The 56025-nt window shown below is 71.4% G+C and carries 55 protein-coding genes and 2 pseudogenes (2 of these 57 cut by a window edge); 40 read left to right on the top strand and 17 right to left on the bottom strand.

The genetic code is table 11. The features are described 5' to 3' along the window. The 3 genes from dnaJ to KUA19_RS18470 form a co-directional block, all read left to right on the top strand. Window positions 1-998, top strand: the 3' portion of a protein-coding gene (gene dnaJ, locus KUA19_RS18480) for a molecular chaperone DnaJ (RefSeq protein WP_217397236.1). The gene continues 160 nt to the left of window position 1, outside the view; the window shows 998 of its 1158 coding nt (coding positions 161-1158); its start codon lies beyond the left edge, outside the window; the stop codon is at window positions 996-998. A gap of 5 nt (window positions 999-1003) precedes the next feature. After that, entirely contained in the window at window positions 1004-1411 is a 408-nt protein-coding gene (locus KUA19_RS18475; protein WP_217397235.1) for a heat shock protein transcriptional repressor HspR, read from the top strand. 97 nt (window positions 1412-1508) lie between these two features. Next, window positions 1509-1694, top strand: coding sequence for an antitoxin (locus tag KUA19_RS18470; protein ID WP_217397234.1), 186 nt, complete (start codon window positions 1509-1511; stop codon window positions 1692-1694). A 90-nt stretch (window positions 1695-1784) separates the two neighbouring features. Here the strand turns inward: KUA19_RS18470 and KUA19_RS18465 are convergent, their stop codons facing one another. Continuing rightward, entirely contained in the window at window positions 1785-2216 is a 432-nt protein-coding gene (locus KUA19_RS18465; protein WP_217397233.1) for a hypothetical protein, read from the bottom strand. Between the two features lie 181 nt (window positions 2217-2397). On the opposite strand from KUA19_RS18465, the gene KUA19_RS18460 reads away from it, so the two are divergent. From KUA19_RS18460 to KUA19_RS18425, 8 genes are all read left to right on the top strand, one after another. After that, window positions 2398-3558 carry a beta propeller repeat protein gene (locus tag KUA19_RS18460; RefSeq protein WP_217397232.1) on the top strand — a complete coding sequence of 387 codons (1161 nt, stop codon included), beginning with the start codon at window positions 2398-2400 and terminating at the stop codon, window positions 3556-3558. A gap of 112 nt (window positions 3559-3670) precedes the next feature. Beyond that, a complete protein-coding gene (gene clpB / locus KUA19_RS18455; protein ID WP_217397231.1) occupies window positions 3671-6250 on the top strand; it encodes an ATP-dependent chaperone ClpB in 2580 nt (859 codons plus the stop codon). A 158-nt stretch (window positions 6251-6408) separates the two neighbouring features. Beyond that, a complete protein-coding gene (locus tag KUA19_RS18450) occupies window positions 6409-7047 on the top strand; it encodes a hypothetical protein (RefSeq protein WP_217397230.1) in 639 nt (212 codons plus the stop codon). 147 nt (window positions 7048-7194) lie between these two features. After that, complete coding sequence (locus KUA19_RS18445) at window positions 7195-7875, top strand: hypothetical protein (protein ID WP_217397229.1); 681 nt, start codon at window positions 7195-7197, stop codon at window positions 7873-7875. An 11-nt stretch (window positions 7876-7886) separates the two neighbouring features. Further along, complete coding sequence (locus KUA19_RS18440) at window positions 7887-8762, top strand: SDR family NAD(P)-dependent oxidoreductase (RefSeq protein ID WP_217397228.1); 876 nt, start codon at window positions 7887-7889, stop codon at window positions 8760-8762. 60 nt (window positions 8763-8822) lie between these two features. Beyond that, window positions 8823-9353, top strand: coding sequence for an orotate phosphoribosyltransferase (gene pyrE / locus KUA19_RS18435; RefSeq protein WP_217397227.1), 531 nt, complete (start codon window positions 8823-8825; stop codon window positions 9351-9353). A gap of 92 nt (window positions 9354-9445) precedes the next feature. Beyond that, window positions 9446-9787, top strand: coding sequence for an ArsR/SmtB family transcription factor (locus tag KUA19_RS18430; protein ID WP_217397374.1), 342 nt, complete (start codon window positions 9446-9448; stop codon window positions 9785-9787). A gap of 349 nt (window positions 9788-10136) precedes the next feature. Continuing rightward, complete coding sequence (locus KUA19_RS18425; RefSeq protein ID WP_217397226.1) at window positions 10137-11768, top strand: substrate-binding domain-containing protein; 1632 nt, start codon at window positions 10137-10139, stop codon at window positions 11766-11768. A 67-nt stretch (window positions 11769-11835) separates the two neighbouring features. Here KUA19_RS18425 and KUA19_RS18420 read toward each other — a convergent pair whose 3' ends face one another. Further along, window positions 11836-12585, bottom strand: a complete 750-nt coding sequence (locus KUA19_RS18420; protein WP_308167497.1) for a DedA family protein — start codon at window positions 12583-12585, stop codon at window positions 11836-11838. A gap of 60 nt (window positions 12586-12645) precedes the next feature. Here KUA19_RS18420 and KUA19_RS18415 point away from each other — a divergent pair, with 60 nt between their 5' ends. Next, window positions 12646-13152 (top strand): SigE family RNA polymerase sigma factor, encoded by a 507-nt coding sequence (locus KUA19_RS18415; RefSeq protein WP_308167496.1) that lies wholly within the window; start codon window positions 12646-12648, stop codon window positions 13150-13152. Continuing rightward, window positions 13149-14186, top strand: coding sequence for an LCP family protein (locus KUA19_RS18410; RefSeq protein ID WP_217397223.1), 1038 nt, complete (start codon window positions 13149-13151; stop codon window positions 14184-14186). The genes KUA19_RS18415 and KUA19_RS18410 overlap by 4 nt, the downstream gene beginning before the upstream one ends. On the opposite strand, the gene KUA19_RS18405 is transcribed toward KUA19_RS18410, so the two are convergent. Further along, a complete protein-coding gene (locus KUA19_RS18405) occupies window positions 14177-14380 on the bottom strand; it encodes a hypothetical protein (protein ID WP_217397222.1) in 204 nt (67 codons plus the stop codon). The genes KUA19_RS18410 and KUA19_RS18405 overlap by 10 nt on opposite strands. A 68-nt stretch (window positions 14381-14448) precedes the next feature. Here KUA19_RS18405 and KUA19_RS18400 point away from each other — a divergent pair, with 68 nt between their 5' ends. The 3 genes from KUA19_RS18400 to KUA19_RS18390 all read left to right on the top strand — a co-directional run bounded on the left by KUA19_RS18400 (window position 14449) and on the right by KUA19_RS18390 (window position 16704). Next, on the top strand, window positions 14449-14835 hold the full coding sequence (locus KUA19_RS18400) for a phage holin family protein (RefSeq protein WP_217397221.1): 387 nt from the start codon (window positions 14449-14451) through the stop codon (window positions 14833-14835). Between the two features lie 151 nt (window positions 14836-14986). Then, a complete protein-coding gene (fbaA, locus tag KUA19_RS18395; protein ID WP_217397220.1) occupies window positions 14987-16009 on the top strand; it encodes a class II fructose-bisphosphate aldolase in 1023 nt (340 codons plus the stop codon). 176 nt (window positions 16010-16185) lie between these two features. Beyond that, complete coding sequence (locus tag KUA19_RS18390) at window positions 16186-16704, top strand: hypothetical protein (RefSeq protein WP_217397219.1); 519 nt, start codon at window positions 16186-16188, stop codon at window positions 16702-16704. Between the two features lie 47 nt (window positions 16705-16751). On the opposite strand, the gene KUA19_RS18385 is transcribed toward KUA19_RS18390, so the two are convergent. After that, window positions 16752-17855: an LOG family protein gene (locus KUA19_RS18385; RefSeq protein ID WP_217397218.1), complete on the bottom strand. Its 1104-nt coding sequence runs from the start codon at window positions 17853-17855 to the stop codon at window positions 16752-16754. A 75-nt stretch (window positions 17856-17930) separates the two neighbouring features. On the opposite strand from KUA19_RS18385, the gene KUA19_RS18380 reads away from it, so the two are divergent. After that, window positions 17931-18338 (top strand): DUF3151 domain-containing protein, encoded by a 408-nt coding sequence (locus KUA19_RS18380; protein WP_217397217.1) that lies wholly within the window; start codon window positions 17931-17933, stop codon window positions 18336-18338. A gap of 71 nt (window positions 18339-18409) precedes the next feature. Here KUA19_RS18380 and KUA19_RS42895 read toward each other — a convergent pair whose 3' ends face one another. Beyond that, the gene (locus KUA19_RS42895) at window positions 18410-20404 is read right to left on the bottom strand and encodes a chromosome partitioning protein (protein WP_254549625.1); all 1995 of its coding nucleotides are present in this window, start codon (window positions 20402-20404) and stop codon (window positions 18410-18412) included. Window positions 20405-20527: 123 nt separating this feature from the next. Then, the gene (locus KUA19_RS18370) at window positions 20528-21478 is read right to left on the bottom strand and encodes a diacylglycerol kinase family protein (protein WP_217397216.1); all 951 of its coding nucleotides are present in this window, start codon (window positions 21476-21478) and stop codon (window positions 20528-20530) included. Window positions 21479-21597: 119 nt separating this feature from the next. Between KUA19_RS18370 and KUA19_RS18365 the strand changes: the two genes are divergently transcribed. From KUA19_RS18365 to purD, 3 genes are all read left to right on the top strand, one after another. After that, complete coding sequence (locus KUA19_RS18365) at window positions 21598-22887, top strand: adenylosuccinate synthase (protein WP_217397215.1); 1290 nt, start codon at window positions 21598-21600, stop codon at window positions 22885-22887. 156 nt (window positions 22888-23043) lie between these two features. Next, entirely contained in the window at window positions 23044-23964 is a 921-nt protein-coding gene (locus tag KUA19_RS18360) for a type IV toxin-antitoxin system AbiEi family antitoxin (RefSeq protein ID WP_308167513.1), read from the top strand. Window positions 23965-24122: 158 nt separating this feature from the next. Continuing rightward, a complete protein-coding gene (gene purD / locus KUA19_RS18355) occupies window positions 24123-25367 on the top strand; it encodes a phosphoribosylamine--glycine ligase (RefSeq protein ID WP_217397214.1) in 1245 nt (414 codons plus the stop codon). Window positions 25368-25381: 14 nt separating this feature from the next. On the opposite strand, the gene KUA19_RS18350 is transcribed toward purD, so the two are convergent. From KUA19_RS18350 to KUA19_RS18340, 3 genes are all read right to left on the bottom strand, one after another. Next, a complete protein-coding gene (locus KUA19_RS18350; RefSeq protein ID WP_217397213.1) occupies window positions 25382-26956 on the bottom strand; it encodes an AMP-binding protein in 1575 nt (524 codons plus the stop codon). A 179-nt stretch (window positions 26957-27135) separates the two neighbouring features. Beyond that, window positions 27136-28356, bottom strand: a complete 1221-nt coding sequence (locus KUA19_RS18345) for an acyl-CoA dehydrogenase family protein (protein WP_217397212.1) — start codon at window positions 28354-28356, stop codon at window positions 27136-27138. Between the two features lie 71 nt (window positions 28357-28427). After that, complete coding sequence (locus KUA19_RS18340) at window positions 28428-28880, bottom strand: SCP2 sterol-binding domain-containing protein (protein ID WP_217397211.1); 453 nt, start codon at window positions 28878-28880, stop codon at window positions 28428-28430. 137 nt (window positions 28881-29017) lie between these two features. On the opposite strand from KUA19_RS18340, the gene KUA19_RS18335 reads away from it, so the two are divergent. Next, a complete protein-coding gene (locus KUA19_RS18335; protein WP_217397372.1) occupies window positions 29018-29617 on the top strand; it encodes a TetR/AcrR family transcriptional regulator in 600 nt (199 codons plus the stop codon). Window positions 29618-29718: 101 nt separating this feature from the next. Here KUA19_RS18335 and KUA19_RS18330 read toward each other — a convergent pair whose 3' ends face one another. Then, window positions 29719-30291: a hypothetical protein gene (locus tag KUA19_RS18330; RefSeq protein WP_217397210.1), complete on the bottom strand. Its 573-nt coding sequence runs from the start codon at window positions 30289-30291 to the stop codon at window positions 29719-29721. 146 nt (window positions 30292-30437) lie between these two features. Here KUA19_RS18330 and KUA19_RS18325 point away from each other — a divergent pair, with 146 nt between their 5' ends. From KUA19_RS18325 to KUA19_RS18295, 7 genes and pseudogenes are all read left to right on the top strand, one after another. Beyond that, window positions 30438-31706, top strand: a complete 1269-nt coding sequence (locus KUA19_RS18325) for an efflux RND transporter periplasmic adaptor subunit (protein WP_217397209.1) — start codon at window positions 30438-30440, stop codon at window positions 31704-31706. An 87-nt stretch (window positions 31707-31793) separates the two neighbouring features. Next, window positions 31794-32528 carry a response regulator transcription factor gene (locus tag KUA19_RS18320; RefSeq protein WP_217397208.1) on the top strand — a complete coding sequence of 245 codons (735 nt, stop codon included), beginning with the start codon at window positions 31794-31796 and terminating at the stop codon, window positions 32526-32528. Window positions 32529-32902: 374 nt separating this feature from the next. Further along, window positions 32903-34111: pseudogene (locus KUA19_RS18315) on the top strand (sensor histidine kinase); the annotation flags it as partial. 151 nt (window positions 34112-34262) lie between these two features. Continuing rightward, on the top strand, window positions 34263-35414 hold the full coding sequence (locus tag KUA19_RS18310; protein WP_217397207.1) for an efflux RND transporter periplasmic adaptor subunit: 1152 nt from the start codon (window positions 34263-34265) through the stop codon (window positions 35412-35414). Beyond that, complete coding sequence (locus KUA19_RS18305) at window positions 35411-36139, top strand: ABC transporter ATP-binding protein (protein ID WP_217397206.1); 729 nt, start codon at window positions 35411-35413, stop codon at window positions 36137-36139. The genes KUA19_RS18310 and KUA19_RS18305 overlap by 4 nt, the downstream gene beginning before the upstream one ends. Window positions 36140-36206: 67 nt before the next feature. Next, complete coding sequence (locus KUA19_RS18300; RefSeq protein ID WP_217397205.1) at window positions 36207-37409, top strand: ABC transporter permease; 1203 nt, start codon at window positions 36207-36209, stop codon at window positions 37407-37409. Between the two features lie 13 nt (window positions 37410-37422). Further along, entirely contained in the window at window positions 37423-37989 is a 567-nt protein-coding gene (locus KUA19_RS18295; RefSeq protein ID WP_217397204.1) for a hypothetical protein, read from the top strand. 68 nt (window positions 37990-38057) lie between these two features. Here KUA19_RS18295 and KUA19_RS18290 read toward each other — a convergent pair whose 3' ends face one another. Together KUA19_RS18290 and KUA19_RS18285 are read right to left on the bottom strand one after the other, a co-directional pair. Then, window positions 38058-39185 carry a sensor histidine kinase gene (locus KUA19_RS18290; protein WP_217397203.1) on the bottom strand — a complete coding sequence of 376 codons (1128 nt, stop codon included), beginning with the start codon at window positions 39183-39185 and terminating at the stop codon, window positions 38058-38060. After that, window positions 39185-39841 (bottom strand): response regulator transcription factor, encoded by a 657-nt coding sequence (locus KUA19_RS18285; protein ID WP_217397202.1) that lies wholly within the window; start codon window positions 39839-39841, stop codon window positions 39185-39187. The genes KUA19_RS18290 and KUA19_RS18285 overlap by 1 nt, the downstream gene beginning before the upstream one ends. 221 nt (window positions 39842-40062) lie before the next feature. Between KUA19_RS18285 and KUA19_RS18280 the strand changes: the two genes are divergently transcribed. From KUA19_RS18280 to KUA19_RS18265, 4 genes are read left to right on the top strand one after another with little or no spacing between them, the layout of a single operon-like run. Next, window positions 40063-40590: a hypothetical protein gene (locus KUA19_RS18280; protein WP_217397201.1), complete on the top strand. Its 528-nt coding sequence runs from the start codon at window positions 40063-40065 to the stop codon at window positions 40588-40590. Then, window positions 40587-41633, top strand: a complete 1047-nt coding sequence (locus KUA19_RS18275; protein ID WP_217397200.1) for a peptidoglycan-binding protein — start codon at window positions 40587-40589, stop codon at window positions 41631-41633. Before KUA19_RS18280 ends, KUA19_RS18275 begins: the two co-directional genes overlap by 4 nt. A gap of 5 nt (window positions 41634-41638) precedes the next feature. Further along, entirely contained in the window at window positions 41639-42304 is a 666-nt protein-coding gene (locus KUA19_RS18270; RefSeq protein WP_217397370.1) for an ABC transporter ATP-binding protein, read from the top strand. Further along, window positions 42301-43515, top strand: a complete 1215-nt coding sequence (locus KUA19_RS18265) for an ABC transporter permease (protein WP_217397199.1) — start codon at window positions 42301-42303, stop codon at window positions 43513-43515. Before KUA19_RS18270 ends, KUA19_RS18265 begins: the two co-directional genes overlap by 4 nt. A gap of 67 nt (window positions 43516-43582) precedes the next feature. Here the strand turns inward: KUA19_RS18265 and KUA19_RS18260 are convergent, their stop codons facing one another. Beyond that, on the bottom strand, window positions 43583-45253 hold the full coding sequence (locus KUA19_RS18260) for a DUF885 domain-containing protein (RefSeq protein ID WP_217397198.1): 1671 nt from the start codon (window positions 45251-45253) through the stop codon (window positions 43583-43585). A gap of 120 nt (window positions 45254-45373) precedes the next feature. Between KUA19_RS18260 and KUA19_RS44575 the strand changes: the two genes are divergently transcribed. Then, on the top strand, window positions 45374-46336 hold the full coding sequence (locus tag KUA19_RS44575) for a DMT family transporter (protein ID WP_308167494.1): 963 nt from the start codon (window positions 45374-45376) through the stop codon (window positions 46334-46336). A 351-nt stretch (window positions 46337-46687) separates the two neighbouring features. Here the strand turns inward: KUA19_RS44575 and KUA19_RS18250 are convergent. Next, window positions 46688-47479 (bottom strand): annotated as a pseudogene (locus KUA19_RS18250) (PHP domain-containing protein); the annotation flags it as partial. Window positions 47480-47601: 122 nt separating this feature from the next. Between KUA19_RS18250 and KUA19_RS18245 the strand changes: the two are divergent. Next, a complete protein-coding gene (locus KUA19_RS18245) occupies window positions 47602-49455 on the top strand; it encodes a M48 family metallopeptidase (RefSeq protein WP_217397196.1) in 1854 nt (617 codons plus the stop codon). A 38-nt stretch (window positions 49456-49493) separates the two neighbouring features. Then, complete coding sequence (locus KUA19_RS18240) at window positions 49494-50405, top strand: hypothetical protein (protein ID WP_217397195.1); 912 nt, start codon at window positions 49494-49496, stop codon at window positions 50403-50405. Window positions 50406-50467: 62 nt separating this feature from the next. Here the strand turns inward: KUA19_RS18240 and KUA19_RS18235 are convergent, their stop codons facing one another. After that, window positions 50468-51622, bottom strand: coding sequence for a hypothetical protein (locus KUA19_RS18235; RefSeq protein ID WP_308167493.1), 1155 nt, complete (start codon window positions 51620-51622; stop codon window positions 50468-50470). Window positions 51623-51717: 95 nt separating this feature from the next. Between KUA19_RS18235 and KUA19_RS18230 the strand changes: the two genes are divergently transcribed. From KUA19_RS18230 to tadA, 5 genes are all read left to right on the top strand, one after another. Continuing rightward, the gene (locus KUA19_RS18230; RefSeq protein WP_217397194.1) at window positions 51718-52713 is read left to right on the top strand and encodes a prephenate dehydrogenase; all 996 of its coding nucleotides are present in this window, start codon (window positions 51718-51720) and stop codon (window positions 52711-52713) included. Further along, window positions 52710-53018, top strand: coding sequence for a hypothetical protein (locus KUA19_RS18225; RefSeq protein ID WP_217397193.1), 309 nt, complete (start codon window positions 52710-52712; stop codon window positions 53016-53018). Before KUA19_RS18230 ends, KUA19_RS18225 begins: the two co-directional genes overlap by 4 nt. A gap of 133 nt (window positions 53019-53151) precedes the next feature. After that, window positions 53152-53361 (top strand): hypothetical protein, encoded by a 210-nt coding sequence (locus tag KUA19_RS18220; RefSeq protein ID WP_217397192.1) that lies wholly within the window; start codon window positions 53152-53154, stop codon window positions 53359-53361. A 121-nt stretch (window positions 53362-53482) separates the two neighbouring features. After that, window positions 53483-53992 (top strand): tRNA adenosine deaminase-associated protein, encoded by a 510-nt coding sequence (locus tag KUA19_RS18215; RefSeq protein WP_217397368.1) that lies wholly within the window; start codon window positions 53483-53485, stop codon window positions 53990-53992. Then, the gene (gene tadA, locus KUA19_RS18210) at window positions 53956-54450 is read left to right on the top strand and encodes a tRNA adenosine(34) deaminase TadA (protein ID WP_372451810.1); all 495 of its coding nucleotides are present in this window, start codon (window positions 53956-53958) and stop codon (window positions 54448-54450) included. The genes KUA19_RS18215 and tadA overlap by 37 nt, the downstream gene beginning before the upstream one ends. 68 nt (window positions 54451-54518) lie before the next feature. Here tadA and KUA19_RS18205 read toward each other — a convergent pair whose 3' ends face one another. Both KUA19_RS18205 and KUA19_RS18200 read right to left on the bottom strand, forming a co-directional pair. Continuing rightward, entirely contained in the window at window positions 54519-55316 is a 798-nt protein-coding gene (locus KUA19_RS18205) for a MaoC/PaaZ C-terminal domain-containing protein (RefSeq protein ID WP_217397367.1), read from the bottom strand. Window positions 55317-55326: 10 nt separating this feature from the next. Beyond that, window positions 55327-56025, bottom strand: the 3' portion of a protein-coding gene (locus tag KUA19_RS18200; protein ID WP_217397190.1) for a 3-oxoacyl-ACP reductase. Its footprint extends 606 nt past the window's final position; only the last 699 of its 1305 coding nucleotides appear in the window; its start codon lies off the right edge, out of view; the stop codon is at window positions 55327-55329.

Raw genomic sequence — 56025 nt, 5'->3', positions numbered from 1 at the left:
CGGTGTCCGAGGCGTACGACGTGCTGTCGGACGACAACCGCCGTCGCGAGTACGACGAGATGCGTTCGCTGTTCGAGTCCGGCGCCTTCCGCCGCAGCGCCCGGGGCGGCGCGGGCGGCGGCGCGCACCAGTTCGACATGTCCGACCTGTTCGGCCAGGGCGGCGGCCGCGATCAGCGGTTCGGCGGCGCCAGCTTCTCCGACCTGTTCGGATCGATCTTCTCGGGCGGGGCGGGCACCGCGGCGCGCGGTCCGGGGCGTGGGCGTGACGTCGAAGCCGAGATCTTCCTGGACTTCGCCGACGCGGTGCAGGGCACCACTCAGCCGCTGACGCTGCGGACCCTCGGCGTCTGCGAGACCTGCCACGGTGACGGCGCCAAGCCCGGCACCCGGCCGCGCACCTGCACGCACTGCAACGGCACCGGTGTGGTCAACCGCAACCAGGGCGCGTTCGGCTTCTCCGAGGCCTGCCGCGACTGCCAGGGCGTGGGCACGGTGGTGGACCAGAAGTGCCCGGAGTGCCACGGCACCGGCGGGGTCACCAAGACCCGGACCCTGACCGTGCGGATTCCCGCCGGGGTGGCCGACGGCCAGCGCATCCGGTTGGCCGGGCGCGGTGAGCCGGGCGAGCGCGGCGGGCCGCCCGGTGACCTGTACGTGCGGGCGATCGTGCGGCCGGACAACATGTTCGGGCGCAGCGGGGACGACCTCACCGTCACCATCCCGGTGACGTACGCGGAGTCGGTGCTGGGTGCCGAGGTACGCGTGCCCACTTTGGACGGCATGGTCAAGGTTAAGGTGCCGCCGGGCACCCCGAGCGGGCGACTGCTGCGCGTACGCGGACGTGGTGTGCCCAAACGTGATGGCGGCGTGGGCGACCTGCTGGTTACCGTGGAGATCGTGGTCCCGCAGCAGCTGTCGGAGGAGGCCCGCGAGGCCCTGCTCCGGTTCGCGGAGCTGGCTCCGCCGCTGCGGCGTGACCATCTGGAGCGGAGGTGAACGGCGTGGACGAGCAGGCCAAGGTGTTCCTGATCTCGGTGGCGGCGCAGCTGGCGGGAATGCACCCGCAGACGCTGCGGCAGTACGACCGGATGGGTCTGGTCGAGCCGGGTCGCTCGCCCGGCGGCGGTCGGCGCTACAGCATGCGCGACGTGGAACTGCTGCGCGAGATCCAGCGGTTGAGCCAGGAGGACGGTGTCAACCTGGCCGGGGTCAAGCGGATCATCGACCTGGAGCGGATGGCGCTGGAGCTGCAGGAGCAGCTGGTCGAGGCGCAGCGGCAGTTGGCGTACGCGCAGCAGCGCCTGGCGCAGCTGGAGACCATCTCGGCCTTCCCGCGCACCGAGCTGCTGCCGTCGGCACGCACCTCGACCGCGCTGGTGGTGTGGCGGCCACGCTCCTCGGAAGGCTGAGTCTCGGAAGCCTGAGCCCGCAACGGCCCTGACCGCTATCCTCTTAGTGGGATGAGTCCGATTTATCGGACGTCCCGGAGGGGGAACGATGGGCATTATGGACAAGGCCAAGGACGCGCTCGGGATCACCGATGACAAGGCCGATCAGCTTGGCGACAAGGCCAAGGGCGCCGTCGACTCCGCTGGCGACAAAGTCGACGACGCTACGGGCGGCAAGTTCAAGGACCAGGTCGACAAGGGCCAGAACACGGCCAAGGACGCGATCGACAAGATGACGTCGTAGCTGTTGCGGCGACATGCGAATCCTTCGCGGCAAAGATGAAGAGCTCCCCCGGGCGGTGCCCAGGGGAGCTCTTTCGTGCCGGAACCGGGATTACTGCAGGCGGCGCGAGTGCCGCACCAGCCCGCCCTCGCACCAGTCGTGGTAGTCGAACAGGTGCGGACGGGCCAGCAGCACGCGCGTGTTGTGGGACCAGATCGCCATCAGCTCGTCGCCCTCCTCCTCGGCCTCCTCCACCAGCTTGCGCAGCTTGCGGCGGGGGTGGGCCTTGAAGCCGGTGCGGATCGCGTCGGCGGCGTAGATGTACAGGCAGTGCAGGGCGAAGCGGCGGGCCGGGCAGCTGGTGTCCATGGCCACGTCGAAGAGCGTGCCGACGAGGCGGTCGCCGGAGACCAACAGGTCCCAGTCCGGCGGCAGGGAGCTCAGCGGAACCGAATCCGGTGCGTACGCCCAGGTCCGAAGCTCGCTCGTAGTCGGGTCGACCGGGTTGGCGAAACCGCGGAAGACAGCCGGGGGAGCGCTCATCTTGTCCTCCGGTGAGTGAAGGGCGCGGCAGATTGCCAGCGGCGCTGCTGCGGCGACACGCTAGCCTGCCTGCCCAGGTCAAGGGAAGGTTCGCGCAGACACTTTCATCAACCTGTTACTCACCGCTACGTCAGCGACGCGGTACGGGAACCGTTCGCGGCGGTGGCGACTCTTCGCCGGTATGACCACAGTCCCACGCACGATCCTGCTCGCCGCCGCCGTGCTCGTGGCGGCGACGGCCTGCGCCCCGAAACAGTCCCCCACCGCCATGCCGTCAGCCGGGCCGTCGGCCGCGCCGCCGACCCCGACCGTGCTCGGCCCGGCCCGGGTCGTCGAGATCGAGGCCGAGGTCGACCTGCCCGGCTCGTACGTCGCCCCCTGGTACGAGTTCAGCGACGCCCAGCACGGCTATGCCCTGTTCCAGTGGTGCGGAGACGACGGCTACGACTGCACCGGTCGGCTGCTGGCCACCGCCGACGGCGGCCGCACCTGGCAGCGGCGCAACCTGCCGGTGGCCAAGGCCCGGGGCATCCAGCTCTACCAGAGCACCCCGCAGCAGGTGATCATCTGGACGGACCCGGCCGGATATCAGCTGTCGACCGACGGCGGTCACACCTACGGCCCGGCCACCGAGGTGATGCCGCGCCAGCACGCGGGCGCCCTGGCGCGGTACGGCCTGGAATGGCCAGGTGACAACCAGGGTGATCCGCAGTTGCTGGAGTTCGCCACCGGCCGTCGCCTCACCGTCCCGGACGGCTTCGAGGTCGCCACCGCGTGGACCACCCCCGACAGCACCGTCTGGGTCACCCGGCCGGGGCCGCCCAAGCGCACCGCCCGCACCACCGACGGCGGCCTGACCTGGCAGACCATCGCGGTGCCGGAGCAGCCGGGGCGCTCGGTGTGGAGCCTGTCCGTGCTCCAGTCGGCCGACCGGCGCGACACCTGGCTGGTCGGGATGCAGGACCCGCCGAGCACCGGCGGGGGCACCGCGGTGCTGCGCGGTTCGGTGCTCAAGGCGACGGGCATGCCGCTGCTGTGGCGGCTGGCGGACGCGGCCTGGGTGCCGGTGCCGATCACCGGCATCGAGGAGCAGCCGAACCAGCAGTACACGCTGGCGGCAGCCGGGGACGGGCTACTGGCGCTGGCCGGTCCCGAGGACGGGGTCTACCTCGGCGCCCGGGGCCTGGTCCGGGTGCCCGGCACACCGCGGCTGGACACGGTCTGGCTGCTGCCCGACGGCACTCTGCGCGGCTTCAGCTCGGACTCGCGGGAGATCCTGCTCGGCGTCGGCAGCGGCGCCGACCGCGAGTGGCGGCGGATCTCGCTGGAGCCGACCGGCTGATCACGAGGTGGCGTCGGGGTGACCGGCGCCACCTCAGTCGTGCGCTCCTGCCACGCTGGCGACAACAAGTTGAGTGCAGTAGGCTCAACTTTGTTCGCCGAAGAGGGAGCGTATGGACACTCAACGCCTGACCACCAAGAGCCGCGAGGTCATCACCGACGCCGCGGCCACCGCCCAGCAGCGCGGCCACGCCACGGTCGAGCCGTGGCACCTGCTGCTGTCCCTGCTGGACACCGGCGGCTCCACCGCCCAGGGCCTGCTGCGCGCCGCCGGCGCCAACCCGGCCGACGTGCGCCGCGCCGCGGCCCGCGCGGTCGAGCAGCTGCCCAGCGCCCGCGGCACCTCGGTGGCCGAGCCGAGCCTGGCCCGCGAGCTGGTCAACGCCATCAACTCGGCCGAGCAGATCGCCCGCCCGCTCGGCGACGAGTACGTCTCCACCGAGCACCTGCTGGCCGGGCTGGCCCGGGTCGGCGGTGCGGTCGGCGTCGCCCTCAAGCAGGCGGGCGCCACCGAGGAGGCGCTGGTGGCGGCCTTCCCGCAGATCCGCGGCGGCGACCGCCGGGTCACCTCGCCCGACCCTGAGCAGCAGTACCAAGCCCTGGAGAAGTACGGCGTGGACCTGACCGCGCGGGCGCGCGACGGCAAGGTCGATCCCGTGATCGGCCGCGACGCGGAGATCCGCCGCGTGATCCAGGTGCTCAGCCGCCGTACCAAGAACAACCCGGTGCTCATCGGCGAGCCCGGCGTCGGCAAGACCGCGATCGTCGAGGGCCTGGCCCAGCGCATCGTCGCCGGGGACGTGCCCGAGTCGCTGCGCGACAAGAAGCTGGTCAGCCTCGACCTCGGCGCGATGGTCGCCGGGGCGCAGTACCGCGGCCAGTTCGAGGAGCGGCTCAAGAGCGTGCTGGAGGAGATCAAGTCCAGCGACGGCCAGGTCATCACGTTCCTGGACGAGCTGCACACGGTCGTCGGCGCGGGCAAGGGCGAGGGCTCGATGGACGCGGGCAACATGCTCAAGCCCATGCTGGCCCGGGGCGAGCTGCGCATGGTCGGCGCCACCACGCTGGACGAATACCGCGAGCACATCGAGAAGGACCCGGCGCTGGAGCGACGCTTCCAGCCGGTGGTGGTCGGCGAGCCGACCGTCACCGACACGATCGGCATCCTGCGCGGGCTCAAGGAGCGCTACGAGGTGCACCACGGCGTGCGCATCACCGACGGTGCGCTGGTCGCGGCGGCGTCGCTGTCCGACCGGTACATCGCCGACCGGTTCCTGCCGGACAAGGCGATCGACCTGGTGGACGAGGCCGCCTCCCGGCTGCGCATGGAGATCGACTCCCGCCCGACCGAGGTCGACGAGATCGAGCGGCAGGTGCGGCGCCTGGAGATCGAGGAGATGGCGCTGGCCAAGGAGCCCGACCCGGCGTCGGCGGAGCGGCTGGAGAAGCTGCGCGCCGAGCTGGCCGACAAGCGGGAGCACCTGGCCGCCCTGTCCGACCGGTGGCGCAACGAGAAGCAGCACATCCAGGCCATCTCCGACGCCAAGGAGCAGCTGGAGGAGCTGCGTACGCAGGCCGACCGGGCCGAGCGCGACGGCGACCTGGGCCGCGCCTCCGAGCTGCGCTACGGCCGCATCCCCGGCCTGGAGCGCGAGGTGGAACGGGCCCAGGGCGAGCTGGCCGCGCTGCAGACCAACGGCGCCATGCTCAAGGAGGAGGTCGGCGCCGACGACATCGCCGAGGTCGTCGCCGCCTGGACCGGCATCCCGGCCGGGCGCCTGATGGAGGGCGAGACCGCCAAGCTGCTCCGGATGGAGGAGTCGCTGGGTTCGCGCGTGATCGGGCAGGCCGAGGCGGTCGCCGCGGTCTCCGACGCGGTCCGCCGGGCCCGCGCGGGCGTGGCCGACCCCGACCGGCCCACCGGCTCGTTCCTGTTCCTCGGCCCGACCGGCGTCGGCAAGACCGAGCTGGGCAAGGCGCTGGCCGAGTTCCTGTTCGACGACGAGCGGGCCATGGTCCGCATCGACATGAGCGAGTACGCCGAGAAGCACTCCGTGGCCCGGCTCGTCGGCGCCCCGCCCGGCTACGTCGGGTACGAGGAGGGCGGGCAGCTGACCGAGGCGGTGCGGCGGCGGCCGTACTCGGTGATCCTGCTGGACGAGGTGGAGAAGGCCCACCCGGACGTCTTCGACGTGCTGCTGCAGGTGCTCGACGACGGCCGCCTCACCGACGGCCAGGGCCGCACGGTCGACTTCCGCAACGCGATCCTGATCCTGACCTCGAACCTGGGCTCGCACATCATCGCCGACCCCACGCTCGGCGAGGAGCAGCGCCGCGACGCGGTCATGGCCGTGGTCCGCACCCACTTCAAGCCGGAGTTCCTGAACCGTCTCGACGACATCGTCGTCTTCCACGCCCTCACCCAGGAAGAGCTGGCCTCGATCGTCGACATCCAGCTCGGCCGCCTGCGCCGCCGCCTGGCCGACCGCCGCCTGTCGCTGGAGGTCTCCGACGCCGCCCGGCAGTGGCTGGCCGGGCACGGCTACGACCCGATCTACGGCGCCCGCCCGCTGCGCCGCCTGGTCCAGTCCGCCATCGGCGACAAGCTGGCCAAGGCACTGCTGTCGGGCGAGCTCCGCGACGGGGACACCGTGCACGTCGACCGCTCCGGCGACACCCTCACCCTCGCCTAGCGAGGTAAGGAAGGGCCCCTTCTTATCGCTTCGCGTATAAGAAGGGGCCCTTCCAAACTTCTTCCGGTGGCAGTGGGGTGGGACTCCTCCTCCGGATGGAGGCGGGATCGGCCCAGCGGCGCAGGCGCACGTGGTCGCGGGCCGTTACGGTGGCGGACATGTCGTACACGCCACCTCCTCCGAGCGGCTACACCGCCCCGCCCGCGCCCGGCTCGCGGCCCGGCCCGGTCACCCTCTCCGCCATGCTGCTCCACCTCGTCGCCGCCCTGCTGGTGATCACCGCGGCGATCCAGGTCTACACCGCCACCCAGATTCCGGCGGGCCTGATCGAGGACATCTACGTCGACGCCGGTGCGGACCGGGAGATGGCGTCCTCGTTCGGCAGCATCTTCACGGTCATGTTCTTCATCATCGCCGGCGTCTACCTGCTCGTCGCCATCATGTTCGTGGTGCTGGGCCTGTTCACCGGCAAGGGCAAGCAGTGGGCCCGCATCACCGCGTGGGTCTTCAGCGGTCTGGGCATCTGCTGCTACGGCTGCGGCCTGGTGAGCAACGGAGCCAACGGCATGCTCTCCGGTATGAGCGGCCAGAACACCGGCGGCATCGACCAGTCCGAGATCACGGCCCGGGTGGCCGACATCACGCCGGGCTGGGCGACCCCGGTCTCCATTGCGCTGAGCGTGATCGGCCTGCTGGCGCTGATCGCCGTGGCGGTGCTGCTCGCGCTGCCGCCGTCGAACAACTTCTTCCGCAAGCCCGCTCCGGAGTGGGTGCCCCCGACCTACCCGACGGTCTGACCCGCGGTACGCGGGAGGCGGCCACGCCTCCCGCGTACTCGGTATCGTCATTCAAGCCCCAAAAACCCTCGAAACCGGTAATTTCCGATCTGGAGCGGCAGTCCGGTCGCCGGTATCGGGGGTTTGTCCATGTCCACAGCAGCGCCCATGCCCGAGCAACCCGAGCAACCCGAGAACCCCGTGCACCCGGTGCACCCGGTGCACCCGGTGCACACCCACCCGTCCAGCCTGCGCCCGCTGGTCGTGCAGATCGCCGCGGCCATCCTCGCCCTGCTCGGCCTCCTCGCACTGGCGACCGGCATCACCCACCTCGCCGCCATCCCGGGCGTGATCAACCGGTTCAAGGTCCGGGCCGTGCTCGAGGGCGTCTCCATGGAGAACGTCTCGAACCTCTCCAACGGGCTCAAGGGCACCTTGATCGGCTACGGGCTGGTGTACTTCGTCGTGGCGCTGGTGCTGTTCGCCCTGGCGTGGGGGGTGTGGCAGGGCAACCGGCTCGCCCGCATCCTGACCTGGGTGGTGTGCGGCCTCGGCATCATCCTCGCCTGCTGCGGCCTGTCCAGCGCGGCGAGTCTGGGCACGCACAATGTCACGCTGCAGGGCAACGACCCGGAGATGACCCAGGCGGCCCAGGCGCTGGTGGACTCCTTCCCGGGTTGGTGGGCCGGGCTCACCGGGGTCTCCTCGGTGGCGCAGGCGCTCGGCTACATTGCCACTGCGGTGCTGCTGGCGCTGCCCGCGGCGAACGCCTTCTTCCATCGGGACCGGCCCGCCGCGATTCCGCCGGCCACCACGCCCCCTCCCGTGTCACCGCCGACCAACGCCTGAGGTGAGCGCCGATGTCCTCGTCCGCCAACAGCACCGCCGAACTGCCCGTCACGCAGGCCGAACCGGCTCCTGATCCGCAGGCGGAGGGCGGGAACCGCACCGCCGTGGTTACCGGCGCCACCGCCGGCATCGGCCGCGCCTTCGCGGTCCGCCTGGCCTCCGACGGCTGGGACCTGGTGCTGGTGGCGCGAGACGAGGCCAGGCTGGCGGAATTCACCGAAGCGCTGAGCCGCACCTATGGCGTACGGGCCGGGTTCATCGCGGCGGATCTGGCCACACCCGTCGGATGTGAGCTGGTCGAGGCGCGGCTCAAGGACACCGCGCGGCCGGTGGATCTGCTCGTCAACAACGCCGGGCTGTCGCTGAACACACCGTTCCTCAAATCCACTGTGGAGAAGGAGCTGCACCTGCTGGCGGTCAACGTGCAGGCGGTGATGCGACTTACGCTCGCGGTGCTGCCCGGAATGGTGGCGCGCCGACGCGGAGATGTCATCAACGTCTCATCCGTGGCCGGCTTCGGCGCGGCGATGCCCGGCAGCACCTATCCGGCGAGTAAGGCTTGGGTCACCAATTTCAGTGAATCGGTGGCTCTTTCCGTGGCGCATCACGGGGTACGGGTGTTGGCGCTGTGCCCCGGTTTCACGCGTACGGAATTCCACGAACGGGCCGGTATCAACATGACGAAGACCCCGGACTGGATGTGGCTGCAAGCGCCTGATGTTGTCTCCGACGCACTGCGTGACCTGCGGCGAGGTCGCACGGTCAGCGTGCCGAACTGGAAGTACAAAGTCGTGGTGAGCTTCATGCGGCACACCCCGACCCGCCTTCTGCGGCGCCTTGCCCGAGGTGCCCGGGTGCGTACCGGACGCGACACGGAAGGGCGATAGTTGCAGCAGCAAGGACACCCCCGGATCGAACTCTCAGGATCGGCGGGTAGTGTGCCTCCCATGTCCGACCGCGACGACTTGCGTAAATTCATCACTGATCTCGCGGTGGTGCGAGGAAAGGTCACTCTTTCCTCGGGCCAGGAAGCGGATTACTACGTGGACCTGCGCCGGATCACGCTGCACCATGCCGCTGCGCCCCTGGTCGGGCGGGTGCTCAATGAGCTGACCGCCGACTGGGACTTCGACGCGGTGGGTGGGCTGACCCTGGGTGCGGACCCGGTCGCCGCCGCCATGCTGCACACCTCGGCGCGTCCGCTGGACGCGTTCGTGGTGCGCAAGGCGGGTAAGGCGCACGGGTTGCAGCGCCGGATCGAAGGGCCGGACGTGGCCGGTCGCCGAGTGCTCGCTGTCGAGGACACCTCGACTACAGGCGGTAGTGTTCTTGCCGCTATTGATGCACTGCGGGAGGCGGGTGCCGAGGTCATCGGTGTTGCGGTTATTGTCGATCGAGGCGCGGGCGATACGGTGCGTGCTGCCGGACTGTCGTACCGGGCCGCCTATACGTTGGCGGACCTTGGCCTGTCGGCCTAACGGAACTCCGATCCGTACCTGCTAATATGTAGGTGGATCGATGCTGGTTTGGAAGGAAGAAACACGTGGGTACAGCTCTGGTGGAAACCCCGCTGCCTCAGATCTCGCCGCTCGCCGGCGAGCCGATTGAACGTGCCGATGCCGAGCGTCTCGCCGGTGTTCTCAAGGCACTCGCTGACCCGGCCCGGCTCCGGCTGCTCAGCCTCATCCAGTCCGCCCCCGAGGGCGAGGCGTGCGTCTGTGACCTGACCGCTCCGCTGGGCCTGTCCCAGCCCACGGTCAGCCACCACCTGCGCATCCTCACCGAGGCGGGTCTGCTGAACCGTGACAAGCGTGGTGTCTGGGCCTACTACAGCCTGGTGCCGTCGGCCATCGCCACGGTCGCCGAGCTGCTGACCCCGCCGCGCAAGCGGGCCACCAAGAAGGCTCGCTGACGCTCGGCCCAAGGGCCTGCTCGCGCCGCGGGGCGCGCTCTCCATCGCGGAGAGTGCGCCCCGCGGCGCTTTGCGTACCCCCGAATCATTGTCGATATATCGCAACGCACCTGGTTGACTACCCGCAGTCAAACTTGCCGTCAGCACGTTACAGCAGGCCGCAGTACCTCTAAGCTGACGCGAAGTTTCGGCGTGCTGCCGCCGCGGTAACCCCCGCCGCCGGTCCCGGCGCCGCCGCATCCACTGGGAGTAACCCATGTCTGGACGTCATATCCGTCGTGGCTGGGGTGAACCTGAGGCCCCCCCGCGCCGGCGTGGCCTGTTCGCGCGCCGCGCCGTACGGATACCAGTGATCATCATCGGCGCGCTGTCGCTCTGCGGTGTCGCCACGGTAGTGCTCAAGTCGGTCAGTGCCGACGCCGACGGCTGCGGTAGCGGCGGCATCAATCTCACCGTCGCCGCCGACCCCTCCGTCGCCCCGGCCATCACCGAGATCGGGGCGCGCTGGACCGCCACCAACCCCACCATCGGCCAGGACTGCATCCGGGTCGACGTCATGTCCAAGCCCGCCTACGAACTGGCCAACTCGCTGGGCACCTGGGCCGGTGGGCAGGTCGACGTGGCCGACCAGCCCGCACCGACCCCCAACGACTCCGACCTGCCCGCGGTCTGGATCCCCGACTCTTCGTACTGGCTGGGTCGGGTGCGCGCGGTCGACCGCGACATCTTCGAGGCGGAGTCGCCCTCGGTGGCGGCCAGCCCGATCGTGCTCGCCGTGCCGGAGACCGCCGCCCGCCAGCTCTCCGCGCAACTGGCCAAGGGCGTCGATCCGGCCATGCTCAAGGGCCTGCTCTCGGGCGACCACTCGCCGCTGAAACTGGGCGTCGTCGAGCCGCGCCGCGACACCGCCGGCATGGTCGGCGCGATGATGCTGGCCCAGGCCGTGGTGGCGTCCGAGGCCGACCTGCCCGAACTGGTCCAGTCGTTCCGCGGTATCGGCGGGCCGGTCGCCGACACCGTCGAGTTGTGGAAGCAGTTCGGCAAGGGCGTGACCGGGGCGCCGGTCAGCGAGCAGGCCGTGGTGACGTTCAACGCGACCGGCCCCGCGGCGCCCATGGCGGCGATCAACCTCGCCGGCGCGCCGACGCTCGACTTCCCGTTCGCGGTGCGCGCTCGCCAGCCGCGGCCCGTGGTCACCGCGGCGACCATGTTCCGTGAGGCGCTGACCAGCGGCGACTACGCGGGAATCTTCGCCAAGCGCGGCCTGCGCAAGCCGGACGGCACCGCCTCGACCGGCTTTCCCGTCGGCCACGGCGTTTCCTCGTCCAGCGTGTTCGTGCAGCCGCTCAACGACATGAACCAGGTCCGCAGCGTGCTCACGGTCTGGATCGCGGCCAAGACGCCGTCCCGGGTGATCGCGCTGGTCGACGTGACCTCCTCGATGAACCGGACCATGACCGGCAACGGCAACACCGCCCCGCGTATGCAGGTGATGCGTTCCGCGGCCGAGGACGGGCTGAAGCTGTTCACCGACGACAGCGAGGTCGGCCTGTGGGCCTTCGCGGGCCCCGGCCACCAGCCGGTGGTGCCGCTGGCCAAGCTGTCCAAGTCGCAGCGGAGCATGCTCAACGGCGCGGTGCACGGCGCCCAGCCCGCCTTCACCGACGTTTGCCCGCTGTACAAGGCGATCATCGACGGTTACAAAGCGATGGTGCAGGGCTACGACCCGATGCGGAGCAACACGCTGGTCGTCTTCACCGACGGCAAGGACAACACCGGGATGCAGCTGCGGGCCATGCAGAAGGAGCTGGAGAAGCTCGCCGACGTGACCCGCCCGGTGCGGGTGGTGCTGCTGGGTCTCGGCCCGGACGTCAAGCTGGCCGACCTGCAGGCGATCGCCGCCACCACCGGCGGCGCGGCGTTCCAGGTCAGCGACCCGAAGCAGATGCGCTCCATCTTCCTCAAGGCACTGCTGGCCTAGTCCGTACCCACGCAAAAAGATCGCCGTCTCGGGGCAAGCCCTGAGACGGCGATCTTTTTGCCGCTGACTAGCGGACCGTGACCTTCTCGACGTGGTTCGGGGACTCGCCGCGGCGCTTGGCGCGGCGCTCGCGGATGACCTCGATGGCGATCGGGATCAGCGAGATCGCGACGATCAGCAGCACCAGCGGGATGATGTACCGGTCGATCTTGTCGGCGCCGCCGATGAGGTCGATGATCTGGTTGGCCAGCAGGTAGCCCAGCAGCAGGATGCCGTCGACCCACAGGATCGCGCCGACGATGTTCCACACCAGGAACTGGCGCGCGGGCATGCCGAGCACGCCCGCGACCGGGTTCATGAAGGTGCGCACGATCGGCATGAACCGGGCCAGCACGATGGCGCGGCGCGGGCCGAACTTCTCGAAGTAGTGCTCGGCCTTTGCCACGTACTCCTGCTTGAACAGGCGGGAGTCGGGCTTGTTGAACATCCGGCGGCCGTAGCGGGCGCCGAGCCAGTGGCCGAGCTGGGCGCCGAGGACCGCGCACAGCGGGCCGAGCACCAGCAGCCACCCGATCGGCAGGGATAGGTCGTACTCGGTCATCACGCCGGCGGCGATCATGCCGGCGATGAACAGGAGCGAGTCGCCCGGGAGGAAGAATCCGACCATCAGGCCGGTTTCGGCGAAAAGGATGAAGCACACCCCGAACAGCGCGGCCGGGCCGAACAAGCGCAGCCAGTCGGTCGGGTTGAGCACGTCGAAGGTGGCGGACGCGAGGGGGTCCCCGGCCAGGGTCTGCAGAGTGTCGACTACGGTCACGCCGCTAAAGACTACCGGGCAATGTTCTCGCCGCCCGGATACGTCCTTGGAGTCGAGGGGGTGACTGTGACCTACGAGGAGTTCGCCACCACCCGGCTGGCCGCGCTGTCGCGATACGCGGTCATGCTCACGGGTGATCAGCATCTCGCGCAGGACCTGGTACAGGAGACCATGGTGCGAGCGCAGCTGCACTGGCGCAAGGTGTCGCGGGCCGAGTCCCCCGAGCGCTACGTGAAGCGCATGATGATCAACCAGTACCTCGACTGGCGCCGCGGTTCCTGGTTCCGCCGGGTGTTCCTACGCGCCGATCCCGACGAAACGGTCGCCGTGCCGCACGACCTGGCCGAGCGCAGCGCCCAGCGCGACGTGATCTGGTCGGTGCTGGCGACGCTGCCCCGTCAGCAGCGCGCCGCCCTGGTGCTGCGCTACTACGAAGACCTCGCCGATGCGGAGATCGCCGACATGCTCGGCTGCACCGTCGGCACCGCCCGCGGTTACATCTCCAAGGCGCTCACCCGGCTGCGCGAGTCGGCCGGTGCGCAGCTCAGCATGGGAGTCGTTCGATGATCGAAGAAGAGCTGCGCGCGGTGTTCCGGGCCCACGAGGAGCAGACGCCCGAACTGGAGCCGCTGCGGAAGGCCATCGACACCGAGACCGGGCGGCGCCGCAGGCGCCGTACCGCGGTCCGGACCAGCCTGGCCGGGGCGTTGGCCGCGCTCGTGATCGCGGTGCCGGTCACGCTGTGGCGCGGGGCGGACGTGCTGCCCGGCCCGGTCACCGGGTTGACCGGGTTCGCCGAGCCGTCGGCCGAGCCGGTGCCGTCCGGCGCGCTCAACCTGCTGCTGCTCGGGCTGGACCAGATCGGTGTCATGCCCGACGCCCGCGCCGACACGGTGGCACTGCTCCACCTGCCCGCCGACGGCCACGGCGCGTACCTGGTGGCGCTGCCGCGCGACCTGGCCGTGGACATTCCCGGGCACGGGCGGCACCGGCTCAACGCCGCGTACACGTACGGGGGGACGGAACTGGCCCGGCGGACCGTCGAGCAGGCCACCGGCGTGCGAGTGGACGCCGTGGCGACGGTCAAGCTCAGCTCGGTGCGCAGCATCGTCGACGACCTCGGCGGGGTGCCGGTGTGTCTGCCGACGAGCGTGAAGTCGCGCCACACCGGGCACGTCTACCCGGCGGGCTGCCGCGACCTGTCCGGGGGCGAGGCCGCCGACCTGCTCCGGCAGCGAGGCAACGGGGTGCCCGACGGCGCGTACGGGCGCGACCGCAACGGTCAGCGGGTGCTGCTCGGCCTGGCCCAGCGGGCCGCCGAACTCAACCTGCTACTGGACGCGGGGAAGCTGCGCGGGCTGCTCGGCACCCCCGGGGTGGGTCTGGACACCGGCGGGATGAGTCTGCTCGGGCTGGCGATGCGGCTGGAGCGGGTGGACCGTACCGAGATCGTGGGCATCACCCAGCCCGGCTTCCGCGCCGACGGCCACGGCCGGGAACTGCTCGACGAGCAGGTCGGGCCCCAGCTGCTGGCGGCGCTGAGGCAGGACGGCATGGCGGCCTTCGCCGCGGGCCATCCGGACTGGCTGCTTCACACGTAGTCGTCCTCGGCGGGCACGACCACCACCCGCTGCTCGACCTGATCCCACTCCGAGCCCGGGGGCAGCGCCGCCTCCGGCTCTCCGATCGGCTGGTCGGGCAGCGCGTTAAGGAGGTCCTCGTCGGCGAGAGGATCGGCCAGGGTTGCCTGCTCGAGCGCGTCGGCCTCGGGCACGCCTGCCGCGTTCTCGGTCATTTCTTCACGGTACGACCGCACTTGACGGTTCGCCAGCAGATGTTGCTATCGGCGTACAAGATGACCATATGGGGTTTCTGATCCGTTGGGTGATCAATGCCGTGGCATTGTGGATCACCACGTTGGTGGTGAAGGGCATCGACGTGTACGGCTCGACGGCTGTACGCAACGCCCTCACGCTGATCATCGTGGCGCTGATCTTCGGGCTGGTGAACGCGGTGCTCAAACCGGTCATCCACGTGCTCGGCTGCGTCTTCTACGTGCTCACCCTCGGCCTGTTCGCGCTGCTGGTCAACGCGCTGCTGTTCCTGCTGGTGGGTTGGCTGTCGAACCTGCTCAAGCTGCCGTTCCACGTCGACGGCTTCTGGCCCGCGTTCTGGGGCGCGATCGTGATGGCCGTGGTCAGCTGGGCGCTCAGCCTGCTGGTCCCGGACAGTGCCGAGCAGCCCGCCTGACCGGATCGCGGCGCGGAGCAGGGGTGAATTCGCCAGGTCAAGTGACGTAGGCAATACTCCTGTAACGAGGACAGCGCGGTCTTCCCGCAGCCGCCATGGCAGGCGACACCACCGCCGCGGTCATCCGCGAACACGCTAGGAGCGTTCACAGATGCCTATCGCATCCCCTGAGGTCTACGCCGAGATGCTCGACCGCGCCAAGGCCGGCGCGTTCGCCTACCCCGCGATCAACGTCTCCTCCTCGCAGACGCTGCACGCCGCCCTGCAGGGCTTCGCGGAGGCCGAGAGCGACGGGATCATCCAGATCTCCACCGGTGGTGCCGAGTACGCCTCCGGCCCGACCATCAAGAACATGGTCACCGGTTCGGTCGCCTTCGCCGCCTTCGCGCACGAGGTCGCCAAGAACTACCCGGTCAACGTGGCGCTGCACACCGACCACTGCCCCAAGGACAAGCTGGACAAGTTCGTCCGCCCGCTGCTGGCCATCTCGGCCGAGCGCGTGGCCAAGGGCGAGAACCCGCTGTTCCAGTCGCACATGTGGGACGGTTCCGCGGTGCCGCTGGACGAGAACCTGCGCATCGCCGAGGAGCTGCTCGCGCTGACCTCGGCCGCGAAGATCATCCTCGAGATCGAGGTCGGTGTCGTCGGCGGCGAAGAGGACGGCGTCGTCGGCGCCATCGACGAGAAGCTGTACTCGACGGTCGAGGACGCGCTGGCCACCGCCGCCGCGCTGGGCCTGGGCGAGAAGGGCCGGTACATGACCGCCCTCACCTTCGGCAACGTGCACGGCGTGTACAAGCCGGGCAACGTCAAGCTCCGCCCGGAGATCCTCAAGGAGATCCAGGAGGCGGTCGGCGCCAAGTACGGCAAGGACAAGCCGTTCGACCTGGTGTTCCACGGCGGCTCGGGCTCGCTGCTGTCGGAGATCCGCGACTCGCTCGACTTCGGCGTGGTCAAGATGAACGTCGACACCGACACCCAGTACGCGTTCACCCGTCCGGTGGTCGACCACATGCTGCGCAACTACGACGGCGTGCTGAAGATCGACGGTGAGGTCGGCAACAAGAAGGCGTACGACCCGCGCGCCTGGGGCAAGGCCGCCGAGGCCGGTATGGCCAAGCGCGTGCTGGAGGCCTGCAACGACCTGCGCTCGACCGGCACCAAGCTCAAGTAATCCACCCGGATCGCCCCGGCGGCCCCGGCCCGCGTTCACGCAGGCCGGGGCCGCCGTCCGCGTTTCCGGGAGACGTGAGTCCGACAACACCGGCGCCGCACGCGCCGCGCTGCACCCATGGGCTGACGGGAATCGGTACGATCGTCCGAATCCGCGTCTAGACAAGGAGAGCCGCCGTGCTGGGCATCGAAGGGTACGAGCCGGTGTGGCACCACGACGCGAACGCGCTGGCCGGGGCGCACCGGGCCCGGTTCGCCCGCATCATCGGCCAGCCGCTGGTCGGCTCCTGGCTGATGTGGGACCTCGACTCCGAGTGCTGGTTCACCGGCGGCCCCGTCGTGCTCGGCTTCCCCGACGCCAACATCGAGATCACGCATCGCAAGTTCGACGAGTGCGCGATCAGCTGGGACACCATCGACATGCAGGCCTCGCTGGACTGGCCCGGCCTGCGGCTGGACTGGTGGTCCGACACCCACCCGGCCATCCTCTCCGCCCGAGGTCGGCCGCTGACCCGCGTCAACATCATCGAGCGGATCAGCCCCAACTCCTGGCGGCCGCAGGTCCTGCACGCGATCGAGTTCTTCTTCGGCGACCAGCGCCTGGCCCTCTTCAACGCCATGGACGAGAACGGCCTCAGCGGCGAACCCGAGGTCAGCCTCCCCGTCGGCTTCTGGCGCCGCATCCCGATCGCATAGCTGCTGGCGCCCACCTCCGCGGGCGGGGCAGTGGTGGCGGTCGTAAATCAGGTGGTCAGGATGGAGATGGCCTCGTCGATGTCGTCGGTCAGGTGGACCAGGGCGGCCGCGCCGGCCCCACCCAGCAGCGTGCGCAGCAGGTCCGGGGCGGGGATGTCGTCGGTCCAGAAGCGGCGGCCCAGGAAGACGTACGGGCCGCTGTCGCCGTCGCTGGCGTAGTAGGTCTTCGTGGCGGCCTGGAACACCTCCTGCACGGTGCCCGCCCGGCCGGGCGCGAACACGATGCCGCCCCGGGACACGCGCAGGATCACGTCCTCCCGGATCGCGTTGGAGAAGTACTTGGCGATCTGGCCCGCGAAGATGTTGGCAGGCTCGTGGCCGTACAGCCAGGTCGGCACCGACAGGCCACCCGCCCACGGGTCGTCGGCGGGGTGCGCGGCCTGCAACCGCAGCGCGGCGCGGGTGTACGTGTCGTGCTGGCGGAAGTCCGGGGCCTTCGCCAACTCCCCGATCGCCTCGGCGACCACCGCCGCGTCGTATCCGGCCAGGTAGGAGCCCAGATTCGCGGCCTCCATCACGCCCGGCCCGCCACCGGTGACGATCAGCCGTCCGGCGCGGGCCAGCCCGTGCCCGAGCGCCGCCGCCATCCGGTACGCCGCGGAGCCGCGCGGCTCGGCGTGCCCGCCCATCACCCCGATCCGGTGCGAGCTCGGCACGTCGGCCAGCGCGTCCGACAGCGCGTTGTCGATGCCGTGGTCGTGCAGCCGCTGCGCCAGCGCTTCGCGTACCCCGGCGTTGGGTCCGCCCTCGGCCACGAAGTGGCGGTAGACGCGGGTGTCGTACATGTTCTCGAAGCCGCCGTCGGCGAACCCGGCGACGAGGTCGGCAGAGGTGTACAGCCGGGCCGGGTGCGTCGGGTACGGCGCCCAGTCGGCGACCGGCACCACGTGCGCGCCCCGGCGCACCAGCGCCGCCTCGGCGGCCAGGGTGGGAAAGGCGCAGCCGATGAAGACGGCGTCCTTGACCTTCACGTGCGACAGGTCGGCGGTGATCGTCAGGCCCTGCACGGTCAACCCGGCCAGACTGTGGCTGGCCAGGTGCTCGGCGAGCTCCTCCTGGGATTCGATCTCGAGCGGGGTGGTGGACGGCATCAGCCGAGTATGCCCGTGACGAATCGCTCAACCGCGCCGAGGGACATCCCGCCGGGTTTTCGGTTGAATGACCGTATGCGCAACCTGATGCCCGAGCCGCCCGCCACGCTGCTGCCCGCCGACGAGGCGGCCGCCGCGGCGCTGGCCGCCACCGCCGACCCCACGCCCGTGGCGGCCGCGCACCCGACGTTCAGCGGCGCGTGGGCCGCGCTGGCCCAGCGCGCGCTCGCCGACGGCCAGCCCGTCGCCGCGTACGCCTACGCCCGCACCGGCTACCACCGGGGTCTGGACCAGCTGCGCCGCAGCGGCTGGAAGGGCGCCGGGCCGGTGCCGTGGTCGCACGAGCCCAACCAGGGGTTCCTGCGCTGCCTCCACGCGCTGTCGCAGGCCGCCGCCGAGATCGGCGAGGCCGACGAGGCCGCCCGCTGCGCCCAGTTCCTGCGCGACTGCGACCCCGCCGCCTTCGACGCCCTCAACAGCTAACTCAAGTTGCCGGGCAATCGGGCGTATCAGGTGCCTCGATACCCCCGATTGCCCGGCAACTTGGACGATCTTTACAGGCCCTCGGCGACGGCGGCGGCGATCCGGAGCCAGGCGTCCTGGGACTCCTCGGACAGGCGGCCGTAGTCGATGGGCTCGCCCGAGTCGAGCATCCGCTCGTACGGGGCGATCAGGACGGCCCGGGTGCGGGCGGCAAAGTGGCGCTCGATCGCGGGGATGTCCAGCTCCTTGCGGCTGGGCGGCAGCGACACGATGGTGACCGCCTGGCGGACCAGTCGGCTGCGGCCGGTCTGCTCCAGGTGGTCGAGCATCCGGGCGGCGGTCTCGGCGGAGTCGTTACGGGCCGACATGGTGACCACGAGCTGGTCGGTCGCGTCGATCGCGGCCTGCCAGTTCTCCGCGCGTACGTTGTTGCCGGTGTCCACCATGATCAGTTTGTAGAAGCGGCTGACCACTTCGCGGATCTCCGAGAAGGCGTGCGCGGTCAGCATCTCGCCCGCGGTCGCCGACTCGTCGCTGGCCAGCACCTCGAACATGCCGTCACCCTGGGCGCGCACGTACTGCGACAGGTCGCCGACGCGGCTCTGCGCCCCGGTGAACTGGCCCAGGTCGCGCATCAGGTCGCGCACCGTACGCGAGTGGAAGTCCTGTTGGGACCGCATGCCCAGGGTGCCCTGGGTCTCGTTGTTGTCCCACGCCAGCACGTACCCGCCGCGCTTGCGGCCGAACGTCATCGCCAGCAGCAGCACCGCCACCGTCTTGCCGGCACCGCCCTTCGGGTTGACCACGGTGATCTGGCGCAGTCCGCCGAAGTTGCGCCGGACCAGGTCGGTCGCGCGCCGGACCTCCTGCTCGCGCTGCCCAGGGCTCAGGTTGACCAGCCCGAACGTCGCGCTGCGCAGCGCGGCCTGGATGCCCATCCGGGCCACCGGGTCGGCCGGGCGCTGGGCCCGCCGCCGCGCGAACTCCTCGGCCGTGGGCAGGTAGACCTCACCGCCTCCCGATGCGGGCGGGGCGCCCGGGATCACCGGTGGCACCGGTTGACCCGACGGGCCCGGCGGCGGGGCGGGAACCGGGCCGCCGGCCTGCGGCACCGGCCATACCCCCGGCTGGGTCTGCTGCGGCGGCACGGCCGTGACCGGCGGGCGCTGCGCTGGCGGCTGGGTGACCGGGCCCCGACCGGACGCGGCGGTGCCCGGCCCACCCTGGCCCGGCGTGCCCTGCGACTGGACCACAGGCTGTGTCTGGACCACGGGCTGCGCCTGGAGTGCGGGCTGCGCCTGCACCGGCGGTTGGGCCTGCACCGGCGGTTGGGCCTGCACCGGCGGTTGGGCCTGGACCGCGGGATGGGCGGGAACGGCTGGGTGCGCCTGGACCGACGGCTGCGGTCGTCCGCCCTGGCCCAGCGGGCTGGCACCGGGCTGCCGGACCGGCAGCTGGGGCGGGTGCGACTGGCCGGCAGGCCCGCCGGGAACCGGGTCCGACCAGCCCAGGCCTGCCGCAGCCGGGGTCGGCGGGCTGATCGCGCGCGACGCGTCCGGTTCGGGCCGGCTCGGGACAGGGGTCTCGTCGCGGTGGCCGGGCAGTTGGGCCGGGGCAGGCTGCGCGGGCGGCGGGGGCACCGGCGGCATGCCGAACTGCGGACTCGACCCAGGTTGCGGCGGTGCGGCGTCCGCCAGTGGCAGGCGCGGGGTGAATCCGGGCGCGGAGCCCGCCTGCGGCTGCGGCGGCGCGGCGGGCTGGTGCGGTTGGACCGGGATCGGTGCGGCGTGCGGCTGCACTGGGATCGCGTTGGTCTGCAACGGGACCGGCGCGGGGCCCTGCTGCCGGGCCGGCGGCAGCGGAAACGCCGCGGTCTGGTCCAGTGGCGCCGCCTGCGGACCCGGCAGCGGGATGCCCGCCTGCGGCGCGGGCACCGACATCGGTACGCCCGCGACCGGCTGGTCGCCCGGACGACGGACCGGCGCCGAGGCGCGCGCGCCGGAGGGCCGGTTGGCCTCCTCCGTCGGGCCGCTGATCTCGTCCGGCGGCCACTCCCACTCGGTCATGTCAGTCTCCCCAGGTCAGTCCGTGCCACCCGGGTCCGGGCCCGCACGTGGCGGGTGTGACCGGGGTTCGCGTTTCCCGGGGCTCAGCCTAACCAGTGGGCGCAGCCTTGAAACCCGCCCGTTTCAGCCTGTGTACACCGCCCACGCCCCCGGCTCCACCCACCAGGACCGTTTGCGGTTCAGCGAACCCGCGACCGAGTCGTCGACCAGCGGCACCTCGGCGTCGCGCGGGGTCACCGAGACCGCGCGCCCGCGTGCCCGGCGCACCTCGATCCGCAGGCGGGCCCGGCCGAACATCGGCTTGTGCGTGACCGGGACCGCCACCGCGACTTCGATCACACCGTCGGCCGGATCGGCGGAGTTCAGCAGCGGCAGACCGCCCGCGCGGGCCACCCCGGCGGCGTTGGCCACCGCCACCGCGAGCAGCGGGTCGGCACCGTCGGTGAGCAGCAGATCATCCACCTCGACCCGGCCCAGCCACTGGGCCGGGCGGCCGTCGGCGTCCGCGCCGCCGACCAGCACGCCGTCCAGGGTCACCGAACCGCCGTCGTGCCGCAGCAGGTCCAGCCGCCGGACCGTGTCGCCCAGCACGGCGGCGGCCACTTCGGCCGGCTGCCGGGGCAGGCCCAGCTGCCCGGCCAGGTCCTTGGCCGTGGCGTCCAGCGGCAGCACCGCGACCGCGGGCAGATCTGGCACGGTACGGCCCGAGGCCAGGTCCTCCGGTCGCTTCGACGGCGCCGGCGCGTACCGGCGCACCATCCGGCGCAGCACGTGCCGCAGCTGCCCGTCGTCGGTCACCGCGACCACCAGTCGGGTCTTGCCGTTGGAGTCCGGCCAGGTCAGGCCGTCCGCGCGGGGCGGGCCGTCCAGCTGTGCCAGCACCGCGTCCACCTCGGCATCCGAGCAGGCCACCACCGTCTGCACCCGGGCACCGGCGGCACGCAGCGCATCGACGCAGTGCAGCACCGGCGTACGCGGGGCGGGCGACTGTTTGGTGTGACCGTCACCGCAGCTGTCGTCGCCGCAGCAGCCGTCATCGGGCTCGACCATGCTGAGCAGCACCACGTCGTACAACGGACGTCCTTCCTTCGGCCTTGCCCGGGCATCGCCGCCCGATCAAGCTGTTAGCCTGGCACCCCGGGGTCACCACAGCCGTGCGTGGCCGCGCGGCTCGCCTAGGAGGCGAAGGAAAGATGCCAGCGATCGTGCTTCTCGGCGCCCAGTGGGGCGACGAGGGCAAAGGCAAGGTTACCGACCTGCTCGGATCACGCGTCGACTACGTGGTCCGCTTCTCCGGTGGCAACAACGCCGGGCACACCGTGGTCACGCCGGACGGACAGAAGTTCGCGCTGCACCTGATGCCCAGCGGCGCCCTGCACCCGAACGCCGAGATCGTCCTCGGCAACGGCGTCGTGATCGACCCGAAGGTGCTGCTCGCCGAGATCGACGGCCTGGCCGAGCGCGGTGTCGACGTCTCGCGCCTGCTCATCTCGGCCGACGCGCACCTGGTCATGCCGCACCACCGCGCGCTGGACCGGGTGGTCGAGCGCTACCTGGGCAACGCGCGCATCGGCACCACCGGCCGCGGCATCGGACCCGCGTACGGCGACAAGGTCGCCCGCATGGGCATCCGGGTGCAGGACCTGCTCGACCCGGGCATCCTCCGGCAGAAGCTGGAGCTGGTGCTGCGGGAGAAGAACCAGATCCTGTTCAAGGTCTACAACCGCAAGGGCTTCGACGTCGACGCCGTCGTCGAGGAGTACCTGACGTACGCGGAGCGGCTCAAGCCGTACATCGCCGACACGCGGCTGATCCTGAACAAGGCCCTGGAAGAGGGCAAGACCGTGTTCATGGAGGGGGCGCAGGCCACCCTGCTCGACCTGGACCACGGCACGTATCCGTTCGTGACCTCGTCGAACCCGACCGCGGGCGGCGCCTGCGTCGGCAGCGGCATCCCGCCGACCCGGATCACGTCGGTCATCGGTGTGATCAAGGCGTACACGACGCGCGTCGGCGCCGGTCCGTTCCCGACCGAGCTGAACGACGAGATGGGCGAGCACCTGCGCAAGACCGGCGGCGAGTACGGCACCACCACCGGCCGTCCCCGCCGCTGCGGCTGGTTCGACGCCGTCATCGGCCGCTACGCCGTCCGCGTCAACGGCCTCACCGACCTCGTCCTCACCAAGCTCGACATCCTCAGCGGCCTCGACCAGGTCGCCATCTGCGTCGGCTACGACGTCGACGGCGAACGCTACGACGAGATGCCGATGACCCAGACGGCCTTCCACCACGCCAAGCCCATCTACGAGTGGATGCCCGGCTGGTGGGAGGACATCTCCAAGATCCGCGACTTCGATGAGCTCCCGGCGAACACCCAACGCTACATCGAACGCCTCGAATCCCTCTGTGGCACCCGCATCAGCATGATCGGCGTAGGCCCCGGCCGCGAAGAAAACGTCCTCCGCCACAACCTCCTCCCCTAACCCCCGCCACCGCCACCCCATATCCCGTTGATCATGAACTTATGGCACGGCTCGACGGCGTGTCCTGTGCATAAGTTCCTGATCAACGGGCTGGTTATCCACAGGGTTGTGCACAGGGGTTGAGGTCGGCCCTCGCCATGGGCGAGGTTGGTCGACGTGCTCGCAGTGCAACGGCTCGTGGAGCGACAGGATGGTCTGATCACCGCGGCGCAGTGCCGCAACCTCAACCTGTCGACAGGCCAGGTCAAGTGGTATCTCCGCCGAGGGATGTGGCGGACGGTCAGCAGGGGCGTGTACCTCGTCGACGCCGATCTCAGGGCGGACACGTCCTTGGACGCGAAGGCGCTTGTCCGAGCGGCGGTTCTCACCGGCGGGCCGCATGCGGTCGCGGTGCTGGAGAGCGCTGCGGTAGTGCACGGCCTGCATGGGCTGCGCCCCGAAAGCCGGTTGCATGTGAGTCTGCCGGGGAAGTTGGCTGTGCCGAGGCGGCTCGGCGACACCAGTGTCGTGCCGCATCAGTTCACCCTCGCTGATGATGAGGTCGCGGTCGTGGACGGCATCACGGTGACCACGCCGCTGCGTACCGTCGCGGACTTGATGCTCAAGGTCGATCGCCTGGCGGCGGTTTCGGTGCTCGACTCGGCCCTCAACAAAGGCTTGCTCACCGAGGATGACCTGCCGGAGCTGCACGGGTCGATCGCACGGCGGCGTGGAGCTGTGCACGCTCGAGCCTGGATCGACCTGGCGAACGGCCTGGCGGAGTCCCCGTTGGAGACGCGATCTCGGCTGCGTTGTGTGGACGGCAAGGTGCCACCGGACGAGTTGCAGGCGGTGATCACCGATGCGACGGGGAGGCCGATTGCCCGGGTGGATCTGCTGTGGCGTGCTGCTCGGGTGATCGGTGAGGCCGACGGCGGCGAGATCCACGACCGACCTGAGGCGGTCTTCCGCGACCGGGAGCGCCAGAATGCGCTGGTCAACGAGGGCTACCGGGTCATCCGTTTCACCTGGCGCGACACGCTGGACCCCCGCACCATTCCGGAGACCGTCCGCCGCGCCCTCGCCCGATCCAGCTGATCGCGGTATCGATCGGCCTCCCGCTGGCTCGGTTCCACCGCGCACCTGCGGACCGCCCTGGCAGGCCGGCTAAACCAGTCGATCAGGAACCTGTGGCCAGGACACTCCGTCGAGCCGTGCCATAAGTTCATGATCAACGGGAAAGGTAGGGTGGGGGGGTGCGGGTATTGGTGGTTGGTGGGGGTGGGCGGGAGCACGCCCTGGTGTTGGGGTTGGTGCGGGATCCGCAGGTGACCGCCGTTATCGCGGCGCCGGGGAATCCGGGGATCGCCGAGGTGGCGCAGGTCCGGGCGCTCGATCCGATGCGGGTCGATGAGGTGGCTCGGCTGGCGGTGGAGGTCGAGGCCGATCTCGTCGTGGTCGGGCCGGAGGCGCCGTTGGTGGCGGGGGCTGCTGATGCCGTGCGGGGTAAGGGAATTCCGGTTTTCGGGCCGTCGGCGGCTGCGGCGCGGATCGAGGGGTCGAAGGACTTCGCCAAGCAGATCATGGTTCGGGCCCAGGTGCCGACCGCCCGCGCGTACACCTGCACCACGCCTGACGAGGTCGCGCACGCGCTGGACACGTTCGGGGCGCCGTACGTCGTGAAGGACGACGGGCTGGCCGCGGGCAAGGGCGTCGTGGTGACCGAGGACCGCGAGGCGGCGCTGCGACACGCGGCCGGTTGCGCCCGCGTCGTCGTGGAGGAGTTCCTCGACGGACCCGAGGTCTCGCTGTTCGTGGTGACCGACGGCGAGAACGCCCGCCCGCTGCTGCCCGCGCAGGACTTCAAGCGGATCGGCGACGGCGACACCGGCCCGAACACCGGTGGCATGGGCGCGTACGCGCCGCTGCCGTGGGCGCCGCCGGAGCTGGTCGACCACGTCATGGACACGGTGGTGCACCCGACGCTGCGGCAGATGCGCGCCGAGGGGCATCCCTTCCAGGGCCTGCTCTATGTCGGACTGGCCATCACCAAGGCCGGGCCGAAGGTGATCGAGTTCAACTGCCGCTTCGGCGACCCGGAGACGCAGTCGGTGCTGGCGCTGCTGGAGACGCCGCTGGGCGGGCTGCTGCACGCCGCCGCCACGCACACCCTGGCTGAGCAGCCGGAACTGCACTGGGCCCACGGCTCGGCGGTGACGGTCGTGGTGGCCAGTGCGGGTTACCCGGAGCAGGCCCGTACCGGTGACCCGATCAGCGGCGCCGAGGGCCTGATCCACGCGGGCACCGCCCGCGACGAGCACGGGGTGCTGCGTTCGTCGGGTGGCCGGGTGCTGTGCGCGACCGCGACCGGCCACGACCTGGCCTCGGCCCGCGCCGCCGCGTACGAGCTGGCGGCGCAGGTCGACCTGCCGGGTGGGCAGTACCGCACCGACATCGCGCTGGCGGCCCAGGAGGGCCGGGTCGTCTCCCCCTGGTCCTGAACCCGAACCGACGGTCACCCCCGCAGCAGGCGGGGGATGACCTTGCCGGTGGCGGTACGGGGCAGTTCGCTCAGGAAGTGCACGTCCCGGGGCACGCTGAACCGGGCCAGGTAGTGGCGCACGTACTCGCGTACCTCGTCGCCGCTGAGCTGCTGGCCCGGATGCAGCACCAGGTACGCGGCCAGGCGCTGGCCGTACTGCGTGTCGGGGACGCCGACGACGGCGACCTCGCGCACCTGCGGCAGCCGGGACAGCAGCTCCTCGACCGGGCGGGGGAACACGTTCTCGCCGCCGGAGACCACCATGTCGTCGGCGCGACCGTCGACGTGGAGCAGGCCGTCGGCGTCGAGGTGGCCCAGGTCGCCGGTGGCCAGCAGCCCGTCGCGCAGATCCTCGGCGCCGGACGTGTGCGTGTACCCCTCGAACAGCATCTCGTTGCCGACGTGGATCTGCCCGACCGTGCCGGTGGGCACCGGGCGGCCGAACGGGTCCAGGATCGCGATCCGGGTGCCGTGCGGCGGCCGTCCGGCGGTGCCGGGGTCGGTGCGCAGGTCGGCGGGGGTGGCGATGGAGGCCCAGGAGGCTTCGGTGGAGCCGTACAGGTTGTAGAGGTGGTCGCCCCACTCGTCCATGAACCGGGTGGCCAGCCCGCCGGGCAGCGCCGAGCCGCTGACGGCGACGATGCGCGGCGGGTGCTTCGGCACGGCCCCGGCCTCGACGAGGCGCTGCAGCATCACCGGGACGGCGAACAGGGCGGTGCAGCCGTACTCGTCGATCGCGGCGGCCGTCGCGGCGGGGTCGAAGCGGCGCTGGAGCACCACGGTGGCGCGCATGGCCAGGGCGAGCTGCAGGGCCGCGTACCCCCAGGTGTGGAACAGCGGCGCGGCGATCAGCACCCGCTCGCCGCCGAAGTCGCGCCCGCGCGGCGAGGCGTGCAGCGGGATCCGGTCGATGATCGAGACCAGCGGGCCGAAACCCCGCGGGATCGGGCGCCGCGCACCCTTGGGCGCGCCGGTGGTCCCGGAGGTGAGCACGATGGTACGGCCGGAGCGGCTGACCTCGCCCCACCGGTCCTGCGGCGGCGTGTGCGCGATCAGCGCCTCCAGCGCGGCCTCGTCCAGGCGCTCGCACCCGGCCGTCGCCGCGACCGGCGCGAACTCGCGGTCGTGCACCAGCAGCCGCAGCTCCTGCTGCGCGGTGACCGCCGCGAGCTGCGGCGCGGACAGCGCGACGTTGACCAGCACCGCGTCAGCGCCCAGCAGCGAGCAGGCGACCATCGCCTCGATCAGCCCGGCGTGGTTGCGGCACAGCAGGCCGACCCGGTCGCCGGGGCGGATGCCGCGGCTGCCGGACAGGGCATGGGCGAGCCGCTGCGAGCGGTGCAGCAGCTGGCGGTAGGTGACCGGGCCGCGCTGCTCGTCGAGGACGGCGACGCGCTGCGGGTCGCGGGCCTCGGCGGCGCGCAGCTCGCCCGCGAGGGTGAAGCCCCAGCGGCGCAGGGTGTTGAGCTGGTCGGCGACCCGGGTGGGCGAGCCGGGGCGCAGCAGGCCGCGTCGGGCAAGGGTTCGGACGACGAAGAGCAGGTCCACCGTTGGCGCCTCTCCTGAGACCGTCTGGGTTGTCCGGGACATTACCCGCCGGTAACTAGTATGTGAAGGCTGCCCGGGTGTGATGTGAATCGACGCTGGCCTATCTGGAAGACGGAAAATCGAAAGTCGTCTTCTGGATAGGCCAGCGTCGATGAGAGAACGTGGGTGGAGCTAGGGCGTCAGCGGAGCGAGGCGCCGGTGATGGCGCGGGCGATGACCAGGCGCTGGATCTCGCTCGTACCCTCGAAGATGGTGTAGATCTTGGCGTCGCGGTACCACCGCTCCACCGGGTGCTCGCGCAGATAGCCCGCGCCGCCCAGGATCTGCAGCGCCTTCTCGGTCACCGACACCGCCGTCTCGCCCGCCTTGAGCTTGGACATCGAGCCCTCGCCCGCCTCGAACGGCCGGTTGTTGCGGCCCATCCACGCCGCGCGCCACACCAGCAGGCGGGCGGCGTCGATCTCCATCTTCATGTCGGCCAGCGCGAACGCGATCGCCTGGTTCTCCACGATCGGCTTGCCGAACTGCACCCGGCCCTTGGCGTACTCCAGCGCGTACTCGTACGCCGCGCGGGCGATGCCCAGCGCCTGGGCGCCGACGGCGGGACGGGACAGCTCGAACGTGCGCATCGAGGCCTGGCCCGAGGAGCGCTTGCCCGAGCGGGCCCGGTCGAGCCGGGCGTCGAGGGCGTCCTTGCCGCCGAGCAGGCAGCGGCCGGGCACACGTACCTCGTCGAGGAAGACGTCGGCCGTGTGCGAGGCGCGGATGCCGAGTTTGCGCAGCTTGCGGGCGGTGGTCAGGCCCTTGGTGCCGGGCGGGATGACGAACCCGGCCTGCCCGCGCGAGCCCAGGGTCGGGTCGACCACGGCGGTGACCACGTGCACGTTGGCGATGCCGCCGTTGGTGGCGTACGCCTTCTGACCGGTGATCACCCACTCGTCGGCGGCCTCGTCGTACACGGCGCGGGTGCGCATGGCGCCCACGTCCGAACCCGCCTCGGGCTCGGTGGAGCAGAACGCGGCGACCTTCGGGTCGGCGGCGGTGCCGAAGCACTGCGGCACCCACTCGGCCATCTGGTCGGGCGTGCCGCTGCCGAAGATGCCCGCGACCGCCAGCGACGTGCCCATGATGGCCAGGCCGATGCCCGCGTCACCCCAGAACAGTTCCTCGCTGGCGATGCACATGGACAGACCGCTCGGGTCGGCCCACAGGTTGGCCAGGAACTCGAAGTCGTAGAGGCCGATCTTGGCGGCCTCCTGGATGACGGGCCAGGGGGTCTCTTCCCGCTCATCCCATTCGGCCGCGGCCGGGCGCACGACCTCGCTGGCGAAGCCGTGCACCCAATCCCGCAGCTCCCGCTGTTCCTCGCTGAGGTCGAGGGAAAACTCGAGCGAGGACATGTTCACCTCACGCTTCGCGCGAGGTGAACATCACCGAGGCTCATGATGAGCTCGCTGCGCTCGCTCATGCGTCAGGCCTTCGGGATGTTGAAGAGGTTGGCGATGTTGGCTGCCAGGGCCAGGTCGCCCTTGGCCTTCAGCTTGCCGGTCATGAACATCATGACGGGGTTGCCGTTGCCCGAGACGACCTTGAGGAAGTCGGCGGGGCCGACGGTGATGGCGAGCTTGGGCTCCTTGACCGGGGACGGCGACAGCACACAGGTGCCGTCGGCGATGGTCAGCTCGTACGTGTCGGAGCCACCGCCCGCACCGCCGGTGATGATCCAGTGGATCACGGCGTTGGTGCTCCCGGCGCGCTCGGGGCGGAACAGGGCGGGCATCCGGCCGAAGATCTCGTCGAGGATCTTGCCGCGCAGCTCGCCGCCGAGCACCTCGTTGAGCTGCGCGTCAGACGCCGACTTCACCATCTGGGCGAAAGCCTGGGGGTCGAGCGAGCTGTAGTCGGACAGGTCGATCTCGGACATGATGTGTCCTCCGATACCTCAGGAGCCAATGAACTTACGCGTGCGTAACCTTACGTCGGAGTAGATAGGCTGGCAAGGTGCAGAGCAGACGAGTCCCCAGAGGCGGCAGAGTCCCGCGCGCCGAGCGTGAGCAGCAGATGCTCGACGCGGCAGTGCAGGTCTTCTCCCGCCGTGGCTTCCACGCGGCCAACATGGACGAGATCGCCGAGCTGTCGGGCGTGTCCAAGCCGATGGTGTACGCGTACCTCGGCACGAAGGAAGAACTGTTCGTCGCCTGCCTGCAGCGCGAGTCGATGCGGCTGGTCGACAACCTCCAGGCGGCCGCCGACCCGACCCTGCCGCCGGACCAGCAACTGTGGCGGGGCATGCGCGGCTTCTTCGAGTTCGTCGGGGCGCACCGGGACGGCTGGTCGGTCCTCTACCGCCAGGCACGCAACCAGCACCCGTTCTCGGTGGTCGTCAGCGTGATGCGCGAGACCGTGGTCGAGGTGATCACCGATCGGCTCGACGCCGCCGTACGCGCGCAGGGGCGCCAGGCCAAGGCCGAGGACATCACCGCGATGGCCTTGACGCTGGTCGGCGCGAGCGAGTCGCTGGCGGACTGGCTGGCCGACCACCCCGAGGAGGACGCCGGGCGTACCGCCACCCGGCTCATGAACGCGGTCTGGCTCGGCGCCGAACAACTGCTGCGCGGTGAACTGTGGCGCCGACCCGACCAGGAGACTCCCGTCCTCTGAACAGAGGGAACCCGCCTGTTCTCTGAACAGAGAGAACCCGCCTGTCGGCACCGTCACGGGGGAGAACGGGGCCGAGCAGGCGGGTTGGTCCGGTGCGGCGGTCAGCCGGCCGACGGGCTGGCGCTGGGGCGCAGCACCGCGCAGGCCTCCATCGCCTTGACCACGGCCGGGTCCGCGGTGGCCAGTTGCTGGCCGGGCTGGAACTGCACGCCGTGCTCGGTCAGACAGTTGCGGTACGCCGCGTTGGCGCCGTTGTCGCGCCCGCCGCCGTTGCGGAAACCGTTGCCCGCGCCGAACGACGGCCGTACCGAGGCGCAAGCCTCCTGAGCCTTCTGCCAGGCCTCCTGGGTCACGCCCTCGGGCAGGAAGTTCCCGCCGGGGAAACCCCCGCCCGGTTGGCCGCTGGGCCGCACGGTCGGCCGGTCGGTCGGGAAGGCGGTCGGCCGGGCGGTCGGCCGCCCGCTGGCGTTGCCACGGCCGCCGAAGCCGCCCCCGCCGAAGTTGTCCGGCAGCGTGATCCCCTGCTTCTTCAAGCACTCGGTGTACGCCGTCATCGGGTTGTTGCCGGTGTCGCCGCTCGCGGTCGGCTCGTCGCTCGAACCGCAGGCAGTCAGACCCACCAGCGCGGTCGCCGCCGCGGCGAACACCGCCACGCCGAGACGCGAACGTGTCATCAGCTTCATCACGCCCCACACCCTGGGACATCCGCCTCGACACTCCCTCGACCGAACCTCAGAGCACGCTCGGAGTCCGAGGTTCTGAGCTGACTCCGAGGTTGGGTGGAGGGATCATCGAGCGGCGACCTGGACACTGCCCGACCATGACGTTCGTTGTGCGCAAGAAGCGGCGCGGCCTGCTCGTCGCGGCCGGACTGGTCGTGGTGGCCGCGGTCGCGGCGGGTGCGGTGCTGCTGCTGGACACCGATGACGCCGCCTCCACCCCGCCCGCGACGGTGCAGGTCGAGCGCGGCGACGTCACGGCTTCCGTGGCCGCCTCGGGCAAGGTCGCCCCGGTGGCCACGCGCGAGCTCGGGTTCACCCTGTCGGGCACGCTGACCTCGGTGACCGTCAAGCCCGGTGACGAGGTGACGCCCGGCCAGGTGCTGGCCACCATCGACGCCGCCGACGCGCAGGCGGCCGTGGACGACGCGACCAACGCGCTCAGCCAGGCCCGGCAGACGCTCACCGACGCCGAGGACGCCGCCGACGCCTCCGCCGCGTCGAAGGCGTCCGCCGCCGCGTGCGCCTCGGTGGCCGCGAAGGCCGCCGCGCTGTCCACGAAGACCAGCACCAGCGCCGCGCCGAGCGCGACGGCGACTACTTCGCCCTCCGTATCGGCTTCGGCCTCGCCGCGTGCCTCGGCTTCTCCGCAGGCCTCGGCCTCGCCGCGCCCGTCGGCGAACTCGGGCGGCGACTGCGGCAGCAGCGGCGGCGGGTCGAACAGCGGCGGCGCCAACAGCGGCGGCGGTCGCGGCAGCGGTGGCGACGCCATCTACAGCGCCCAGGTGTCGGTGAACAAGGCGGTACAGACGCTGGCCCGTGCCGAGCGCGACCTGGCGGGCACCGAGATCACCGCGCCGGTCGCCGCCAAGGTGCTCACCGTCTCCGGTCGGGCCGGAGACGAGGTGCGCGCGGGCACGTTCATCACCCTCGGCGTGGTCGAGCAGATGATGGTGCAGGCCCAGTTCGCCGAGGCCGACGCGGTGACCCTGGCGGTCGGCCAGCAGGCCAAGGTCACGCTGGCCAACCGCCCCGGCGAGACGCTGCCGGTCACCGTCAGCCAGGTCGCGGCGACCAGCACCACCTCGGGCTCGTTGGTCCGGTACGAGGTGCTGCTGTCCTTCGACGGCTCCCCCGATGGCCTGCTCATCGGCCAGAGCGCCACGGCCAGCGTGGTCCTGAACAAGGCCGAGGGCGTGCTCTACCTGCCCCAGTCGGCGGTGCGGGTGACCGGCACCGGCACCGGCGAGGTCAAGCTCGTCGACGGTCAGGCGCGCCAGGTGACCGTGGGCCTGCGCGGCGACGGCAACGTCGAGATCGTCGCGGGCCTGGCCGACGGCGACACGGTACGGCTCAACGCCCGCTCATAGACCACTCCCACGCTGCTCCCAGCATTCTCCGAGGTGGCGGGCGTACACCTGGTTCACAGGTAGCGTGGACAGAACGTGGAGGCCGCAGTGACACAGCCGGAACGCACCCGGACCAAGGTGCTGGTCGTCGACGACGAGACCAACATCTGCGCCCTGCTGTCCGCCACGCTCCGCCTGGTCGAGTTCGACGTACGGGTGGCGCACAACGGCCGCGACGCGCTCATCGCCGCCGAGGACTTCGCCCCCGACCTGGTCGTCCTCGACGTGATGCTGCCGGACCTGGACGGCTTCGAGGTGGCCCGGCGGCTGCGCTCGGAGGCCCGCGCCCAGGACGGCAACCTGGTCCCGGTGCTGTTCCTGACCGCCCGCCACTCGGTCGAGGACCGCATCTCCGGCCTCACCATCGGCGCCGACGACTACGTCACCAAGCCGTTCAGTCTGGAAGAGGTCGTGCTGCGGATCCGCGCCATCCTGCGCCGCAGCCGCCCCGGCGGCGAGCAGGCCGACAGCGGTGTGCTGCGCTACGCCGACCTGGAACTGCACGAGGACGCGCACGAGGTGCGCCGCGGCGGCAAGCTCGTCGACCTGTCCCCGACCGAGTTCAACCTGCTGCGTTACCTGCTGGTCAACGCCGGTCGGGTGGTCTCCAAGGCACAGATCCTGGACCGGGTGTGGAGCTACGACTTCGGCGGCGACGGCCGCATCGTCGAGTCGTACGTCTACTACCTGCGCAAGAAGGTGGACAAGTGGGATCCGCCGCTGATCCACACCGTCCGCGGCGTCGGGTACGCGCTGCGGCTGCCCCGAGGTGCGCAGGAGTGATCCGCTCGCTGGCCCGGCCGCCGTGGCGCCGCTGGACACTGCGTACCCGGATGGTCGTCGCGGTCGTCGGCCTGGCCGCCCTCGCCCTGCTCGTCACCAACCTCGCCGCCACCACCACGCTCAAGCATTACCTGGTCCAGCAGCTCGACGAGGACGTACGCGGGCTCAGCGGCTACGGCTTCCCCGGAGCGGGCGCCTTCGGCGGCAACCGGCCCCAGCCGACCGCCACACCCACCCCGTCCGTGAACCCGCCCGCCGGCCAGGCGCCCAGGAACGGCCCCGGCAGGTTCGTCGAACGCGGGCTGCCCCCCGGCATGAGCGACACCATCGTGCTCGTCTACGACAGCGCGGGCGCCCTGAAGGACTACTACTCCAACAGCAACCTCGGGCCCGAGAACGCGCCGATGCTGGGTTCGGTCGACGAGATGAAGTCATGGCCGGAAGGGCGGCCCTTCACCGCGTCCAGCCACGATGGGACCGAGTATCGCGTCGTCATCCGCAGCGGTGCCGCGGGCTACCGGGTGGTGGCGAGTTCGCTGAGCCGGGTCGAGGCGACGAGCAACCTGATGCTGTTCGGCGGACTGGCCGTCAGCGGCCTGGTGCTGCTGGGCCTGGGCTTCGCCGCGCACCGGGTGGTGCGGATCGGGCTGGGCCCGCTCACCGAGATGGAGCAGGCCGCGGCGCACATCGCGGGCGGCGATCTGACCGTCCGGGTGCCCAGCCCCGACCCGCACACCGAACCGGGGCGTCTGGGCATCGCGCTGAACACCATGCTCGGGCGGATCGAGTCGGCGGTCACCGCGCGCACCCAGTCCGAACAGCGGCTGCGCCAATTCCTCGCCGATGCCTCGCACGAGCTGCGCACCCCGCTGACCTCCATCCGGGGCTTCGCCGAGCTGTACCGGCGCGGCGGTGCCCCACCCGGCCCCGAGCTGGACGAGACCATGTCCCGCATCGAGCAGGAGGCGTCCCGGATGGGCCTGCTCGTCGAGGACCTGCTGCTGCTCGCGGCGCTGGACGAGGAGCGGCCGCTGCAGCGCGGCCAGGTCGACCTGCTGGTCGTCGCCGCCGACACGGTCCGCGACGCGCACGTACGCAGCCCGGGGCGCAACGTCGAGTTGGACGGCTTCGAGCCGGTGACCGTGCTCGGCGACGAGCACCGGCTGCGGCAGGTCGCCACCAATCTGGTCGCCAACGCCCTCCAGCACACCCCCGCGTCCGCCCGGATCACGCTGGCCGTGTCCCGCCGCGATGACGACGACGACCGGGAGCGATTCGAGCTGCCGGTGCACCGCGACCCGCTGCCCGTCGTGGCGGCGGTCGGGGCTGACCTGCCCGAAGGCCTGCCGCTGGCCGTCGTCGAGGTGACCGACACCGGGCCCGGGGTGCCGCTGCAGCACGCCGAGCGCATCTTCGAACGCCTCTACCGGGCCGACCCGCACCGGGCGCGCAGCCACGGCGGCGCCGGGTTGGGCCTGGCCATCGCCACGGCGATCGTGCAGTCGCACGGCGGCCGCATCGAACTGGCCACCGCCCCCGGCGCCGGCTCCACGTTCCGCGTCCTGCTCCCGCTGTACGTGTAGAGATCATTCAAGTTGCCGGGCAACTGGGCGTATCTTGAGCACGCTTTCCCACGATTGCCCGGCAACTTGGATGATCTTGGGTTTGGGATTCCGAGGTGGCTCCGAGGTTCGTGGGAGGTTGCGTCCAGAGGGTGCCGCGACGATGCTCGCCATGCGATTCTGGCGAGCTGTCCCGCTCGGGCGGACCGCGCTGCTCAACAGCGCTCTGGTGCTGGTGCTGGTAGGCGGCGGCGTCTGGGCCTATTTCATGATCAATGGCGACGGTACGCCCGCGGCGGCGACGACCGTACGCACGGTGGCCGTGGCGCAGGGCAAGGTGACCGCCACCGTGACCGCCGACGGCACCGTGGCCTCGGCCAACACCATGTCGGCCGACTTCACCACCGCCGGCACCGTCACCGCCATCAAGGTGAAGGTCGGTGACAGGGTCGCCAAGGGTGCCACGCTGGCGACGGTCGACGCGACCGAGGTGAACGAGAACCTGGCCACCGCCAAGCGCAACCGGACGGCGGCCGCCGAGGCGCTCGACCGCGCCGAGGACGGCGGCGACGACAGCTCGATCGCCAACGCGGAGAACCAGCTCGACCAGGCCGACGCCGCCGTGAAGTCGGCGCAGCGGGCCGTGGACGGCACGGTGCTCAAGGCGCCCATGGCCGGGACCGTGGTCGCGATCAGCGGCGCGGTCGGCGGCTCGTCGGGCGGTTCCAGCGGCAACGGATCGAGCAGCTCGTCGTCCGGGTTCGTGCAGCTGGCCGACCTGACCAAGCTGAAGGTGTCGGCCAGCGTCGCCGAGGCGGACGCGACCCGGCTCAAGCTCGACCAGGCCGCCACGATCGCCTGGAACGCGCTCAGCGGCGTGACCGCCACCGGCAAGGTCACCGCCATCTCCCCGACCGCGAGCTCCGGGAACACGGTGGCGTACCCGATCGAGGTGACGTTGGACAGCATTCCGGAGGGCACCCGGCTGGGGCAGACGGTGAGTCTGACCGTGACCGTCGACGAGGTGGAAGGCGCCGTCTACGTGCCCGCGGCCGCGGTGAAGACCGCCGGCGGCCGCACCACCGTCACCGTGGTGACCAACGGGGTGCAGGAGACGCGGGCGGTGGAGATCGGGCTCAAGGGCGACTCGTACACGGTGGTGCTGTCCGGGCTGGAGGTCGGCGAGCAGGTCGTGCTCGCGACCGTGACCAGCACGACCAACAACCAGCAGCAGTTCCCCGGCGGCGGTCCGGGCGGGTTCACCGGCGGCGGCTTCGGCGGCACCGGCACCGGCGGCGCGGGCACGGGTCGGGGCACCCGATGAGCCGCCCGGTGCTCGAGGTGCAGGACATCGTCAAGACGTACGGCGAGGGCGAGGCCACCGTGCACGCGCTGGCCGGAGTCACCCTCACCGTCGAGCGTGGCGAGTACCTGGCCATCATGGGCTCGTCCGGCTCGGGCAAGTCCACGCTGATGAACATCCTCGGCTGCCTGGACGTGCCCACCTCGGGGACGTACCGGCTGGACGGAGTGGACGTCAGCGAGCTGAACGAGGCGCAGCTGGCGTTGGTGCGCAACCGGCGCATCGGGTTCGTGTTCCAGTCGTTCAACCTGATCCCGCGGACCAGCGCGCTGGCCAACGTGGAGCTGCCGCTGGCATACCAGGGAGTCAAGCCCGCGGCGCGCCGCGAGCGCGCCCTGGCCGCGCTCGACCTGGTCGGCCTGGCCAACCGGGCCGAGCACGACCCGAACCAGCTCTCCGGCGGTCAGCAGCAGCGCGTCGCCGTGGCGCGGGCGCTGGTCAGCGAACCGGCACTGCTGCTGGCCGACGAGCCGACCGGCAACCTGGACAGCAAGTCGACCCGGGATGTGCTCGGCATCCTCGACTCACTCAACGCGCAGGGCCGCACCATCGTGCTCATCACGCACGAGGACGAGGTGGCCGCGCACGCCAAGCGGGTGATCCGGTTGGTCGACGGCCAGATCGTGCAGGACGTACGCAACCGGCCGCTCGACGCGGTCCGCGTTCGAGAGGAGGTCGGGGCGTGAGCGAGCGAACCATGAAGCTCAGTGCGAAAGAGCCTCGTGTCGAAACCGCGCGGAGCGGGGTTTCGGCATGAGCTTCTGGGAAGTGTTCAAGTTCGCGGTGCGGGGCGTGTCCGCCAACAAGCTGCGCTCCGGCCTGACCGTGCTCGGCATCCTGATCGGCGTCGCGGCGGTGATCCTGCTGGTCGCGGTCGGCAACGGCTCGGCCAAGTCGGTCGAGGACAGCCTCAAGGCGCTGGGCACCAACACGCTGCAGGTGGCGGGCGGGCGCGGCGGCGCGACCGGCTACCGCACCGACCTGACCCTCGACATCGTCAAGGCGCTGCAGGACAAGGAGTCGGCGCCCGACGTCAAGAGCGTGTCGCCGGTCGTCAGCAGCTCGCAGACGGTCACCTTCGGCGACACCTCGTACGACGTGAACCAGGTGATCGGCACGTACCCGTCGTACTTCGAGGCCTCCAACAGCAAGGTGGGGACCGGCGGCGGGTTCACCGACGAGGATGTGGACCAGGCGTCGCGGGTCGCCGTCATCGGCGCGACCACGGCGCAGGAGGTGTTCGGCACGGTCGACCCCGTCGGGCAGCAGATCGGCATCGGCGGGCAGATCTTCTCCGTGGTCGGGGTGCTGGAGAAGAAGGGCTCGACCGGCTTCAACGACCCCGACGACGTGGTGATCGCGCCGCTGTCGGCGGTGCAGCGGGCGCTCACCGGCTACGGACCCGTCTCCTCGATCACGGTCGAGGCGGTGAACGCGGACGCGGTCGCCTCGGCCAAGGCTGAGATCACCTCGATCCTGAACGCGAAGATGCACGTGGCCGAGGGCGCGCGCAGTACGCCGTACCAGATCAGGGACGCCTCGCAGCTGCTGGCGACCCGCACCGAGACCGCCGAGACCTTCACCGTGCTGCTCGGCGCGGTCGCCGGGATCAGCCTCGTGGTCGGCGGCATCGGCATCACCAACATCATGATGGTGTCGGTGACCGAGCGGACCCGCGAGATCGGCATCCGCAAGGCGCTCGGCGCACCGCGCCGGGTGATCCTGACCCAGTTCCTCATCGAGGCGACGCTGCTCAGCCTCGCCGGTGGCGGGTTGGGGGTCGGCGCCGCCCTGATCGGCGGCAACTTCAAGATCGTGGGCATCCAGCCGGTCATCGTGCCCAGCTCGGTGCTGCTGGCGCTGGGCGTGTGCGTCGCGATCGGCCTGTTCTTCGGCAGCTACCCGGCCAGCCGCGCGGCCGGTCTGCGGCCCATCGACGCACTCCGGTACGAGTAAGGGAGCACCTGAGATGAAGCACGCGATCCGCGACGACGCGCGGACGGAGCCGATGGACGGGCGGACGGAGCCGATGGACGACCTGATGGTCGGCCTGGCCAAGGCCAAGCGCGGCCCGCTGCTCAACCGCGGCACCGGCGCCCTGCTCGGGCTGGTGCTGGTGTGCGGCGGCTTCCTGGCCGGCGTACAGGTGCAGCAGCACTTCGGCACCTCGGCGTCCAACTCGGGCACCGGGGCCACGGGCAACCGGGCCGGCGGGTTCCGCGGTGGGTACACCGGCCAGGGGTTCCCCGGCGGGTTCCCGGGCGGCTACGGGCAGAACGGCACCGGCACCGGGACCGGCAACGGGCAGGCGGCGGGCAGTTCGGTCACCGGGAAGATCAAGCTGATCGACGGGACCACGGTGTACGTGGAGACCGCCGACGGGCAGATCGTCACCATCAAGACCAGCGGCACCACGACGGTGCAGAGCGCGACCAAGCTCGACCTGAGCAAGCTGAAGGCGGGCACCCAGGTCACGATCCAGGGCACCACCCAGAACGACACCGTCACGGCGACCTCCATCACCGCGACGAAGTGACCACCCTCCGGGGGCGGCAGGTGCTCACGCGCCTCGCCGCCCCCTGGTTCGGGTGGTGGCGGGGCGGGTCAGAAGGTCACTGTCACGGTGAGGCCGCCGCCGGGGCGGGAGGCGGCGACAGCCTGGCCGCCATGGGCGTTCGCGATCGCGCGGACGATCGACAGGCCGAGTCCCAGGCCACGGGACGGGCCGCCGACGCGGTCACGGCCGAGGCGCCGGAACGGTTGGAAGATCGACTCCAGCTCGTACCCGGGCACGACCGGCCCGGTGTTGCTGACCGCCAGCCGCGCCCGCCCGGCCGCGTCCAGTCCCGTCTCCACCCGCAGCCAGCCGTCGGCCGTGTTGTGGCGCACCGCGTTCTCGACCAGGTTCTGCACCAGCCGCTCCAGTAGCACCGGGTCACCGGTGACGGGTGCGGGGTCGAGCAGGCTGGTGGCCGACGGCCCGTCCGAACCCAACTGCTCCAGCACGTAAGACGCGATGTCGGCGAGGTCGACCGGGGTCCGTTCGGCCGGTTCGTTCTCGCTGTCGGCGAGGGTGAGCAGCCCGTCGATCAGGCGTTCGTGCCGCTCGTTGACCTTGAGCAGCGCCTCGCCCAGCCGCCGCGCGTCCGGGCTGGCATCGGGTTGGGTGATGGCCAACTCGACCAGGGCGCGGTTGAGCGCCAGCGGCGTACGCAGCTCGTGCGAGGCGTTGGCGACGAACCGGCGCTGCCCGTCGAAGGACTGGTCCAGCCGGGTGAGCATGGCGTCGAACGTGTCGGCGAGCTGCTTGACCTCGTCGCCGGGCCCGACCAGGGCGATCCGCTCGTGCAGGCCGCGCCCGGCGCTGCCGCCCGCGATCCGGGCCGCGGTCTCGGTGATGCGGTGCAGCGGCTGCAGCGCCCGTCCGGCCGCCAGCCAGGCGAACAGGGTCGCCACGGCCAGCGTCAGCCCGAGCGCGATCGCGCCCTGGGTGAGCAGGTCGGTCAGCGTCTGCGCCCGCATCTCCTGGGTCTTGGCCACCAGCACCTCGCGCAGCTCCTTGAGGTTCTTGACCTTCTCGATGCTGGGCAGCAGCTGCACCGGGTCGAGCGGGTTGACCTGCATCTGCCGCTTCAGCAGCACGTACGTGATGGCGAGCAGGGCCAGCCCGGCGGTGGTGAACAGGACGACGTACAGCAACGTCAGCCGGGTGCGGATGGTGAGCCGGTTCATCACGGGATCCGGTACCCCACTCCGGCCAGGGTCTCGATGACCTGCGGTTCGCCGAGTTTGCGGCGCAGCTTCATCACGGTCACCCGGACCACGTTGGTGAACGGGTCGATGTGCTCGTCCCAGGCCCGTTCCAGCAGCCGCTCGGCCGAGACGACGGCGCCGTCGGCGCGCAGCAGCTCGGCCAGGACCGCGAACTCCTTGCGGGCCAGCCCGAGGTCGCGGCCGTCGCGTTCGGCGGTGTGCCGGACCGGATCGAGCGTGATACCGCCCCGGCGCAGCACGGCCGGATCGCGGCGGGCGGCGCGGCGGGCCAGTGCGTGCACCCGGGCCGCCAGCTCGACCATCGCGAACGGCTTGGTGAGGTAGTCGTCGGCGCCCAGGGCCAGCCCGGAGACCCGTTCGCGGACGGCGGCCGCCGCGGTAAGCATCAGCACCCGGGTCTGCGGCAGCCGGTCCGCGATGTCGCGGCACAGCTCGTCGCCGGGGCGTCCGGGCAGGTCGCGGTCGAGCACGACGACGTCGTACGGGTTGACGGCCAGTTGTTCGTGGGCGGTGTCCCCGTCGTACGCGACGTCCACGGCGAACGCCTCCCGGCGCAGCCACTCGGCGACCGCGTCGGCCAACACGTCCTCATCCTCCACCACCAGCACCCGCATCCGCCCATGATGCCCGGCGCCTGGATAACCAGCACGTAACCATGATCCCCACTTGGCATTGACGCTGGCCTATCCAGGAGACGGTTTCTCGAAAATCGTCCTCCGGATAGGCCAGTGTCGATGCTGGGGCGGGCCGACACGGCCCCGCTCACCGGCCCGCTCACAGCCCCGCCAGGCCGGGGTTATGCCCGCGTTACGCCCGCACCGCTGTCATGAGTGGCATGAACAAGCGACACACCGCCGCCGCGGCCGCACTGGCGTGCCTGCTCACCCTGGCGGCCTGCGGCGACAAGGAGCAGCCGGGCGTGGCCACGGCGGGCGGCGCCAAGGCCGCCGCCTCCGCCTCCGCGCAGCCGGTCGACGACGCCGAGCGCGGCCGCCGGTTCGCCCAGTGCATGCGCGACCACGGCATCGACATGCCCGACCCGGAACCCGGCCAGCCGCCGCGCGGCGAGATCCCCAAGACCGGCGCCAACGGCGAGAAGCTCGACGACGCGCTGACCGCCTGCAAGCAGTTCCTGCCTGGCGGCGGAGAGGCGATCAAGCTGGACCCGCAGCAGGTCGAGCAGCTGCGCGCGCTGTCGCAGTGCATGCGCGACAACGGCGTGGAGAACTTCCCCGAGCCCGACGACACCGGCAGCCTGCGTATCGACGGCAACCTGGCCCAGCTGCGCAACGACCCGAAGTTCCAGGCCGCTTTCGAGAAGTGCCGCAACCTGATGCCCAAGGGCGTCGGGGGTGGCAAGTGAGGGGCCGGTTGCTGCTGGTCGGCGGCGCGGTGCTGGTGGTGGCGGCGGTCGCCGCGCTGGCGGTCGGGCTGCCCGGCTCCGGCGACGATCCGGCTGCGGCGACCGGTCCGGCGCGGACCGCCCCGGTGACCAGGCAGACCCTGGCCGATGTGGAGCAGAAGAGCGGCACCCTGGGGTACGGCACCGCGGTGTCCGTGCGCGCCCGCGCCGCGGGCACCGTCACCTGGCTCCCGGCCGAGGGTGCGGTCGTCAGCCGCGGCAAGCCCCTGTACCGCCTCGACAACGCCCAGGTGGTGCTGCTGTACGGCGGGCTGCCCGCGTATCGGGTGATGCGGGGCGGGGTCGACGGGCCGGACGTGAAGCAGCTGGAGCAGAACCTGTACGCGCTCGGCTACCGCGGCTTCACCGTCGACGACGAGTTCACCGGGGACACGGCGTCGGCCGTACGCGATTGGCAGGAGGATCTCGGCCTGCCCGAGACCGGCGTGGTCGACCCGGGCCGGGTCGTCTTCGCGCCCGGCCCGGTCCGGGTGGACGCGCTCAGCGCCGAGGTCGGCGACCTGGTGCAGCCGGGCTCGCCGGTGCTGACGCGCACCGGCACCGACCGGGCCGTCACGGTGCCATTGGACCTCGACGACGAGCGGCTGGCCGAGCCGAACACCGCGGTCACGGTCGAGCTGCCCGACGGGAAGTCGGTGGCGGGCAAGGTCGGGAAGGTGCAGACGGTGATCACGCCCGGATCGAACGGCACCCCGGCGACGACCACGCTGGAGGTGACGGTGACGCTGGCCCAGACCGAGGCGGGCAAGGGCTTCCGGCAGGCGACCGTGGACGTGGGGTTCACCGCCGAGACCCGGGCCGACGTGCTGACCGTGCCGGTCGCGGCGCTGCTGGCGCTGAGCGAGGGCGGGTACGGCGTGGAGCTGGTGTCCGGCGGCGCGACCTCGATCGTGGCGGTCGAAACCGGCCTGTTCGCGGCCGGACGGGTCGAGGTCAGCGGGGCTGGCCTCACCGAGGGCGCCCTGGTCGGGATGCCGTCATGAGCGCGATGGTCGAGCTGGTGGAGGTCACGAAGACGTACCCGGGTGGGGTGAGCGCGCTGGCCGGGGTGAGCCTGCGCATCGAACGGGGTGAGCTGGCCGCGATCGTGGGCCCGTCCGGCTCGGGCAAGTCGACCATGCTGCACCTGGTCGGTGCCCTGGACCGGCCCACCACCGGTCGCGTCGTCATCGACGGGCACGACCTGGCCACCCTGTCCGACCGGCAGCTGTCGGCGCTGCGCGGCAGCCGGATCGGGTTCGTGTTCCAGCAGTTCCACCTGGCCCCCGGCACGACCTGCGTCGACAACGTCGCCGACGGGCTGCTCTACGCCGGGGTGCCGCTGCGTCGGCGCCGGGAGCGGGCCACCGCCGCGCTGGAGCGGGTCGGGCTGGGCCACCGGCTCGACCATCGTCCGCACGAGCTTTCGGGCGGTGAGCGGCAGCGGGTCGCGATCGCGCGGGCGGTGGTCGGCGACCCGCCGCTGCTGCTGGCCGACGAGCCCACCGGCAACCTCGATTCGGCCTCCGGCCAGGTGGTGCTGGAGCTGCTGCGCGAGCTGCACGCGGCGGGCACCACCCTGGTCGTGATCACGCATGACCGTGAGATCGCGGCCGGGTTCCCGCGCGAGATCGCCATGCGGGACGGCCGCGTGGTCGCGGCGGTGGCGGCATGAGCGGGCAGGAGCTGATCGCGCCACGGTTGCGCGCCGCGGATCTGCTGCGGGTGGGTGCCATCGGGTTGCGTACGAGGCGGACCAGGGCTTTCCTGTCGGCACTCGGCATCGCCATCGGCATCGCGGCGATGGTGGCCGTGGTCGGCATCTCCGCCTCGTCGCGGGCCGAGGTCGATCGCACGCTGGACCGGCTCGGCACCAACCTGCTCACGGTCGCTCCCGGCAGCAAGCTGTTCGGCGAGGAGGCGGTGCTGCCGGTCGAGGCGCCCGAGATGATCGCGCGGATCGGGCCGGTGACGCAGGTGTCGGCGGTGGCCCGGATAGACGCGAAGGTCTACCGCACCGACCGGATCCCGGCGGCGCAGAACGGCAGCCTCGGCGTACGCGCGGTCGACCTGGACCTGCCCGCCACGGTCGGCGCCGGACTCGCCGACGGGACCTGGCTCAACGCCGCCACCGCGCGGTATCCGGCGGTGGTGCTCGGCGCCACCGCGGCCGCCCGCCTCGGCGTCACCCACGCCGGGCCGGACCGGCAGGTCTGGTTGACCGCGCACGGGACGGGGCGGTGGTACACCGTGCTCGGGATTCTGGCGCCGGTGCCGCTGGCCACCGAACTGGACACGGCGGCGCTGGTGGGGCTGCCCGCGGCGGAGCGGTACCTGGGGTACGAGGGGCATCCGACGACGATCTACGCCCGTACCGTCGAATCGTCGGTGGCCGCGGTGCGCGACGTGCTGGCCGCGACCGCCAACCCGGAGGCCCCCAACGAGGTCAAGGTGTCGCGGCCGTCGGACGCGCTGGCGGCGCGGCAGGCCACCGACGCGGCCTTCACCGGGCTACTGCTCGGCCTGGGCGCGGTCGCGCTGCTGGTCGGCGGCGTGGGGGTGGCCAACACGATGGTGATCTCGGTGCTGGAACGCCGGGCCGAGATCGGGCTGCGCCGCTCGCTGGGCGCGACCCGGGGGCAGGTGCGCGGCCAGTTCCTCACCGAGTCGCTGCTGCTGGCGTTTCTCGGCGGCACGGGCGGGGTGCTGCTGGGTGGGCTGGTGACCGTGGGGTACGCGTTCACGCAGAGCTGGCCGGGCATCGTGCCCGCCTGGGCCACGCTGGGCGGCCTCGGCGCGACGGTGCTGATCGGCGCGGTGGCGGGGCTGTACCCCGCGATGCGCGCCGCCCGCCTGTCCCCCACCGAAGCCCTGGCCGCCCCGTAGGCGGCGCGTCAAGAAGGGCACCTTCTACATCGGATTCCGATAAGAAGGTGCCCTTCCTTACCTCAGGTCAGAGGCGGGCGAGGGCTGCGCGGAGCGGGTCCAGGCCGAGGGCGCCCAGGTCGAGCGCGTCGGAGTGGAACTGCCGCAGATCGAACGCCGCACCCTGGCGGGCCTTGGCGTCGTCGCGGGCCTGCAGCCAGATCCGCTCGCCGACCTTGTACGACGGCGCCTGCCCCGGCCAGCCCAGGTAGCGGTTCAGCTCGAACCGCAGCTGCTCGTCGCCGACCCGGCAGTGCGCCCGCAGGAACTCCCAGCCCAGCTCGGGCGTCCAGCGCTCGCCCGGGTGGAAGCCGAACGGGTTGTCGCGCGGGATCTCCAGCTCCAGGTGCATGCCGATGTCGACGATGACGCGCGCGGCGCGGAACGCCTGCCCGTCGAGCATGCCGAGCTTGTCGGCCGGGTCGGCCAGGTAGCCCAGGTCGTCCATGAGCCGCTCGGAGTACAGCGCCCAGCCCTCGCCGTGGCCGGAGCACCAGCACAGCAGCCGCTGCCACCGGTTCAGCTTCTCCGCGTTGTACGCCGCCTGACCCACCTGCAGGTGGTGGCCGGGTGCGCCCTCGTGGTAGACCGTGGTCACCTCCTGCCAGGTGGCGAACTCGTCGACCCCGGCCGGAACCGCCCACCACATCCGGCCGGGACGGCTGAAGTCCTCGCTCGGGCCGGTGTAGTAGATGCCGCCGTCGCTGGTCGGCGCGATGCGGCACTCGATGCGCTGGATCGCCTCGGGGATGTCGAAGTGGGTGCCGTTGAGGTCCGAGATCGCCTTCTCGGCGAGCTGCTGCATCCAGTCGCGGAACTGCTCCTTGCCCCGGATGAGGTACCTGGGGTCCTGGTTCAGCTTGGCCGCGGCCTCGTCGATGGACGCGCCCGGCCCGGCGATGCGCGCCGACACCTCGCGCATCTCGTTCTCCAGGCGGTGCAGCTCGTCGAAGCCCCACGCGTACGTCTCGTCGAGGTCGACCCGGGCGCCGAGGAAGTACTGCGAGGCCAGCTCGTAGCGCTCGCGCCCGGCGGCCTCCTTCGCCCGGCCCAGCGGCGCCAGCTCCTCACGCAGGAACCGGCCGAACTCCGCGGTGGCCGCGTTGGCCGCCGCCGCGCCGCGGTCGAGGTCGGCGCGCAGCGCACCGGAGGCCTCGATCCGGCGGGCGAGCCCGAGGTAGAAGTCGTCGCCGTCGGCGCTGGTCCACACGTCACACTGACCGGCGACCTCGACGATCTGCTTGCGCGCGCTGACCCGCCCGGACTTCGCGTCGGCGAGCAGGGTCTGCTTGTACTGCTCCAGCGCCTGCGGGAAGGCGGCCAGCCGCTTGGCGATGTTCGAGGCCGCCTGCTCGCCCTCGGTCGGCATCAGGTCCAGCACGCCGCGCATGCTGTGCAGGGCGCTCGCGATCACATTCAGGTCGCTGGTCACCTCGCCGGCGTCGTAGCGGGCCAGGGCCAGGCCCAGGCGCTCGACCATCGCCTCCTTGGCCACGAACTCGCGCTGGTCCTGCGGCTCGATGGCGTTGAGCTCGGTCAGGGTGCGCCGGTCGAGGTCGGCCTGCGCCGCGAACCCGTCGTGCGAGAGATCATCCAGCTTGTCGTCATATCCGCTGATACCGACGTAGGTGGCGCCGGTGGGGCTCAGCGGAGCCCAGTCGTCCACATACCGCTCGGCCAGGTCATCAACACGTCCCATGGGAGGAACCTAGCCGACCGGGCCGAGGACTCGCAGGCGAGTTAACCGTGGCGGAAATTCGCGGTATGACGTCCGTAACCCGCTGGCCACGGTACGCCGATCTCTGGCAGTGTGTCAGGGGTGACCACCACTATTGCTCCTGACATCTCGGCGCCGGCCGCCGCTCGTTCGGCCTGGGTGCCGGCGTTCGCTGCCAACGCCGTGATCTGGGGTTCCAGCTTCATCTTCATCAAGATGGGCGTCGCCGAACTGCACCCCACCTGGGTCGCGGCCGGCCGGATCACCATCGGCGCGCTGACCCTGCTGGCGATCATGCTGGTCACCGGCGCGCGGCTGCCGCGCGATCGCGGGCTGTGGGCACACATGCTGGTCCCGGGTGTGGTGGGCGTCGCGTTGCCGTTCACCCTGTTCGGGTACGGCGAGGAGCGGGTCGACAGCCTCGTCGCGGGCATCTGGAACGCCACCACCGCACTGTGGGTGCTGCCGTTCGCGGTGCTGGTGTTCCGCACCGAGAAGTTCAGCGCACGGGCCGCCGTCGGGCTCGGTCTCGGCTTCGCGGGCGTGCTGACGGTGCTCGGGTTCTGGCACTCCGACGGCTCGTCCTCGCTGGTCGGGCAGCTCATGTGCGGTGCGGCGGCGATGTGCTACGGCGTGTCCATCCCGTACCTGAAGCGCTTCGTCACCGGGCGCGGCACCGCCTCGGGTGTGTCGCTGGCCGCCGCGCAGACCATCGTCGCCTCGGTCGCCTCGGTGCTCGCGGCCCTGCTGATCTCGGGCGCCCCGACCGCGCCCGCGGACCTGTCCTGGAAGGCCATCGGCGCGGTCGCGGCGCTGGGCGTGTTCGGCAGCGGCATCGCGTTCGCGCTGAACATGCGGGTCATCTCGGCGGCGGGTGCCTCCACCGCCGCATACGTGACGTACCTGGTGCCGGTGGTCGCCACGCTGCTGGGCATCGTGGTGCTGGACGAGTCGCTGCACTGGAACCAGCCCGTCGGTGCCCTCATCGTGCTGCTCGGCGTCGCGATCGCCCAGGGCGCCTTCTCGGCGCTGCGGACGAGGCGGGCCACCCCCACCGCCCCCTGAACCTGACCAGCCGCGATCCCCGAACCGGGCCGTCGCGGCTCGCAGCTCGCGGCTCGCAGCTCGCGGCTCGCGGCCATGATCACTGCTTGCGGTCACTGTCTCGGCTGCAGGGCCACTCTTTGACCGCCAACCGCGATCATGAAGCGGAATGGGCTCGAAGATCACGACCTGCGGTCACTTTCCTGCACGGCCTACCGGCCGAAACCCACTTCTCGACCGCAGACAGCGATCTCCCGCGACGGCAGACGCCGAAGATCGCTACCTGCGGTCACAACACTGCGGGCAGTAGGTGCGGAACCGCGCATCCCGCACCCGATCGGCGCCCGACGCCAACCGAGGGTAGGGCGTGACTCAGTGCGAGCCGGTCCAGGCGAGCAGATCGTCGGCCGACATGGCGTTGACGACGCGGTCGGCGGTGATGCCCGCCGTCGCGGCGCGGGCGCAGCCGTTGGGCAGCCAGTCGAGCTGGGCGACCGCGTGCGCGTCGGTGTTGATCGCGAAGCGTAGGCCGTCGACCCGCGCGGCCTTGCGCAGCAGGTTCGAGGGTGGGTCGAGCCGGTCGGGGCGGCAGTTGATCTCGATGGCCTTGCCGTGGTCGGCGGCGGCCGCGAACACCGCGTCGGCGTCGAAGCTGCTCGGGGCGCGGCGGCGGGGTGTCGCCCGGCCGCCGGAGTGCCGGGCGTCGGTCACCACGGGCAGCTTGCGGCCGGTGCAGTGGCCCAGGATGTCCAGGTTCGGGTCGGCCAGCGCGCGCAGCATGCGGCGGGTCATCTTCGTACGGTCCAGCTTCAGTTCGCTGTGCACCGAGCCGACCACGACGTCCAGCCGCTTCAGCAACCCGGGCTCCTGGTCCAGTGTGCCGTCGGGCAGGATGTCGACCTCGATCCCGGTGAGCACCCGGAACCCGGTGCCCGCCAGGGCGGCGTTCACCGAGGCCACGGCGTCGAGCTGGCGGGCCAGCCGCGGCGCGCTCAGGCCGTTGGCGATGGTCAGCCGGGGTGAGTGGTCGGTCAGCACCACGTAGTCGTGGCCGAGCGCGGCGGCGGCTGCGACCATCGCCTCGAGCGGGTCGGCGCCGTCGGACCAGTCGGTGTGCACATGGCAGTCGCCCCGCAGCGCCGCCCGCAACTCCTCCACCGGTGCAGGTTGACCCAGGTCGGGAACCTGAGGCAGGTCGCGGGCCACATTGGAGGATTGTCGCTGTCGGGGCGGCGCGATAGTGTCCGCAGACCGCGCGGTGGTCGGCGCGGCTGGGGGAGGAAGACATGACCGCGGGCGTACGCGCGCTGGTGAGCGTGCTGATGCTGATCGGGTTCTACGTGCTCGCGCTGGTCGAGCTGGCCGCGTCGGTGGCACTGGCGATCTGGCTGTTGTCCGTCGCGCCGGCCGCGGTCGCCATCAAGGTGACCCTGCCACTGTTCGTGGCGATCATCGGCGGTGTCGGCTGGGCGCTGTGGCAGGCGATCAAGGCCGATACCGAGCCGATGCCGGGGGTGACCCTGACGCCGGAGCAGGCACCGCAGCTGTGGGCCGAGGTGCGCCGCCTGGCCGACGGTGTCGGCACCCGCGCGCCGGACGAGATCCGGATCGTGCCCGAGGTCAACGCCGCTGTGCAGGAGCAGGCCAAGCTGCTCGGTCTCATCGCCGGACACCGCTACCTCTACCTCGGCCTGCCGCTGCTGCAGGCGATGAGCGTCGACCAGCTGCGCGCGGTGCTCGCGCACGAACTCGGCCACTACTCCGGCGCGCACACCCGGCTCGGTGCGGTCGCCTATCGCGGACGCATCGCGATCGCGGGCGCCGTGGGCCGCATCGGCAAGTTCAACGTCGCGGGCTGGCCGTTCTACCTGTACGCCCAGATGTATCTGCTCGTGGACAACGCCGCCTCGCGCCGCCAGGAGTTGGAGGCCGACGCGTCGGCGGTGCGCCTGGCGGGCAGGCGGGCCGCGATCGCCGCGCTGACCGAGGTCCACGTCGTGGCCAAGGCGTACGACTTCTACCTCGGTCGCTACGTCGCCCCCGGTGCCGCATTGGGGCTGCTGCCCGACAATGTCTTCGGCCGCTTCACTGACCTGCTCGACGCCCGCCGCGACGAGATCGCCGACCTGCGGCGGCGCGCCGTCGCGGAGCCGGAGCCGGGTTCGCGCTGGGACACGCACCCGCCGCTGCACACCCGCATCGCCGCCATCGAGGCCCTGCCGGAGGGCACGCCGAGCAACGACCTGCGCCGGGCCACCGACCTGGTGCCGAACCTGCCCGAGGTCAGCCACCGGCTGCACGGCATGGCGGTGAACGTCCGCGGTCGGGAGGTGCTGCCGTGGGAGCGGTTCACCGCCGTCACCGCCGACCGCCAGCTGCAGGAGGCCGCCGACGGGATCTTCCGCGAGGTCGCGCGACGGCTCGGCGTGGCCCGGGTCGGGCTGGCCGAGGTGCTCTCCGCGCTGGCCGCGGGCCGGGCCTCCGAGCTGGGCCGAGCGTTCTTCGCCGACGTGCCCGAGCGTGAGGCGGCGCAGAAGTTCGCCGAACCGCTGGAGCTGCTGCTGATGCTCGCGGCGGTGCGTTCGGAGCGCTACCGCTGGCGCGAGTCGTGGGCGAGCGGTCCGGTGCTGGTCACCTCCGCCGGCGCGGACCTGGACCTGGCACCGGTGGCCAAGCTGGCGGTCGACCCCGACACGCTGCCGCAGGCGCAGGAGCGGCTGCGCGAGCTCGGCATCGAGGCGACCGCAGCGGTGGTGCAGGAGACCACGGCCAACGCCCGCAACGCCGAGGTGATCGCGGGGCTGGGCAACGTCACCTTCGGCGGGGTGGAGGCCGATCTGCTGGTGCTGGACAACGGCCTGATCGCGGTGCCCACCAAGGGCGACAAGGACGAGGGCACCCAGCGGATGCTCGCGATGATCTCGTCGACCCCGCTGGCCGAGCTGGCCCAGGCGCACCGGTTCGTGCCGTACGAGGAGATCACGAAGGTGACGGTCACCAAGCAGGTGCCGATCCGCGCCACCATCCAGCTCCATTCCGGACAGACGATCGAGTTGCGCGAGTCGTGGAGCGGTGACGAGCTGCACGGCGAGAGCCGCGACGTGCTGCACCGCGTGTTCGCCCGGTTCACCGGAGCCTGACCATGCCGGTCGAACCGATGCCGACGGGAGAGTATCGAGTGATCCAGCAGCGTACGGCCGCCCCGCAGGAGACCTCGGCGGTCGCGGCGGTGGCCGACTACGGCACGCCGGGCCAGCCCGAGGTCGTCTCGGTGGGCGACTTCCGCCTGATCGCCATGGTGGTCGGCGCGGTCGGCACGGGCGCCATCGCCGCCACCAGCGACGACCACACCATGGTGTTCCTGCTGGTGTCGGCCCTGCTTGGCGCGGCGGCGGGCGAGTCGTTCGGCTTCGGCCTGTCCCGTTGGGCGGAGGTGGTCCGGCTGCACCGCGTCGTGCGCTGGCGGGTCTGGCTGTCGGTGCTCACCGTCCTGGCGATCGCCTGCACGTTGGTGGCGCTCACGCCGGTGATCGTCAACGGCGGCGACACGAAGAACCTCACCGAACGCGGCATCGCGCTGTCGGCGGTGGCCATCGGCGGCGGCCTCAGCTCCGCGGCGACGCTGGCGGCGGTGAAGCAGGTCGCGTCGTACCCCCTGCCCGGCACCCCCGGGCAGCAGCTCGACGCGCTGCTGCGGCTGCGCACCATGTGCACCCGCATGCTCAGCCAGCTTGGCATCCTGGTCCTGCTGGTGATGGGCGTGAACGCGGCCGCGACCGGCTTCGGCGCCAAGCTGGACCAGGGCGTCGTGCTCTTCTCCGGCGTCGTCGCCTCGTTCGTGGTCGGCACCATGTACACGCCGACGGCGGCCATGCTGCGCCGACGCGGCGCACTGTTCGTGGCCGAGCACTTCTCGCTCGCCGACATTCCCGCCGCCGACCTCGTCGAGGCCGCCGAGAACAAGGCCAAGCTGGAGAAGATGCTGGGGCTGGACCAGACCACCATCGGCGAGCTCAAGGCGGCGCTCGTGGTGTTGTCGCCCATCGTGATCGGCCTGGTCGCCACCGCGATCCAGGGTTACGTCAAGTAGCTCCCCCGACGACGAAGGCCGCCAGGTCCGAACCCGGACCGGGCGGCCTTCACCTCACCAGGTCACCAGCTGAAGCCGAGGCCCGCCGGGGACACCAGGTTGAACAGGGCGAACCGGCGCTGCGGGCTGCCGTTCACCGCCGTGTACGCGCCACCGGCCACCACCTGCCCCAGCTCCTTGCTGGCCCGCAGGGCGATGACCCCGACCGAGCCGTTGCCGTTGGCGGTCCAGGTGAGCAGGTTGCCGGTCGAGGCGCTGACCGCGGCCAGCTTGACCCGCCGGATCGAACCGTCGATGCAGACGCCCTTGGGCCCGGTGGCGGCGCTGCGGCACACGTTGTCGTAGTGGCCGCCGAGGTAGACCACGTCGTCGAGCACCGCGATCGCCTGCACGTCGCCGTCGGTGGTGACGGTCCAGCGGACCGTCCCGGCGGTGTCCATCGCGCTGGCCCGGCCGCCGGTGCCGTCGATCCCGGCGTAGACGGTGTCGCCGCTGACCGCGATGTCGTGCACCATCGCGCTGACGTGCGAGAAGAAGCCGGGGTCGACCGCGCCGTTCGCCGGGTCGACGGCGGCGATCTTGGCGGTGCCGCGCAGGCTGTTCACCGAGCTGAACCTGCCACCGAGGTAGACCCGGCCGGGCGTGTACAGCACCGCGCGGACGACGTCGTTGACCTTCGGGTTCCAGTTCGGGTCGAGCGCCCCGGTGGCCAGGTCGAACGCGGCCACCCCGAGGCGGGTGTGCCCGTCCACGACGGTGAACGATCCGCCGAGGTAGAGCCGCCCGCCGCCGACGGAGACGTCGTACGGGCGGCCGTTGCTGATGTTGTGTTTGAAGGTGGACTGCAGCACGCCGGAGTGACTGACCGCGGCGAGGCTGTCCCGGCTGACCCCGTTGACGGCGTGGAAGTCCCCGGCCAGGTAGACGCCGTCGCCGTCCGTGGCGATGGCCCGGACCATGGCGTCGACCTGGGGATTCCACGGCAGCAAGGCGCCGGTGCGGGCGTTGACCGCGGCCGCGTGCGACCGTTTGACGGTGCTGCCGCCGACAGTCGCGGAGGTGAAGTCGCCGCCGACGTAGATGGTGTCGCCCCAGTAGGTGGTGGCGTGCACCTCCCCGTTGAACGTCACCGACGGAGTGGGCTTGGGGTTGACCGGGGCGGTGAGCGCGGCCGCACCGGCCAGCGGAGCGAGCAGTGCGCCGAGCACTGCGGTCACCGCGATACTGCGCAAATTAGGGCGTTTCAGCACGTCATGCCCAACGAGGCAGGCACCGGGCCGACGCTGGCAGTCCGGTGTGGCAGGCTGCCCTCGTGAACATCGCCGTCATCGGACTCGGTCTCATCGGCGGGTCGCTGCTGCGGGCCCTGGCCGCCGCCGGACACCACGTGCTCGGCTTCGACGCCGACCCGGCGGTCCGGGCCACCGCGCGCACCGCGGCGGCGAGGGTGCCCACCGCCCAGCGGTGGCAGATCACCGCGACCATCCGCGACGCGGCGGCCGACGCCGACCTGGTGGTGCTCGCCGTGCCGCTGCCCGCGCTCGACGACGTGCTCGACGCGCTGGTGGCCAGCGGCTTCCACGGCCTGATCACGGACGTGACCTCGGTCAAGGGGCCGGTGCGGGAAGCGGTCGTCCGTCGGCTGCGCACCGCCGCGAACCCGGTGGCCGGGTTCGTCGGCGGCCACCCGATGGCCGGTCGGGAGACCTCCGGCTTCGCCGCGGCCGACCCGTCCCTGTTCACCGGCTGCGCCTGGGTGCTGTGTCTGGACGAGGCGGCGGCGGTGGACGACTGGCTGACCCTGGCTGGGCTGCTGACCGAACTCGGCGCCCGCGTGGTGCCCTCCACCAGCGTCGAACACGACCGGGCCGTGGCCGTGATCAGCCACGTGCCGCACCTGCTGGCGCTGGCGCTGGCCGCCGCCGCGGCGACCGACCCACTGGCGTTGACGCTGGGTGCGGGCTCTTTCCGCGACGGCAGCCGGGTGGCGGGCGCGCCGCCGGAGCTGACCGCGGCGATGTGTAGCGGCAACACCGCGGCGGTGCAGACGGCCCTGGCCGACGTGCAGCGGCGCCTGGACGACGCGGCCAAGGCGATGGAGGCCCGCGATCCGTTCCGCGCGGTGCGCGAATGGGCGCTGGAGGGCCACACCGCGCGTACGGCCTGGCCGCCCGCGCCCGGTCGGCCCGAGCAGCTGCCGGTACGGGCGGAGACGCTGCTGCGGCTGGGGCAGGCGGGTGGCTGGATCACCGCGGTGGCGCCGGACCGCCGTACCGTGACGGCGTTTCTGCCGGTTGAAGGGGCGTGACCCAGCCTCGGACGCGCCCCGTCCTGCGTGAGCCCCATCCGGTGCGGCCGTGGGCCGTGGTCGTCGGCGCGCTGGCCGCCGGGGTGTGGCTGCTGGCGTTCGGCCTGTTCGGGATGACGCTGGGCGGATACGTGGCCTGGACGGTGTTCGCCGGTGCGGCCGCCTGGGCCGTCTCGTACGCCCTGCTCAGGTTCGGTGACCGGGGCGTGGCGGTCGGCGTGGCCGCCGCGGTTGGGGTCGGCTGGACGGCGGCCGTACTCTCCGTGGTCTTCGAGTGGATCCGCCGAGGAGCGTGGCCACTCTGAGTTAGCTTTCGTTAAGACCTCGCTACGGCTCCGGCGCTGGCAGGGGCCTGAGAAGCACAGGTCACGGTGCGTCGTGGATCGACCGCGTTGGCGGACTTGACGGAGGTCACACTCGCGCGGCACGCTCGCCTGTATGTGGACGCTGCAGCAGCTCGACCCCGACCGTAGCCGCCGCCGGCTACAGCTGCTCGCCGCGCTGTCCGGAGGGGGGACGGCACGCGAGCGGGTGCTGCCGTCGACGGGGCGCCGAGTGCCGTCCGGTGCGGCCCGCGGCCGGTTGTCGAGAGCCTCGGCCGACCGGGTTCGCGAGCTGATCGCGCTGCGTCGGCGACTGGCGGGCTGACTGGTCGTTGTCAGATCAGGGCCGTTGACGGCCCTCGGCCGGCTCCGCCGCCAGCTGACGACAGCCTCGCCGAGGTCGGGTGACCCGGCTGATGCACATATCGACACCATTTGGGGGGACCGTGTCGTATTTTGCCGCCGCGGTGGTCCGCGGCAGGTCCGGGTGGGCCGCCAGTGAACTCGATCTGCACGACGCCGCCGATGTGGACGAGGTCGCGGACCTGCTCCGCGAGACCGAGCCCAACGCCTCGGTGCATCTGATGTTTGTCGAGTCCGACGACGCCTACCTGGTGGTCATGAGGCTCGACGAGGGCGAGGACCTCCGCATCTTCGGGTCCGATTCCGCCTTCGCCGACGAATCCCGCCTCGGCAAGCTCCTGCTCGGCGAGGTTGAGGCACCGGTGGTCGAGATCGAGGAGAGCGCCTCGGGCGACGATGACGACGACCGCCCTGCCGCCGACCCGACGGCCGATCCGGTGGGTGACGCCGACCTGCTCGCCGACCTCGGCGTCTCCGCGCACAAGCTGCTGGCCCTGTGTGCCACCGACGGGCTGCTGCCCGCCGACGTGACCGCGGAGGTCTGCCAGGCGATCGGCTGCGGGGACGAGGTCGAGGAGCTGCGCGAGTCTTGATCGCCCGTGCCGGGCACGAGGCGTGGATGCGGCGTGCCCTGGAGGTCGCCGCAGGCTGCGCCGACAGCGCCGACGTGCCGGTCGGCGCGGTGATCTATGCCCCGGACGGCAGCGAGCTCGCGATCGGCCGCAACGAACGCGAAGCGGCCCACGACCCGACCGCGCACGCCGAGATCCTGGCTCTGCGTGCGGCCGCCGCGCGACGCGGCGAGTGGCGCCTGGACGGCTGCACCCTGGTCGTGACACTCGAGCCGTGCACCATGTGCGCGGGCGCGATCGTGCTCGCCCGCATCGCCACGGTCGTCTTCGGCGCCTGGGAGCCCAAGACCGGTGCCGCCGGTTCTCTGTGGGACGTGCTGCGCGACCGCCGCCTCAACCACCGCCCCGAGGTCTACTCCGGCGTCCTGGCCGACGAATCCGCCACCCTGCTCCGCGCCTTCTTCACCCCGGACCGCTGAGGCGACAGTTTCAGGGAAAGTGCACGAATACAGGCCAAGATTCCTGCACTTTCCCCGCAACTGCCGCCTCAGGCGAGCGGGGTGATGGTGCCCGCGAGGTATGGCTTCGCGGATCTGGCGTCGCGGAGGGTGAAGTCCCGGCCCGTGTAGCTGAAGCCGACCGTGGCCGGGAGCAGGATCGGCAACTTGAAGGAGACCTCGGCGGCGTACGCGGCGGGCAGGCGCCCCTCCAGCGCGGCCAGGCACCGCGCCTTGCTCCACATCCCGTGCGCGATGGGCCGGGGGAACCCGAACAACTTCGCGCCGAGCCACGAGGTGTGGATGGGGTTGTGGTCCCCCGACACCTGGGCGTACGACGTGCCGATCGACGCGGGCACCCGCCACACCGCGTGCGGCGCCGCCGCCTGCGCGTCCTCGCGCGGCGGTTTCGCCTCCCGTGACCCGTTCGACGGCCCGCGCCGCAGGTACGTCGACACGTCCCGCCACACCTCGGCCCCGTCCACCGACACCGTCGTGATCACGTCGTACTGCTTCCCGCGCGGATGTTCGCGCAGGTCCGCGGCGTGTACGGCGATGTCGAGCCGGTCGTCCGCGGTCAGCGGCCGGGTCTGCTCGATCCGGTTGGCCACGTGCACCCCGCCGACCACCGGGAACGGGAAGTCGCGCCGGGTCATCAGGTCGAGTTGCAGCCCGAAACCGAGCACGTGCGGGTAGGTCAGCGGCAGCTCGTCGCCCAGCCGGAACCCGCACACCCGCTGGTAGCGGGCCAGGTGGTCGCGGTCCACGGGGACCGACGCGGTCAGCGTGTCCTCGGGCAGCGTGCTCGGGCGCGGGAACGGGGCCAGCGACAACGCGGTGCGCAGCATGCTCGGCACGTCAGGCTCCCAGCAGCGACTGGCCGCAGACCCGGACCACGTTGCCGGTGACGTTGGCCGAGCCGGGCGCGGCGAACCAGGCCACCGTCTCGGCGACGTCGACCGGCAGGCCGCCCTGGGACATGCTGTTCATCCGCCGTCCGGCTTCGCGGATCAGCATCGGCATCTTCGCGGTCATCGCGGTCTCGATGAAGCCCGGCGCCACGGCGTTGACGGTGATCCCCTGCTCGGCCAGGGCGGGCGCCAGCGCCCGTACCCATCCGATGACCCCGGCCTTGCTAGCGGCGTAGTTGGTCTGGCCGCGGTTGCCCGCGACGCCCGCGATCGAGGCGACGCCGACGATCCGCCCGCCCGCCGGGATGAGCCCCTCGGCCAGCAGCACGTCGGTGACGTGGGTGGGCGCGATCAGGTTGACCCGCAGCACGCTGTCCCAGCGCGTGTGGTCCATGTTCGCCAGCGTCTTGTCCCGGGTGATGCCCGCGTTGTGCACCACGACGTCGATCCGGCCGTGCCGCTCGCGCAGGTGGTCGGCGAGCTTGCGGGCCGCGTCGGCTCCGGTCAGGTCCAGCTGGTACGCCTCCCCGCGCACCTCGTTGGCCACCTTGGCCAGGTCATCCCCGGCCGCGGGCACGTCCAGGCAGACCACGTGCGCGCCTTCGCGGGCCAGCACTCGGGCCATCGCGGCGCCGATGCCCCGCGC

The organism is Catellatospora tritici, from assembly GCF_019083965.1.
Lineage (GTDB): Bacteria > Actinomycetota > Actinomycetes > Mycobacteriales > Micromonosporaceae > Catellatospora > Catellatospora tritici.
The sequence above is the reverse complement of the archived record's forward strand: the minus strand, read 5'-3'. Positions and strand labels throughout refer to the sequence as shown.

Excerpts from the sequence above, each read along its gene's own strand:
- KUA19_RS18450 (WP_217397230.1), top strand. The coding sequence starts at position 6,409 with ATGTCGTACACGCCACCTCCTCCGAGCGGCTACACCGCCCCGCCCGCG.
- KUA19_RS18305 (WP_217397206.1), top strand. The coding sequence starts at position 35,411 with ATGAGCCGCCCGGTGCTCGAGGTGCAGGACATCGTCAAGACGTACGGC.
- KUA19_RS18265 (WP_217397199.1), top strand. The coding sequence starts at position 42,301 with ATGAGCGGGCAGGAGCTGATCGCGCCACGGTTGCGCGCCGCGGATCTG.
- clpB (WP_217397231.1), top strand. The coding sequence starts at position 3,671 with ATGGACACTCAACGCCTGACCACCAAGAGCCGCGAGGTCATCACCGAC.
- KUA19_RS18220 (WP_217397192.1), top strand. The coding sequence starts at position 53,152 with ATGTGGACGCTGCAGCAGCTCGACCCCGACCGTAGCCGCCGCCGGCTA.
- KUA19_RS18465 (WP_217397233.1), bottom strand. The coding sequence starts at position 2,216 with ATGAGCGCTCCCCCGGCTGTCTTCCGCGGTTTCGCCAACCCGGTCGAC.
- KUA19_RS18470 (WP_217397234.1), top strand. The coding sequence starts at position 1,509 with ATGGACAAGGCCAAGGACGCGCTCGGGATCACCGATGACAAGGCCGAT.
- KUA19_RS18310 (WP_217397207.1), top strand. The coding sequence starts at position 34,263 with ATGCGATTCTGGCGAGCTGTCCCGCTCGGGCGGACCGCGCTGCTCAAC.
- KUA19_RS18400 (WP_217397221.1), top strand. The coding sequence starts at position 14,449 with ATGGGGTTTCTGATCCGTTGGGTGATCAATGCCGTGGCATTGTGGATC.
- KUA19_RS18365 (WP_217397215.1), top strand. The coding sequence starts at position 21,598 with ATGCCAGCGATCGTGCTTCTCGGCGCCCAGTGGGGCGACGAGGGCAAA.
- KUA19_RS18340 (WP_217397211.1), bottom strand. The coding sequence starts at position 28,880 with ATGTCCGAGATCGACCTGTCCGACTACAGCTCGCTCGACCCCCAGGCT.
- KUA19_RS18335 (WP_217397372.1), top strand. The coding sequence starts at position 29,018 with ATGCTCGACGCGGCAGTGCAGGTCTTCTCCCGCCGTGGCTTCCACGCG.
- KUA19_RS18385 (WP_217397218.1), bottom strand. The coding sequence starts at position 17,855 with ATGCCGTCCACCACCCCGCTCGAGATCGAATCCCAGGAGGAGCTCGCC.
- KUA19_RS18260 (WP_217397198.1), bottom strand. The coding sequence starts at position 45,253 with ATGGGACGTGTTGATGACCTGGCCGAGCGGTATGTGGACGACTGGGCT.
- KUA19_RS18325 (WP_217397209.1), top strand. The coding sequence starts at position 30,438 with ATGACGTTCGTTGTGCGCAAGAAGCGGCGCGGCCTGCTCGTCGCGGCC.
- KUA19_RS18330 (WP_217397210.1), bottom strand. The coding sequence starts at position 30,291 with ATGACACGTTCGCGTCTCGGCGTGGCGGTGTTCGCCGCGGCGGCGACC.
- KUA19_RS18290 (WP_217397203.1), bottom strand. The coding sequence starts at position 39,185 with ATGAACCGGCTCACCATCCGCACCCGGCTGACGTTGCTGTACGTCGTC.
- KUA19_RS18285 (WP_217397202.1), bottom strand. The coding sequence starts at position 39,841 with ATGCGGGTGCTGGTGGTGGAGGATGAGGACGTGTTGGCCGACGCGGTC.
- KUA19_RS18345 (WP_217397212.1), bottom strand. The coding sequence starts at position 28,356 with ATGTCCTCGCTCGAGTTTTCCCTCGACCTCAGCGAGGAACAGCGGGAG.
- KUA19_RS18295 (WP_217397204.1), top strand. The coding sequence starts at position 37,423 with ATGAAGCACGCGATCCGCGACGACGCGCGGACGGAGCCGATGGACGGG.
- pyrE (WP_217397227.1), top strand. The coding sequence starts at position 8,823 with ATGTCCGACCGCGACGACTTGCGTAAATTCATCACTGATCTCGCGGTG.
- KUA19_RS18405 (WP_217397222.1), bottom strand. The coding sequence starts at position 14,380 with ATGACCGAGAACGCGGCAGGCGTGCCCGAGGCCGACGCGCTCGAGCAG.
- fbaA (WP_217397220.1), top strand. The coding sequence starts at position 14,987 with ATGCCTATCGCATCCCCTGAGGTCTACGCCGAGATGCTCGACCGCGCC.
- KUA19_RS18245 (WP_217397196.1), top strand. The coding sequence starts at position 47,602 with ATGACCGCGGGCGTACGCGCGCTGGTGAGCGTGCTGATGCTGATCGGG.
- KUA19_RS18300 (WP_217397205.1), top strand. The coding sequence starts at position 36,207 with ATGAGCTTCTGGGAAGTGTTCAAGTTCGCGGTGCGGGGCGTGTCCGCC.
- KUA19_RS42895 (WP_254549625.1), bottom strand. The coding sequence starts at position 20,404 with ATGACCGAGTGGGAGTGGCCGCCGGACGAGATCAGCGGCCCGACGGAG.
- KUA19_RS18205 (WP_217397367.1), bottom strand. The coding sequence starts at position 55,316 with ATGCTGCGCACCGCGTTGTCGCTGGCCCCGTTCCCGCGCCCGAGCACG.
- KUA19_RS18410 (WP_217397223.1), top strand. The coding sequence starts at position 13,149 with ATGATCGAAGAAGAGCTGCGCGCGGTGTTCCGGGCCCACGAGGAGCAG.
- KUA19_RS18460 (WP_217397232.1), top strand. The coding sequence starts at position 2,398 with ATGACCACAGTCCCACGCACGATCCTGCTCGCCGCCGCCGTGCTCGTG.
- KUA19_RS18280 (WP_217397201.1), top strand. The coding sequence starts at position 40,063 with ATGAACAAGCGACACACCGCCGCCGCGGCCGCACTGGCGTGCCTGCTC.
- KUA19_RS18380 (WP_217397217.1), top strand. The coding sequence starts at position 17,931 with ATGCGCAACCTGATGCCCGAGCCGCCCGCCACGCTGCTGCCCGCCGAC.
- KUA19_RS18445 (WP_217397229.1), top strand. The coding sequence starts at position 7,195 with ATGCCCGAGCAACCCGAGCAACCCGAGAACCCCGTGCACCCGGTGCAC.
- KUA19_RS18440 (WP_217397228.1), top strand. The coding sequence starts at position 7,887 with ATGTCCTCGTCCGCCAACAGCACCGCCGAACTGCCCGTCACGCAGGCC.
- KUA19_RS18270 (WP_217397370.1), top strand. The coding sequence starts at position 41,639 with ATGGTCGAGCTGGTGGAGGTCACGAAGACGTACCCGGGTGGGGTGAGC.